Origin of the sequence: Streptococcus mitis NCTC 12261 (assembly GCF_000148585.2) — a bacterium.
Taxonomy (GTDB): domain Bacteria; phylum Bacillota; class Bacilli; order Lactobacillales; family Streptococcaceae; genus Streptococcus; species Streptococcus mitis.
The window spans coordinates 1,729,295-1,786,602 of record NZ_CP028414.1 but is presented as its reverse complement, the minus strand read 5'-3'; the positions used below and the strand labels follow the sequence as shown (position 1 = coordinate 1,786,602).

Here is a 57,308-nt window from a genome sequence, read left to right as displayed (position 1 = left end):
ATCCCTGTTCGAGTGTATTCAAATGCTGGTTCAGTAGAACTATTTCTCAATGGAAAATCTCAAGGCAGGAAGACTTTTCAGGAAAAATGGACTTCAGATGGTAGAAAATACCAAGAGGGAGAAGGTTCTGATCAACTCTATCTCGAATGGCGTTTGGATTATCAACCAGGAGAATTGCGTGCTGTGGTCTATGACCATCAAGGTCAGATTGTGGCAGAAGATAGGGTGGTGACTGCAGGTAAGCCAGCCAAAATCGGGTTACATGCTGAGAAAACAAAACTGGAGCCAGATGGGCAAGACCTCCTTTATCTCTATTTTGATGTATTGGACAAGGATGGAAATTGGGTGCCGACGGCTTCCAATCAGCTTCATTTTGAAATTGAAGGCCCTGCTCGTATTGTAGGAGTGGATAATGGAAGGCAGGCTAGTCGTGAACGTTACCAGGCTCAGAAAAATGGTCGGTTTAAGAGGAAAGCCTTTCATGGTAGAGGTGTCCTCTTAGTTCAGAGCTTGGAGCAGGCAGGCCAAGTAAGAGTAAAGGCCAGTGCCAGAGGGCTAGAGCCAGCAAGTTTTAATTTCTTAGTGGGAGAGGCTTTTGCTTGCCAGCCAGTGAAAAATCAACGCTTGTTTGAGATTCGAGTGGACAAGCAGGCAGGCTTGCAAGAAGGAGATTCCCCAGCCATTGGACTTTATCCACAAACTGTGGATAACCCTGTGAACAAGGTGGGGAATAGTGAAGTGATTTGGGAGACGAGTGGTAGTGCCCACGCCATTATCAAGCAGGGAGTGCTTCATTGCTTGTCTGCAGGTGACTTGGCTATCCGCGCCATTTATCAAGGGAAGACCTATCAAATGCACCTGCAGGTCGCAGAAAATACCTCGCTAGGGCAGGCAGTTTTTGTACGACCACTTCGCTTGTATACAGCTAAGGGAACTTATCCACAGCTGCCATCTTCAGTTTTGGTGGACTATGAGTCTGGTAGTGCAAAACGAGTCAAGGTTGTTTGGGAGGCAATCTCCGAAGAAGATATGGCAAGCTTTCATGAGTTTACGGTATCTGGCCAGCTAGAGGGTTTGGATTTAAAGGCTTCTGCTCAGGTTTGTGTTCAAGGGATTTGCGCTATTGAGCCTGAAAGGGTTTGGACGCTTGTCAAGGAAGCCCCACACTTACCAGACCGAGTCAAGCTAGTCTTATCAGATGGCAGAAGAGATACGGCCAAGGTGACTTGGGATGAACTTGAACCTCAAGTCTATGCTCAGGTAGGAGAAAGTGTGCTCACAGGACAAGTAGCGGGCTGTGAGTTACCAGCAACAGTCACCATTCATGTGACAGATGCCAGTGTAGATGGTGAAGTCATTTCCAATCAGTGGACAGGGTCCAATCTGCCTCTGGTCTTTGCTTCTCACTCAGAGCCTAATCATTCAGCATCTTACCTCAATGATAAGGTCATTGCTCGGAAGAAATCGACAGCCAATACTTGGATTGCCAAGTCAGAGCAAGCTAGCGTCGGTATTCTGTTTGGAGATGCAGGGATTTTAAAACCGCGATTTGTGGATAACGTGACCTTGTATTATGTCGAAAATCAAGAATACGTGGCGGTGGATCCTACCCATATCGATTATTATGTAGGGAATGAGCCTGCCTTGCCTCGGACTCCAAATCATTTGGATAAGGATTCTCTGCTCAAGCAAGAGGAGAATTGGCGCCCTGTATCAGCTATCCAAAAAGTTTCAAGCGACAAGGATGAAGAGCTTCGTTTTGAATTTGACAAGGTGGAGACCTATGCCCTTCGTCTTCGATTTGAAGGCTTGGCAAGCCCTCTAGCGTTAACAGAATTGCAAGTGCATGACAAAAAAGTGAAGAAAAGTGTAGATAGGAAGTAGTATGGTAAGAGAAATAAAACCGCATGGCCCCTTGCCTAGTCAGGACCAGCTAGCGTATTTAGGGGATGAACTAGCAGCCTTTATCCATTTTGGGCCCAATACCTTTTATGACCAGGAATGGGGGACAGGTCAGGAGGATCCTGAACGATTTAATCCGACAAGGTTAGATGCGCGGGAGTGGGTTCGCGTGCTCAAGGAAACGGGTTTTAAGAAGTTGATTTTGGTGGTCAAGCACCACGATGGTTTTGTCCTTTATCCGACAGCTCACACAGATTATTCGGTCAAGGCCAGTCCTTGGAGGAATGGAGAGGGAGATTTGCTCCTTGAAGTATCCCAAGCTGCCACGGAGTTTGATATGGATATGGGGGTCTACCTATCGCCTTGGGATGCCCACAGTCCTCTCTATCATGTGGAGCGAGAAGCGGACTATAATGCCTATTATCTGGCTCAGCTAAAGGAGATTTTATCAAATCCTGCCTATGGAAATGAAGGGAAATTTGCAGAGGTATGGATGGATGGTGCTAGAGGAGAGGGCGCTCAAAAGGTCAATTATGAATTTGAGAAATGGTTTGAAACCATTCGTGAGCTACAGGGAGATTGCTTGATTTTTTCAACAGAAGGCACCAGTATCCGCTGGATTGGCAATGAACGAGGGTATGCAGGTGATCCACTGTGGCAAAAGGTGAATTCTGACAAACTAGGAACAGAAGCAGAGCTGGACTATCTTCAGCATGGAGATCCCTCAGGTACGATTTTTTCAATCGGAGAGGCAGATGTTTCCATCCGGCCAGGTTGGTTTTACCATGAGGACCAGGATTCTAAGTCTCTTGAGGAGTTGGTCGAAATCTATTTTCACTCAGTGGGGAGAGGAACCCCGCTCCTACTTAATATTCCGCCGAATCAAGCTGGGCTATTTGATGCAAAGGATATTGAACGCCTCTATGAATTTGCGGCCTATCGCAATGAGCTCTATAAAGAAGATTTGGCTCTGGGAGCTAAGGTATCTGGTTCTGCTCTTTCCGCAGACTTTGCCTGTCACTATTTGACAGATGGCCTTAAGACCAGCTCTTGGGCAAGCGATGCAGGCTTGCCAATCCAGTTAGAACTCGACTTAGGGTCACCTAAAACTTTTGATGTAATTGAGTTAAGAGAGGATTTGAAGCTAGGGCAACGAATTGCTGGTTTTTATGTGCAAGTAGAGGTGGACGGTGTCTGGCAAGAATTTGGTACAGGCTTTACAGTTGGTTATAAGCGCCTCTTGCGAGGTTCGCTAGTAGAGGCACAGAAGGTGCGCGTGATGATTACAGAGTCACAGGATTTACCTGTATTGACAAAGATTTCACTCTATAAAACTCCTAGCTTATCAAAAACAGAAGTTGTTCAGGGGCTAGCATTTGCAGAAAAAAGTCTAGCTGTGACAAAGGGAGAGACTCTTCATTTTAGGATTGAACGTAGCGAAAGTAATACTCCTTTAGAGGCTAAGATTTCGATTCAACCAGGGACAGGTGTCCATGGTGTCGCCTATCAGGACGAGATTCAAGTTATTGAGTTTCAAGTTGGCGAGACTGAAAAAAGATTGACGCTTCCAACCTTGTATTTTGCAGGAGATAAAACCTTGGATTTCTATCTGAACCTAACGGTGGGTGGTCAGCTTCTGGATCAACTTCAAGTACAAGTTTCATAAAATAAAAGAGCCTTTGCACGATACAAAGGTTCTTTTGTCTACTAGCTAGTGACTTGGTAACCAGCTGAGGGTGAAGGTTAGTTGTTCAGCTTTTAAGAGGTCTTGATGTTGAATAGTTGATACTAGAGTTGTGTCCAGTCGGCATTCTTTGACAAAGTTGAAGTGGCTGTGGTTTTGCTCAGTATGAATATCTAGCCATTTATCTTCTTTAGCGAGATAGACTCGGAGATGGTCAAAGAGAGGGACTCCGAGATCATAGCTGGGCTTGCCTGGACAGGTTGGATAGAATCCGAGAGCCGACCAGATGTACCAGGCAGAGAGACTACCATTGTCTTCATCGCCAGGATAGGCTTGCCAGCTTGGGTGAAAGGCTTTCTGACGTAAGGTCTTGATAAGAAGGGCAGTGTAGTCAGGGTAGTTGCTGTAGCGGAAGAGATAAGGAATGTGGAAGCTAGGTTGGTTAGAAATGGCGAGTTGCCCAAAAGGAGCAGTAGCCATTTCGCTCATTTCGTGAATCTCGTAGCCATAGCCTGTTGTCTCAAAGAGGGGAGCCTCCTGACAGGCTTTTAAAAGATAGTTGCTAAAGGCTCCTTTTCCACCCATAAGCTGGATCAAGCCTGGGATATCGTGGAGGACGCCTAAAGTTGCTTGGATGGCAGAGCATTCGGCATAGTCGCGTCCCCAACTATAAGGAGAGAAGTCAGGGCGAAAGTTGCCTTGACTATCACGCGCTCGCATGTAACCTGTCTCAGCGTCAAATAGATGGCGGTAATTTTGTGATGCGGCCTTGTAGGTTTCAGCGATTTCTATTTTCCCTAGTTTTTCAGCACAGCTGGCGATACAAAAGTCGCTATAGGCATAGTCAAGGGTGTGACTGACACTTTCGTGGTGATCGGTAGAGAGGTAGCCTAGTTCTTGGTATTGGGCTAGTCCGTGACGACCATTGATGCCGAGAGGGTCGGCCTTGCTGGCTGTTTCAAGCATGGCTTGGAGGAGTTCTTCTAGGTCGGGGGCCATGTCCTTGCAGGCGCTATCGGCGATAATACCGTCTAAAAGTGTACCTGGCATCATACCCCGTTCATCTGGAGCCAGCCATTTTGGAAGAAAACCAGTATCGCGGTAGCTATTGAGGAAACCTTCTAAAAAGCGGTGGTAGTGTTCCGGTATGATAAGGGCAAAGAGGGGGAAGGTGGTGCGGAAGGTATCCCAGAAACCATTGTTGCTGAAGAGGACACCAGGCTTGACAGTTCCAGTAGCCAAATCTATGTGGATGGCTTGTCCTGATTCATCAACCTCATAAAAAGTCTGAGGAAAGAGGAAGAGTCTGTAAAGGCAGTGGTCAAAGAAGGTTCGGTCAGCTTCTCCTGTCTCTATAATGTCAAAACGATGGAGGAGATTTTCCCAATCCGCTTGCGCATTTGCTTTACAGTTATCAAAATCTTCTTGAGGTAGATTAAGCAGTGCTTGAGAAGGAGAGATGAAAGAAGTCGCTAGCTGAATCTCAGCATGGCTATCTGCTAAGTCAATTCGCCAGTCTTCGCCTTCTTGGATGATAGCAAGAATATCCGTATTCATTTGCAGGGCAGTGAACATAGTTAGTGGATTTTTGTTGGTTTCAGTTTTACCTTCTTGTCGCAGGGCAAGAGTTCGCTTATCTACTTGTTCTACTGTCAGTTCATCTGCTGCGTGAAGGTAGAGGGAGAGGGCTTTGCCTTGTTTTTGCTCTAAAAGAATAGAAGTACCGTAGCAAGTCGGTGTGAGCTGGCTTTCAATCTGATAGCGCAGGGAGAAAATTTTCAGATAATGAGGTTGGAAAGAGGCCTTATCCATATCATAGGAAGACTGACGATAGAAGAGGCTGTCTCCACCTATCTGCCCTGTGACAGGTGTCAGAAGGAGCCAAGAGTAGTCCCCAATCCAAGGACTGGGCTGGTGGGTTAGTCGAATCCCCTGAAAGATAGGCAGATGCGGATCGAAAAACCAAGAGCCCTCCTGGTCACTGGTCTGGGGTACAAAGTAATTCATCCCGAAAGGCACGCCTGTGTATGGCAGGGTATTTCCCCGAGAAAAGGCATGCTTGCTGGCAGTTCCAAAGCGGGTATCGATGGTTTCAAGTAGTGGTTTCATAGTCTTTCCTTTAGCTGTTTTTCTACATTATATCAGAAAAATATAACCTATAGAAAAGGAGTTTCAAAGATAACTATTTTGTAGAAAAATGACTATCATTTGTGTATGTATTTTCTGTCTCAAAAGCTATATACTGAAAATGAAACTTGTTTGAAAGAGGATACTGCACGATGATTTATTCAAAAGAAATTGTTAGAGAGTGGCTAGATGAAGTAGCAGAGCGGGCTAAGGACCATCCAGAGTGGGTGGATGTTTTCGAGCGTTGCTACACAGATACCTTGGACAATACGGTTGAAATTCTAGAAGATGGTTCAACTTTTGTCTTGACTGGGGATATTCCTGCCATGTGGCTTCGGGATTCGACAGCCCAACTCAGACCCTACCTGCATGTGGCTAAAAGGGATGCCCTCCTGCGTCAGACCATTGCAGGTTTGGTCAAACGTCAGATGACCTTGGTACTCAAGGATCCTTATGCCAATTCCTTCAACATTGAGGAAAACTGGAAGGGACACCACGAGACCGACCACACAGACCTGAATGGCTGGATTTGGGAACGCAAGTACGAGGTGGACTCGCTTTGCTATCCTTTGCAGTTGGCTTATCTCCTCTGGAAAGAGACTGGCGAGACTAGTCAGTTTGATGAGACTTTTGTCGCAGCGACTAAGGAAATCCTCCATCTCTGGACGGTAGAACAAGACCATAATAACTCTCCTTATCGTTTTGTCCGCGATACGGACCGTAAGGAAGATACACTGGTAAATGATGGCTTTGGACCTGATTTTGCAGTGACAGGAATGACCTGGTCAGCCTTTCGTCCGAGTGATGACTGCTGTCAGTATAGTTACTTGATTCCGTCAAATATGTTTGCTGTAGTAGTCTTGGGTTATGTGCAAGAGATCTTCGCAGCATTAAATCTAGCTGATAGCCAGAGTGTTATCACAGACGCTAAGCGCCTCCAGTCTGAAATCCAAGAAGGCATCGAAAACTACGCCTACACAAGCAACAGCAAGGGCGAAAAGATTTATGCCTTTGAAGTGGATGGTCTAGGAAATGCCAGCATCATGGATGATCCAAACGTACCAAGTTTGTTGGCTGCGCCTTATCTGGGCTACTGCGATATTGACGACGAAGTCTATCAAGCAACTCGTCGTACCATTTTGAGCCCTGAAAATCCATATTTCTACCAAGGAGAATGTGCTAGTGGACTCGGAAGTTCTCATACCTTCTATCGCTATATCTGGCCAATCGCCCTTTCTATCCAAGGTTTGACAACGAGAGATAAGGCAGAGAAAAAATTCTTGCTGGATCAGCTGGTTGCTTGCGATGGTGGTACAGGTGTTATGCACGAAAGCTTCCACGTGGATGACCCAACTCTTTATTCTCGTGAATGGTTCTCTTGGGCCAACATGATGTTCTGTGAATTGGTCTTGGATTACTTGGATATCCGCTAAGGAACACGCTTTAGCGTAACTGATTCTTGAAAAGAATCACAAATTTACATTTAAAACGTTAACAATAAAAATTTAAATTTAGAATGAGGTTTTACTTCATGGAAAATGTTGTTGTACATATTATCTCACATAGTCACTGGGACCGTGAGTGGTACTTGCCTTTTGAAAGCCACCGTATGCAGTTGGTGGAATTATTTGACAATCTCTTCGATCTCTTTGAAAATGACCCTGAGTTCAAGAGCTTCCACTTGGATGGTCAAACCATTGTCCTTGATGACTACTTGGAGATTCGCCCTGAGAATCGCGACAAAGTCCAACGATATATTGACGAAGGCAAATTTAAAATTGGTCCTTTTTACATCTTGCAAGATGACTACTTGATTTCAAGTGAAGCCAATGTCCGTAATACTCTTATCGGTCAGCAGGAGGCTGCAAAATGGGGCAAATCAACTCAGATTGGTTACTTCCCAGATACCTTTGGAAATATGGGACAAGCGCCTCAAATTCTTCAAAAATCAGGCATTCACGTGGCAGCCTTTGGTCGTGGTGTGAAGCCGATTGGATTTGACAACCAAGTTCTCGAAGATGAGCAGTTTACTTCCCAGTTTTCAGAAATGTACTGGCAGGGTGCGGACGGAAGTCGTGTCCTCGGTATCCTCTTTGCCAACTGGTACAGTAACGGGAATGAAATTCCAGTTGATAAAGATGAGGCCTTGACCTTCTGGAAACAAAAATTGTCAGATGTGCGTGATTATGCTTCGACCAACCAATGGTTGATGATGAACGGATGTGATCACCAGCCTGTACAGAAAAATCTGAGCGAAGCCATTCGTGTGGCAAATGAACTCTTCCCAGATGTAACCTTTGTTCATAGTTCTTTTGATGAATATGTCCAAGCCGTGGAAAGTGCCCTACCAGAGCAATTATCAACGGTTACAGGTGAGTTGACCAGTCAGGAAACAGACGGCTGGTACACACTTGCCAACACTTCTTCATCTCGTATTTATCTCAAACAAGCCTTCCAAGAAAATAGCAACCTCCTAGAGCAAATTGTAGAACCACTGACTATTATCACTGGGGGCCACAACCACAAGGACCAGTTGACTTATGCATGGAAAACTCTTTTGCAAAATGCGCCGCATGATAGTATCTGTGGCTGTAGCGTGGACGAAGTTCACCGTGAGATGGAGACACGTTTTGCCAAGGTCAATCAAGTCGGAAACTTTGTCAAGACTAACCTTCTTAACGAGTGGAAGGGCAAAATAGCTACAGCTAAGGCTCAAAGTGACTATCTCTTTACTGTCATTAACACAGGCTTGCATGATAAGGTTGATACTGTCAGCACAGTGATTGATGTAGCGACTTGTGATTTCAAGGAGTTGCATCCAACAGAAGGATACAAGAAGATGGCTGCTCTTACCTTGCCAAGTTACCGTGTGGAGGACTTGGATGGGCGTCCTGTAGAGGCTAAAATCGAAGATCTCGGAGCTAATTTTGAGTACGATTTACCAAAAGATAAGTTCCGCCAAGCTCGTATTGCTCGACAAGTGCGCGTGATCATCCCAGTTCACCTAGCGCCACTTTCTTGGACAACATTCCAATTGCTGGAAGGAGAGCAAGAACACCGCGACGGTATTTACCAAAACGGAGTGATTGATACGCCATTTGTAACGGTAAGTGTGGATGACAATATCACAGTCTATGACAAGACAACTCACGAAGCCTATGAAGATTTTATCCGCTTCGAAGACCGTGGTGACATCGGAAACGAGTATATCTATTTCCAACCAAAAGGAACAGAGCCAATCTATGCAGAGCTTAAGGGCTACGAGGTCTTGGAAAACACAGCTCGCTACGCTAAGATTTTGCTCAAACATGAATTGACCGTGCCTGTCAGTGCAGATGAAAAGCTAGAAGAAGAGCAAAAAGGCATCATCGAGTTTATGAAGCGTGAAGCTGGACGTTCAGAAGAATTGACAAGCATTCCTCTTGAAACTGAGATGACTATCTTCGTTGATAATCCACAAATCCGTTGCAAGACTCGCTTTACTAACACTGCCAAAGACCACCGTATCCGTCTCTTGGTCAAGACTCATAACACGCGTCCAAGCAATGATTCTGAAAGCATCTATGAGGTGGTAACACGACCAAACAAACCAGCTGCTTCATGGGAAAATCCTGAAAATCCTCAACACCAACAAGCCTTTGTCAGTCTGTATGACGATGAAAAAGGGGTGACTGTATCCAACAAGGGATTGAATGAATACGAAATCCTTGGAGACGACACCATTGCAGTGACTATTTTGCGTGCATCAGGTGAGCTAGGTGACTGGGGTTACTTCCCAACACCAGAAGCACAATGCTTGCGTGAGTTTGAAGTCGAGTTTGCGCTTGAATGCCACCAAGTCCAAGAACGCTTCTCAGCTTTCCGTCGTGCTAAGGCCTTGCAGACACCATTTACTAGCCTTCAGCTTGCTAAACAAGAAGGAAGCGTGGCTGCGACTGGTAGCCTATTGAGCCATTCTGTTATCAGCATACCGCAAATCTGTCCAACAGCCTTTAAGGTAGCTGAAAATGAAGAAGGCTATGTTCTTCGTTACTATAATATGTGTAGTGAAAATGTACGTGTACCGGAAAGTCAACATCTCTTCCTTGACCTACTTGAACGACCATATCCAGTTCATAGAGGCCTCATTTCACCACAAGAGATTCGTACAGAATTCATCAAAAAAGAAGAAATTTAATTTCAAAAAGTAAACATAAAAAGAAAGGAGGGGCGAAAAGGTAAGAACTAACTGCTGATTCGCCCCTTTTTATGGTAAAAACAATGACCATTGCAACGATTGATATCGGAGGAACTGGAATTAAGTTTGCCAGTCTGACTCCTGATGGGAAAATACTATATAAGACAAGTATCCCAACACCAGAAAACTTGGAGGACTTACTAGCTTGGCTAGATCAGCGCTTGTCAGAGCAGGATTACAGTGGGATTGCTATGAGCGTTCCAGGCGCGGTCAATCAAGAGACAGGTGTGATTGATGGCTTCAGTGCGGTGCCCTACATTCACGGATTTTCTTGGTATGAGGCGCTTAGCTCTTATCAGATTCCTGTCCATCTAGAAAATGATGCCAACTGCGTTGGACTCAGTGAACTACTAGCTCATCCAGAGCTTGAAAATGCAGCCTGTGTCGTGATTGGGACAGGGATTGGCGGAGCCATGATTATCAATGGTAGACTTCATCGAGGTCGCCACGGCCTGGGTGGGGAATTTGGCTACATGACAACCCTTGCCCCTGCTGAAAAGCTCAACAACTGGTCGCAATTAGCGTCAACTGGAAATATGGTACGCTACGTGATTGAAAAATCTGGTCAGACTGACTGGGACGGTCGCAAGATTTACCAAGAGGCCGCAGAAGGAAATACCCTTTGTCAAGAAGCTATTGAGCGAATGAACCGTAATCTGGCGCAAGGCTTGCTTAATATTCAGTATCTTATTGACCCAGATGTCATTAGTCTGGGTGGCTCTATCAGCCAAAACACAGATTTCATCCAAGGTGTCAAGAAGGCTGTTGATAACTTTGTCGAGACCTACGAAGAATACACGGTCGCACCAGTTATCCAAGCCTGCACCTATCATGCAGATGCTAATCTCTACGGAGCCCTTGTCAACTGGCTACAGGAGGAAAACCAATGGTAAGATTTACAGGACTTAGTCCAAAACAAGAGCAAGCAGTAGAGTTGCTTAAAAAGCACATTTCGCTACCAGATGTAGAGGTAGCTGTCGCTCAGTCTGACCAAGCCTCTATCTCTATCAAGGGTGAGGATGGTCACTATCAATTGACCTACAGTAAACCTCACCAACTTTATCGTGCCTTGTCCTTGTTGGTAACAGCTCTAGCAGAAGGTGATAAAGTAGAGATTGAGGAACAGGCGGCTTATGAAGATTTAGCCTACATGGCAGACTGTTCGAGAAATGCGGTGCTGAATGTGGCTGCTGCCAAGCAGATGATTGAGGTCTTGGCTCTCATGGGCTACTCAACCTTTGAGCTTTACATGGAAGACACCTACCAGATTGAAGGACAACCTTACTTTGGCTATTTCCGCGGGGCTTATTCTGCTAAGGAGTTACAGGAAATCGAAGCCTATGCCCAGCAGTTTGATATGACTTTTGTGCCATGTATCCAGACTTTGGCCCACTTGTCAGCCTTTGTCAAATGGGGTGTTAAAGAAGTCCAGGAGCTCCGTGATGTAGAGGATATCCTTCTTATCGGCGAAGAAAAGGTTTATGACCTGATTGATGGTATGTTTGCTACTCTGTCTAAACTACAAACTCGCAAGGTCAATATCGGGATGGACGAAGCCCACTTGGTTGGTTTGGGACGCTACTTGATTCTGAACGGTGTTGTGGATCGTAGTCTCCTCATGTGCCAACACTTGGAGCGCGTGCTGGATATTGCTGACAAATATGGTTTCCACTGCCAGATGTGGAGCGATATGTTCTTTAAACTTATGTCAACAGATGGCCAGTACGACCGTGATGTGGAAATTCCAGAGGAAACGCGTGTCTACCTAGACCGTCTCAAAGATCGTGTGACCTTGGTTTACTGGGACTATTATCAGGATAGTGAGGAAAAATACAATCGCAACTTCCGTAATCACCACAAGATTAGCCAAGATATCGCCTTTGCAGGGGGAGCTTGGAAGTGGATTGGTTTCACACCCAATAACCATTTCAGCCGTCTCATCGCTCTTGAAGCCAATAAAGCCTGTCGTGCTAATGATATCAAAGAAGTCATCGTAACTGGTTGGGGGGATAATGGTGGTGAAACTGCCCAGTTTTCTATTCTCCCAAGCTTGCAAATCTGGGCAGAACTCTGCTACCGCAATGACCTAGACCGTTTGTCTGCTCATTTCCAGACCAATACAGGCCTATCAGTTGAGGATTTCATGCAGATTGACCTTGCTAACCTCTTGCCAGATCTACCAGGCAATCTCAGTGGCATCAATCCCAACCGCTATGTCTTTTATCAGGATGTTCTCTGTCCGATCCTTGACCAGCACATGACACCTGAACAGGACAAACTGCACTTCGCTCAGGCTGCTGAGATGCTCGCTAACATTAAAGAAAAAGCTGGGAACTATTCCTATCTCTTTGAAACTCAGGCCCAGTTGAATTCCATTTTAAGTAGCAAAGTGGATGTGGGAAGACGCATCCGTCAGGCCTACCAAACAAACGATAAAGAAAGTCTGCAAGAAATTGCCAGACAAGAATTACCAGAACTCAGAAGCCGAATTGAAGACTTCCATGCCCTCTTTAGCCATCAATGGTTGAAGGAAAACAAGGTCTTTGGCTTGGATACAGTTGACATCCGTATGGGAGGACTCTTGCAACGCATTAAACGAGCAGAAAGCCGCATCGAGGCTTATCTGGCAGGTCAGCTGGACCGTATCGATGAGCTAGAAGTGGAAATTCTGCCATTTACTGACTTTTACGCAGACAAGGACTTCGCAGCCACAACAGCCAACCAGTGGCATACCATTGCGACAGCTTCAACCATCTACACGACATAAGAAACAAGAACACCGTGCCTTGGGCAGAGTGTTTCTCGTGAAACATCCCTTTCTTAAAAAAGTACTCCACATAAAATAATTTGTGGAGTTTTTTCTATAATTAGTAGTTTAACCTAACCTTCAAATAGGAGTATACTAATAATGTAATCGTTATCAAAAATCTAAAAAGGAATTTTTAGATGGATATCAAAATAAAAAAGGGAGGAAATTATGAATAAGTTTTCAAAAACCTTGAGAGACAACTGGATCTTTCTCTTGATGGTTTTACCAGGGGCACTCTGGTTGATTCTATTCTTCTACATTCCAGTATTTGGGAACGTGGTTGCCTTTAAAGACTACCACATGACCAGTAATGGTTTTATAGATAGTATCGTGAATAGTAAATGGGTCGGACTCGATAATTTCAGATTCTTGTTTAGTTCAAAAGACGCCTTTATTATCACACGAAATACTGTCCTCTACAATCTCGGCTTTATCTTCATTGGCTTGATTGTATCAGTAGGGATTGCCATCATCCTCAGTGAACTCCGTTCTAAGAGAATGGTTAAGATTTTCCAAACTTCTATGTTGTTCCCTTACTTCTTGTCTTGGGTTATCATCAGTTTCTTTACAGATGCCTTCCTAAACATTGATAAAGGGGTATTCAACCATTTCCTAGAATCTATTGGGATGAAGGAAATCAATTTCTACGCTGACTTGGGCATCTGGCCATATCTCCTACTTTTCCTAGGTATTTGGAAAGGTTTTGGATATAGCAGTGTCATGTACTATGCGACAATCATGGGAATTGATCCAACCTACTACGAAGCAGCGACAGTGGACGGAGCCAGCAAATGGCAACGAATTCGCAATGTAACCATTCCGCAGTTGACACCATTGGTAACTGTATTGACCATCCTTGCAGTCGGAAATATCTTTCGTGCAGACTTCGGTCTTTTCTACCAAATCCCCCACAATGCTGGTCAGCTCTATAACGTAACCAATGTCTTGGACGTATATGTATATAATGGCTTGACTCAGACAGCAGATATCGGGATGGCATCAGCGGCAGGTCTTTATCAATCAGTTGTCGGCTTGATTCTGGTTATCCTATCAAACTTACTTGCAAGACGAGTTGATCCAAACTCAGCCTTGTTCTAGAAAGGAGGAGAATATGGCAGAAAAGAAAATTAAAAAAGAAAAAATTGATAATGTCGGCATTCACTCCTTCAGTAAGAAAGCAGATATCTTCTTCAGTACCATTTCTGGTTTGGTTGCCCTCTCTTGTATCCTACCCTTTGTATTCGTTATCGTTATTTCGGTGACAGATGAAAAGAGTATCCTCCAAAATGGATATAGCTTCTTCCCATCCCAATTTGGATTAGACGGTTTTGAGTTTTTGGCACAGTTTAAGGATAAAATTCTCCAAGCCCTCTTCATCTCAGTCTTTGTAACAGTGGTGGGGACGATCACAAACGTTTTTATCACAACAACCTATGCCTACGCTATCTCACGGACAACCTTTAAGTATCGCAGATTCTTTACAATCTTTGCCCTTCTTAGTATGTTGTTCAATGCTGGTTTGGTACCGGGCTATATCGTGGTAACTCGTTTACTTCAACTTGGTGATACAGTTTGGGCTTTGATTGTTCCAATGCTTCTCTCACCATTTAACATCATCTTGATGCGTTCCTTCTTCAAGAAGACCATTCCAGAAGCTATTCTAGAATCCGCTCGTATTGATGGTGCTAGTGAGGCCCGGATCTTCTTCCAAATCTGTTTGCCATTGTCACTACCAGGTATTGCAACCATCACGCTCTTGACAGCTCTTGGTTTCTGGAATGACTGGTTCAATGCCCTTCTTTACATCAAGAGTGACAACTTGTATCCATTGCAATATTTGCTCATGCAAATCCAACAAAATATGGATTACATCGCCAAAGCAGTCGGCCTATCTGGTCAACTGGGAGTTGCTCTTCCAAAAGAAACAGGTCGTATGGCCATGGTTGTGGTCGCAACCCTTCCAATCGCGATTTTGTATCCATTCTTCCAACGCTACTTTGTAAAAGGTTTGACTATCGGTGGTGTGAAAGAATAGTACTTGTCGAGAAAAATCATTTCTCATTTCCAAACTTCCCTTGCGTGAAGTTAAGATCATTACATTGTTTATAAGTTTAAAAATAAAAAAAGGAGTTTTTGTCATGAAAAACTGGAAAAAATATGCTTTTGCATCTGCTAGCGTAGTCGCTTTGGCTGCTGGTCTCGCTGCTTGTGGAAACCTTTCAGGTAACAGTAAAAAAGCTGCTGACTCAGCTTCAGGTGAAAAAACTGTTATCAAAATGTACCAAATCGGTGACAAACCAGATAACTTAGATGAATTGCTAGAAAATGCTAACAAAATCATCGGTGAAAAAGTTGGTGCTAAATTGGATATCCAATATCTTGGATGGGGTGACTATGATAAGAAAATGTCAGTTATCACATCATCTGGTGAAAACTACGATATCGCCTTTGCATCTAACTATGTTGTAAATGCTCAAAAAGGTGCCTATGCTGACTTGACTGACTTGTATAAGAAAGAAGGGGCAGAGCTTTATAAAGCACTTGACCCAGCTTACATCAAAGGTAACAGCATTAACGGTAAAATTTACGCAGTTCCAGTTGCAGCCAACGTTGCATCATCTCAAAACTTCGCTTTCAACGGAACTCTTCTTGCTAAATACGGTATCGATATTTCAGGTGTCACTTCATATGAAACACTTGAACCAGTCTTGAAACAAATCAAAGAAAAAGCTCCAGATGTAGTGCCATTTGCGGTTACTAAGAACTTCATCCCATCTGATAACTTTGACTACCCAGTTCCAAACGGACTTCCATTCGTTATCGACCTTGAAGGGGACACTACTAAGATCGTAAACCGTTACGAAGTGCCTCGCTTTAAAGAACACTTGAAGACTCTTCACAAATTCTATGAAGCTGGATACATTCCAAAAGACGTAGCAACAAGCGATACTTCATTTGACCTTCAACAAGATACTTGGTTCGTTCGTGAAGAAACAGTAGGACCAGCTGACTACGGTAACAGCTTGCTTTCACGTGTTGCGAACAAAGATATCCAAATCAAACCAATCACTAACTTCATCAAGAAAAACCAAACAACACAAGTTGCTAACTTTGTCATCTCAAACAACTCTAAGAACAAAGAAAAATCAATGGAAGTGTTGAACCTCTTGAACACTAACCCAGAACTCTTGAATGGTCTTGTTTATGGTCCAGAAGGCAAGAACTGGGAAAAAATTCCAGGTAAAGAAAACCGTGTTAAAGTCCTTGATGGCTACAAAGGAAACACTCACATGGGTGGATGGAACACTGGTAACAACTGGATCCTTTACATCAACGAAAACGTTACAGACCAACAAATCGAAGATTCTAAGAAACAATTGGCTGAAGCTAAAGAATCTCCAGCACTTGGATTTATCTTTAACACTGACAATGTGAAATCTGAAATTTCAGCAATCTCTAACACAATGCAACAATTCGATACAGCTATCAACACTGGTACTGTAGACCCAGACAAAGCTATTCCAGAATTGATGGAAAAATTGAAATCTGAAGGTGCTTACGATAAAGTATTGAACGAAATGCAAAAACAATACGATGAATTCTTGAAAAACAAAAAATCATAAGATCAATTGATTTCGTGTATTCATTCCTAATTCCTAAAAATTGAATCACTGTTTTCCTCAGGTCTATCTGGGGGAGGCAGTGATTTTTTGAAACGAAAGCATAGATATCCGTGTTTTCTTATCACTATTTAACCATTCAGGAAATCTTAAGTACCATTTAGGATTTGGAGTAAGGATTTAGGAAATTATGGCTTATATTAGAGATGTTCCAAGTTTACAAAGGAGGGTTCACATGAAAAAGTATCAGCTTGTCTTCAAAATAAGTGCAGTTTTCTCTTACTTATTTTTCGTATTTGGTCTTTCTCAGCTGACGCTTATTGTTCAAAATTATTGGCAATTTTCTTCCCAGATTGGCAATTTCGTCTGGATTCAAAATCTCTTGAGTTTGCTATTTAGCGGAGTCATGATTTGGATTCTGGTTAAGACAGGTCATGGTTATCTCTTTCACATTCCAAGAAAAAAATGGCTTTGGTATTCGATTTTGACAGTATTAGTGGTAGTGCTCCAGATCTCTTTTAACGTTCAGACAGCTAAACATGTTCAGTCAACTGCTGAAGGTTGGGCCGTATTGATCGGTTATAGTGGGACCAACTTTGCTGAGCTAGGTATCTATATAACTTTGTTCTTTCTGACTCCACTTATGGAAGAGTTGATTTATAGGGGATTACTTCAACACGCCTTCTTTAAGCATTCGCGATTTGGCCTTGATTTGCTTCTTCCTTCCATTTTGTTTGCTCTTCCTCATTTTTTGAGTCTGCCTAGTCTGTTAGATATCTTCGTCTTTGCAACATCTGGCATCATCTTTGCTAGTTTGACCCGCTATACCAAGAGCATTTATCCATCCTATGCGGTGCATGTGATTAATAATATTTTCGCAACATTACCATTTTTGCTGACTTTTTTACACAGGGTATTTGGGTGAAATATTGGTACGAGAGTTAGGAATGATAGCTTTTCAATTTAAGGAGGAAAATGAGAATGACACCATTAAAATGGTTTGCTGGAGGAAGCGAAAGACGTTGTGAAGCGATGACTATCATAGATCACCTACTGGAAGGTATAAGCAATACGCCTCAACTTGCTCCTTTGAAAAATCTGTTAGTGAGTTATAAAAGACGATTAGAGGACGATGGGACCTCTACTCCATTTATTTTGAGTCAAATGAATGTTGACATCTCACGTGTGTTGATTGACAATAAGCTGATGTTATCAGAAAGTCAATCCGAGCAGATCAAAAAATTGAGAGAATTATCTGCTATTCGCTATGGTTACTGATGAAGTGCAGGGATAAGCACCTTTCTACAATTTCCAGTCAAATAAATTGCATTCGTTTTCTCAAGCAGGTATACTAGTATAGTTAGATGAAAAATTCTGAAAATTTAAGAATAGAAAAGAGAACAAATCTTATGGCAAAAGATATTCGTGTCTTACTTTACTACCTTTATACTCCAATTGAAAATGCAGAGCAATTTGCTGCAGATCACTTGGCTTTCTGTAAATCAATCGGCCTTAAAGGCCGTATCCTAGTCGCTGACGAGGGAATTAACGGAACAGTTTCAGGTGACTACGAAACAACTCAAAAATACATGGACTACGTTCACAGCCTCCCAGGCATGGAAGACCTCTGGTTTAAGATTGACGAAGAAAGTGAACAAGCCTTCAAGAAGATGTTCGTTCGCTACAAAAAAGAAATTGTCCACCTTGGTTTGGAAGACAACGACTTTGACAACGACATCAACCCACTTGAAACAACAGGTGCCTACTTGTCTCCAAAAGAGTTCAAAGAAGCCCTTCTTGACGAAGATACAGTTGTCCTTGACACACGTAACGATTATGAGTACGACCTAGGACACTTCCGTGGGGCTATTCGCCCAGATATCCGCAACTTCCGTGAGTTGCCACAATGGGTCCGTGATAACAAGGAAAAATTCATGGACAAGCGTGTCGTGGTTTACTGTACAGGTGGGGTTCGCTGTGAGAAATTCTCAGGCTGGATGGTCCGTGAAGGCTACAAAGATGTCGGCCAATTGCACGGAGGAATCGCAACTTACGGTAAAGACCCAGAAGTCCAAGGTGAGCTTTGGGATGGGAAAATGTACGTCTTTGACGAGCGTATCGCAGTCGATGTCAACCATGTCAACCCAACCATCGTAGGGAAAGACTGGTTTGATGGAACACCATGTGAACGTTATGTAAACTGTGGAAATCCATTCTGTAACCGTCGTATCTTGACATCAGAAGAAAATGAAGACAAGTACCTTCGTGGATGCTCACACGAGTGCCGTGTTCACCCACGTAACCGCTATGTTTCAGAAAATGAATTGACACAAGCTGAAGTTGTCGAGCGCCTAGCCGCTATCGGTGAAAGCTTGGATCAAGCAGCTACTGTATAAGATTGAACAGTCCTTAGGGGCTGTTTTTCTATGCTTTTTACTAAAAAATCTAAAGTTTGTTTCTGTATCTTTCAGGAAAATAGGGTATACTATATGTAAACGATTTCAAAGGAGTCCAGTTATGACGAAAACATTTTTTATTCCAAATAAACAGAGCATTTTAGGAGAACAAGAGATTTTGACTGCCAAGTCGATCTTGGCCTTGCTAGATGGTTTGGAGTCACATAGCTATGATGCAGTCTATCTCCGTCAACCTCTTAGCCGTCTTGAGTATATCGAGTGTGCGATAGTGGGACAATCACAATTTCTCTTTAAAGTTAGCTATGCTGATGATCACAAGGCTTACCGTATTGATCTTCCTGACCTACTAACGAAGACAGACTGGCAGATTATCAAAGCATTTTTAGAAGCCCTACTTGCTTATACAGGAACTGAGATTGAAGGACTAGATGGTTTTGATTTTGAAGCTTATTTCCAAGCAAGTATTCAAGCCCATCTAGCAGACACTGCAGCTCGTTTTACGATTTGCCAAGGAATTTTTAATCCTGTTTTCTTTAGCCATGAGGATTTGAAAAGCTTTTTAGAGGAAGACGGCTTGGTACAGTTTGAAGCGCGTGTGCGTGCGGTTCAAGAGACGGATGCCTACTTTGCAAGAGTTTCCTTCTATCAGGATGGAGAAGGAAAAGTGCATGGCGTTTACCATCTGGCTCAAGGCGTCAAGACTGTTTTGCCGATAGAACCATTTGTTCCTGCTTCCTATATTGAGCAATTGCTGGATAAGGAAGTTCAGTGGGAGATTGACTTGGTTCAAATTACAGGAGACGGCTCTAAACCAGAAGACTATGAAGCCATTGCCCGCTTGAACTATGCAAAATTCCTAGAGTCACTACCATCAGCATCTTACCACCAACTAGATGCCAATCAATTAGAAGTGCAACCCATCCTAGGACAAGATTTTAAAACATTAGCACAAGAAAAGTAAAGTAGAAGCAGGTCAATCGACTTGCTTTTTTGACATAGAAAAAATCCTGCCATGAAAGACAGGATTGCTACTCAATGAAAATCAAAGAGCAAACTAGGAAGCTAGCCGCAGGCTGCTCAAAACACTGTTTTGAGGTTGTAGATGAAACTGACGAAGTCAGTAACCATACATACGGTAAGGCGAAGCTGACGTGGTTTGAAGAGATTTTCGAAGAGTATGAAGTTTAAAGAAAGGTCAAGATACGAAGATAATCCCCAATCAGTGCCACTTCAGCTACAAAGAAGAGGAGGATAATAACTCCGTTCACAAGGACAGACAAGAATAATTGATAGAAGGAGTCGGTTTCACTTGATTGACTTGGTCTTGTAATGATATGGAGACTGGCAAGCAGAATGATTCCAATGCTAATCACACACAAGAGGGCTGTAAATCGTAGGCTGTCAAAGAAGGCAAAGAAACTAGCAATGGCAGTGAGGAAGATTGGAATTGCCAAGAGTTGACTATATTGTTGGAGAACCTTTTCTAGCGTCCAGTCTTTTTCCTGGTGGATAAATCGTCTCACGACGAAACTACCCAAGAGGAATGAAAAGAAGAAGAGTGTTGTTGCTACTAGGATAGAGATAATCGAAAAGAGATTTAATGAAGCAAATTGTTCAGGGAAGTGATTATGCATAGTTGCTATATGTCCATAGTAAGCATGTTTGATGTGGTAGATACTAAAGAAAAAGGAAGATGCAGAAAACAGAATGAGCAAAAGAAAGGCTGTGTAACTGTGTGTGCTACTTGTTTCAAGACTGCTTGTAGGAGATTTGATTACTTCCACTAGCCAAGACCAAAAATCAAGCGCTTGCTCTTTCCATCTATCCGTAGATTTTGGAGCTTGGTCGGGGATATAGGGACTTTCTAAGGATTGACTGATAAGAAGGGGCTCTTTCGTGGTTGGTTTTTGCTGAGGAAGTGCTTCTTGACTCTCTTCAGCTATAGTGACTTTTTCTGTTTCTTTAGAAAGATCTTGCTCTTCTTCAGTAGAATCTAATGCTTTCTTTTCTTCTATTTCTGTTCTTGCTTCACTGTCTTCAGGCGTTTCAATTGTCTCTTTTTGCTGGCTTTCCAGTTTGACTTCAGCTTGAGAGACTTCCTCCTCTACTTGAGTATTTTTTTCAATTGGTGTATCGAGGTCGGCTATCGTTTCTTCAGTCTTGTCTGCAACCTCTTGATCTTGCTCTTCAGGTTTGTTCTTGCTTGTTGTTTTTACAAAATCATTACTTTCAAACCATTCTTGTTTCATGGTAGAACCTCCTTTTTAGTTAGATAAATATGCTTCCATAGTAGCAGATGTAAGCGCTTTTGTCAACGATTTCTAGAAGAAGACTCGTGTTCCTCTGATTTGAGTAGATAGATATCCTGTTCTGCCCTTGCGATGAGTTGATCTTTTGCATCTGCTTTTTCTGTTTTATAAGGATTGCTTAATCGTTCAGCTTTGTTTTCTTCGTTGTTAAACGAACGCCTTCCTTCTCTTAAAAAATGAAGAATAGAACCATGTTTTGTTGAAAGATCTAAGTTGATTCTTTGTTTTTCTTCTTCGGAAAGTAGCAGTTGTAGGTCTGTTTTCGCCACCAATTCCACCTTACCGTGTACTTGGATATTTTCAGCGTGGAAGTGCTTCTCTGTTGACTCTAGCTGACTATCTGTAAGGTCTGTATCAAAGATATTGACGATATTAGGGGTTGTGAGTTTACTGTTTTTGATACGACTTCCTTCAATTCGGAGGAGATAACCATTTGTATTGAGAGTTGCATTTTCAAGGCTAGCATTTATGATGGTGGTTTGTCCACGATTGGCTGACACGTTGATTCCTTTTAGAGTTCTTCCTTTTGGAACTTGTAGAATAACTTCTTCAAAACGACGAGAGTAGCTACTTGCGATATGGAGAATCCCGCCAATTCCAGAAGAGAGAAATGGAGTTTCAGACAGTTTCTTATCAGTGAGGCTCAGCGTTTTATCGTTTTGATTCGTAACAAGATCATGGTGAGCAGAGAGTGATGGATGATAAGAAATGTGGATTTGATCATCCAAAGAGTCTGTGATGGTCAGCGCGTGTTGGTGGAGAGTGATCTCTAGGTTTTCGACTTCCTTACCAAAGGTCAGCTCTTCCATCCGACTATCATAGACAGGTTCCTTGGACATGGCAAGTAGGCTCTTGATCCCGTCAGATTGGATGCCTACAAAGAGCAGGATAAATCCGATAACGGTAGTCACTACACCAAAAATGAGAAATCCTTTTGTCCATTTACGCATGCTGGTCACCTCTCTTTCCTTTTTTGAGAACAAATTGCACCAGGCGAACAATGAGTAGGCCGAAGAAGCGGGCTACATAGGAAATACCTAGTAAGACTAGCGAAGAAGCACCGATAGCCAGTAAACCAGCACCAAAAATCAAGATAAAGGCTGATTTAGCTTGGGCTAAGACAGTGAAACTTTCAACTAAAAATAGGAATCCGCCGATGATACCAAGTATGGAAACTGCAAAGAAAGCCAGAATGACAGTCAAGGCTGCCACAAAGATTGCGAACAGGGACACGAGGATGGCGATTCCCAGAGGAATACCGATGGGGGCTGCAAGGAGAGCTAACAAGGCGATATGCAAAATTTGTCGGTTATTCTTTTGATCGGGTGCTTCATTGATTTTTTTATCGAGAAGATTGGAGAGAACTTCGTGAGCTGCTTCCTTAGGAGTTCCTAAGCTAGCGATGAGTTCTTCTTCTCCTTCGACTCCAGCATCGTCAAAGAGTTCCCTGAAATAGTCCATGGCTTCAATTTGGTCAGCCTGAGGCAGTTTTTTGAGATAGAGTTCTAGCTGAGTCAGGTATTCAGTTCTTGTCATGGCGGATACTCCCTTCTATGATGCCATTAATGGTGTCTGTATAGAGTGCCCATTCATCTTTCAGGGTCACGAGCTGTTCTATACCACCATTTGTCAAGGAGTAGTATTTGCGCATGCGACCTTGGAACTCTCTAGAATAGGTTGTCAGAAAGCTATTGCCTTCCAATTTTTTGAGAATGGGATAGAGCGTAGATTCTTTGATGTTAGCGATAAGCTTAATGGTCTGGCTAATCTCATAACCATAAGAATCATCCTGCTCCAGTACGGCCAAGATGAGAAATTCAATCAAGGCAGAGGATGTTGGAAAGTACATGGGAAACCTCCTTTTCTAATGTGTAAGATTTTTATATATAATTTTTCTACACATACATTGTACATCTAAATGAAAGCCCTGTCAAGAGAAATGTGTAAAATTTTTATATATAAAAAACTTCTAGCCAAAACTAGAAGTTTAAAGGATTTTATCAGCTCTGTCCACTGTAAAGAGGGCCACAGTCATCAGGATATCGACGAGTAAGAGGGCAGCTACAGCTGGCACCCAAGAGTGGAAAAGGTCAAAACTGTAACCAAAGAGGGTTGGCCCAAAGGCTGCTAGGATATAGCCTCCTGTTTGAGATAAACCAGACAATTGGGCAGTCTTTTCAGGGGCGCTTGTCTTGAGTGAAAAGTTGACCATGAGATAGGGGAAGAGGGCGCTGGTTGCGGTTCCGATGAGGAGATGGATGGCAAGCCAGTAAAAGAAATTATTGATTGGGAAGAAGAGCATGGAAATGCCGACCACACCAGCTAGTGAAACCAGAGCGAGCATGAGCTGACGGTTGCGAGTAGACAAGCTGGTTGTCAGGCTTGGGATGGTCATTGAAAAAGGAATGCTAATCAGAGAGAAGATAGAAGTCAGCAAGCCAGCTTCGTGACTGGATAGGCCTGCATGGATGGCCATGGTAGGTAGCCAGGTCATAGCGGTGTAAAAGAGCAAGGATTGAAAACCTGCAAAGACAATAACTGCCCAGACCTGTTTATTACGCATGACCTTTGCTTTGCTTTTTTGTTTGGTTTGTGGAGCCAGTCTGTGATTATAGCGGTGATTAGGTAGCCAGACCAAAAAAGTTGCAAGGCAGAGCAGGGTGAGGAGGATGATAAGTCCTTTCCAAGAACTGGCTTGTGTAATAGGCACAGCCAGATAGGAGGCCAGAGCCGTCGCAACCCCCATAGAGGTTACATATAAGGTAGTCAGAAAACCAATTTTCTTTGGTTGATTGGCTTGGATAAGACTAGGAAGCAGCACATTGATGACTGCGATACTTGCCCCAACCATCAAGGTTCCTAGATAGAGCAGGGGCAGATTGATTAGTCGAATGAGAGAACCTATGGTCAAGAAGAAAAGGCTGTAGGTGAAGAGATGCTCCAAGCCGATTTTTTGAGCCAGTCGGGTAGAAAATAGCGAGAAGAGGGTAAACATGAGGAGAGGAAGGCTGGTCAAGACACCAAGCGAACTAACTTCTACTCCCAGTCCTTGCGAAATATCTCCCAAAATAATGGGTAAAACAGTAAAAGGAGTCCGCAAGGAAACACCAATTAGTATAATACCTGGAACAAAAAAGAGTGATTGCTTTTTCATATACTACCTCTTCTAGCTGATTTTAATAACAGCTTATTTTAAGGTTTTTTCCTTATAATGTCAAGTAAGGTTTTGGGCTTTCAAGATAAAAATGGGAAAGTCTTGAAAATTATGATAAAATAGTGGAAGGAAATCTATACATTGGAGAAAAACTGTGTCTGAAAAGCAAAAAATCAGCGTATTGATATCGGTCTATATCAAGGAAAATCCGACATTTTTAAAGGATGCTATTGAGAGTGTTCAAAATCAGACCCTGAAACCGAGCGAATTGGTTCTGGTTGAGGATGGGCCTTTGACACCTGAGCTCTATCAGGTATTAGACCAGCTTGAAGCTGAGTCTGATATTCCAGTGAAACGCTATCCTCTTGAGCATAATCAAGGTTTGGGTCTGGCTCTTCGACAGGGTGTTTTGCAGTGTCAGTACGATATCATCGCTCGTATGGATACGGATGATATAGCTGTTCCAGACCGTTTTGAGAAACAGGTTCAGCTAATGGAGAAGGAAAACCTCGACCTATTAGGTGGACATATTGCAGAGTTTATTGACAATCCTGATGAGATTGTTTCTTACCGTCGTGTTCCAACCCAGCATGCAGATATTGTAGCTTATCAAAGGATGAGAAGTGCCTTTAACCACATGACTGTCATGTTCAAGAAGGACATGGTTCTCAAGGCAGGCAACTATGAGGATGGGCTTTATATGGAGGATGACCTCCTCTGGCTCAATATGATTGCTGCAGGAGCTAAGACTGGAAATCTGGATCAAATCTTGTGTAAGGTTCGTGTTGGAGCAGGAATGTTTGAGCGTCGTGGGGGACTGCGTTACCTCAAACTCTATCGTCAAGCTCGTCAACGCATGCTGAAGCGAGGACAAATTTCTTACATGGAGTATGCCAAGAGTGTTGCCATTCAGATGGTGGTTGCCCTTTGTCCCGGATTTGTCCGACAGTTTATTTTTATGAAACTGTTACGAAAAAGCAAGTAAAAGATTGTAGCAAATCATAAACTTTAGAAAAAGTGTTATAATAACAATATAATGCTCTTCGAAAATCAAATTCAAACCGCGTCAACGTCGCCTTGCCGTACTCAAGTACAGCCTGCGGCTAGTTTCCTAGTTTGCTCTTTGATTTTCATTGAGTATAATCATCCAGCTCTTTTAAGGAGGAGTAAATTTCTATGAATAAAAAACTCACAGATTATGTGATTGATCTGGTGGAAATTTTAAATAAACAACAAAAACAGGTTTTCTGGGGAATATTTGATATTTTGAGTATGGTGGTTTCCATCATTGTATCTTATATCTTATTCTACGGATTGATTAATCCAGCACCTGTTGACTACATCATCTACACGAGTTTGGCCTTCCTGTTCTATCAATTGATGATTGGATTTTGGGGATTGAACGCTAGTATCAGTCGTTACAGTAAGATTACGGATTTCATGAAAATCTTTTTTGGTGTGACTGCTAGCAGTATCTTGTCATATAGTATCTGCTATGCCTTCTTGCCTCTCTTCTCCATCCGTTTTATCGTGCTCTTTATCTTGTTGAGTACTTTCTTAATTTTATTGCCACGGATTACTTGGCAGTTAATCTACTCTAAACGCAAAAAGGGAAGTGGTGATGGAGAACACCGTCGGACTTTCTTGATTGGTGCCGGTGATGGTGGAGCTCTCTTTATGGATAGTTACCAACATCCAACTAGTGAATTAGAACTTGTCGGTATTTTGGATAAGGATTCTAAGAAAAAGGGCCAAAAACTTGGTGGAATTCCTGTTTTGGGTTCATATGATGATCTGCCTGAATTAGCCAAACGCCATCAAATCGAGCGTGTTATCGTTGCGATTCCGTCGCTTGACCCGTCAGAATATGAACGTATCTTGCAGATGTGTAATAAGCTGGGTGTCAAATGTTACAAGATGCCTAAGGTTGAAACCGTTGTTCAGGGACTTCACCAAGCAGGTACTGGCTTCCAAAAAATTGATATTACGGACCTTTTGGGTCGTCAGGAAATTCGTCTTGACGAATCGCGTCTGGGCGCAGAACTGACAGGTAAGACCATCTTGGTTACAGGTGCTGGTGGCTCAATAGGTTCTGAAATCTGTCGCCAAGTTAGTCGCTTCAATCCTGAACGCATCGTCTTGCTCGGTCATGGGGAAAACTCAATTTACCTTGTTTATCATGAATTGATTCGTAAGTTCCAAGGGATTGATTATGTTCCTGTGATTGCGGACATTCAAGACTATGATCGTCTCTTGCAAGTCTTTGAAAAGTACAAGCCAGCTATTGTTTATCATGCGGCAGCCCACAAGCACGTTCCTATGATGGAGCGCAATCCAAAAGAAGCCTTCAAAAACAATATCCGTGGAACCTACAACGTTGCTAAGGCTGTTGATGAAGCCAAAGTACCTAAGATGGTTATGATTTCGACAGATAAGGCGGTTAATCCACCAAATGTTATGGGAGCAACCAAGCGAGTGGCTGAGTTGATTGTCACTGGTTTCAACCAACGTAGCCAATCAACCTACTGTGCAGTTCGTTTTGGGAATGTACTTGGTAGCCGTGGTAGTGTCATTCCAGTCTTTGAACGCCAGATTGCTGAAGGTGGGCCTGTAACGGTGACAGACTTCCGCATGACCCGTTACTTTATGACTATTCCAGAAGCTAGCCGTTTGGTTATCCATGCTGGTGCTTATGCCAAGGATGGAGAAGTCTTTATCCTTGATATGGGCAAACCAGTCAAGATTTATGACTTGGCCAAGAAAATGGTCCTTCTAAGTGGACACACCGAAAGCGAAATTCCAATTGTTGAAGTTGGAATCCGCCCAGGCGAAAAACTCTACGAAGAACTCTTGGTATCAACCGAACTTGTTGATAATCAAGTTATGGATAAGATTTTCGTTGGTAAAGTTAATGTCATGCCTCTAGAAGCAATCGATCAAAAAATTGAAGAGTTCCGCACTCTTAGTGGAGATGAGTTGAAGCAAGCTATTATCGCCTTTGCCAATCAAACTACCCACGTTGAATAAAAAATATTTACAATCAAAAAACGCATATTATCAGGAATAGAAAAACCTTGGTAATATGCGTTTTGTTATGTAGAGACTTATACTCTTCGAAAATCTTTTCAAACCACGTTAACGTCGCCTTGTCGTATGTATATGTTATTGAAAATACCTCAAAACTTCTATGGGTTTGTGGGCGATATAATCAGGCTGATAGTTTAGTAGATCTGCTTGCTCTCCAAATCCCCAAGTGACGGCCAATTTCTGAATGCCTGTTTCTTGAGCTCCAAGCATATCAAACTTGGTATCTCCGATGATGATGGCTTGTTCCGGTGCTAGTTGATGTGTCTGCAAGGCTTGGCGTATGACATCTGCCTTATGGGGTGCTTCGGGGCTGGAACCATAAATGCCATCAAAGAAATGATAGATTCCCAAGTTTTTAGTCATGTCTTGAGCGGTTGGAGTATTCTTTGTAGTGGTGATATAAAGAGGGTAATTGCTCGATAACTTCTCAAGCAAGCCTACAATATGAGGGAAGAGCTGAGCTTCATGGATGCCTTTCTCCTTATAGTACGAACGGTATATCTGCACGGCTTCAGAAATTTGTTCTTTGGGAAGGCAGGTCGCAAAACTACTTTCAAGAGGCGGTCCCATAAAACCACGAATAGTTTTGGCATCAGGGCTAGGTACCCCCAGCTCCTTAAAGGTATGGGTAAAGGCATTGTGAATCCCGATAGAACTATCAACGAGGGTTCCGTCCAGATCGAAAAAGATAGCTGAGATAGAGGTCATGGTTTCTCCTATTTGATAAGCTTATTCTCCGAAAATTTCTTTTTGGAGGCGACGACCAGTAGGGGTGGCAGCGAGTCCACCTTCAGCTGTTTCACGAAAGGCAGTTGGCATGCTTGCTCCTACTTGGTACATGGCATCGATAACTTCATCCACAGGGATTTTAGATTCGATACCTGCCAGGGCCATGTCTGCTGCGATGAAGGCAAAGCTAGCTCCCATGGCATTGCGTTTGACACAGGGAACTTCGACCAAGCCGGCAACAGGGTCACAGATGAGGCCTAGCATATTTTTAATGACAAAGGCAATGGCTTGACTGGCCTGATAAGGTGTTCCACCGGCAGCTAGAGTCAAGGCTGCAGCACTCATAGCAGAGGCCGAACCAACCTCGGCCTGACAGCCACCTTCAGCACCTGAGATAGAGGCATTGTTTGCGATGACTAGTCCAAAGGCACCGGCAGCAAAGAGGAAATCCAGCTGTTGCTCGTGGCTGAGGTCTAATTTTTCAATAGCAGCTGTTAGAACGGAAGGCAGACAGCCAGCACTTCCTGCGGTCGGAGTGGCACAAACCAAGCCCATTTTGGCATTGTGTTCATTGACTGCAATGGCATTTCGGGCAGCAGAGAGAATCGTGTAATCTGACAGAGTTTTTCCGTTTTTGATGTAGTGATCCAATTTGGCAGCATCTCCACCTGTCAGGCCACTACGAGATTTATTTTCATTGAGGCCAAGTTGGACAGAGGCTTTCATGACTTCTAGATTGCGTTCCATGAGAAGGAAGACTTCTTCACGTTCGCGACCGGTCAATTCAAACTCTGTTGTAATCATGAGTTCTGCGACATTTCCTTGAAAGTCCAGATCTGCTTGCTCGACCAATTCTTTGATAGAATAAAACATGCTTCCTCCTATTTAAAGAAATTGACATTGTGGAGATGAGGGATTTTTCGAATTTCTTCGATGGCCTCATCACAGTTGCGACTGTCAACTTCGATAATCATAATAGCTTTTTCACCAGCTTTTTCACGAGTAACATTCATCTGAGCGATATTGATACCATAGCGGGAAAGGGCCTCTGTTACGAGGGCAATCATACCTGGAATATCTTGATGAACAATGATGATAGTCGGTGTATTCATATTGAGAGAGACGGCAAAGCCATTGAGTTCAGTTACCTGAATATTTCCTCCCCCGATAGAAATACCAGTCACGCTAATGGTCTTATGAGCATTTTTGACGGTAATTTTAGTGGTGTTTGGGTGAGGGGCATTGCTGTCTTTCTGAATGGTCCAGACAATCTTGATGCCACGCTTGTGGGCAATTTCCAGGCTGTTTGGGATTTCAGGATCATCTGTATCCATGCCCAAAATACCTGCAACAAGGGCTAGGTCTGTTCCGTGACCACGATAGGTCTTGGCAAATGAGTTAAATAGTTGGAATTCGACTTCTGTCGGAGTATCATCAAAAATGGAAGAGACAATCTTCCCAATACGAACAGCACCAGCTGTATGGCTACTAGATGGGCCAATCATAACTGGTCCGATGATATCAAAGACAGATTGAAAACGAAGTGATTTCATCAGTTTCCCCTTATAAAAATTCTTATCTCTATTATATCAAAGAATGAAGGTCTTGGCTTTAATTGTGGATGAAAACCTTTTTACACTACAAATAGCATAAAAAAGCATCTTTTGTAACAAAAAATGGCTTATTTAGAGAAATAAAAAATAATTTTGTAATATTTCTACATAAAAGTGTCAAGAAACGGTAATATTTAAAGGGTATGATAGAACTATAGAAAGAAGGAGAATTTTCAAATATGAAATCAACAACTAAAAAGATTAAAACAACTCTTGCAGGAGTAGCTGCCTTGTTTGCAGTATTTGCTCCATCATTTGTATCTGCTCAAGAATCATCAACTTACACTGTTAAAGAAGGTGATACACTTTCAGAAATCGCTGAAACTCACAACACAACTGTTGAGAAATTGGCAGAAAACAACCACATCGACAACGTTCATTTGATTTATGTTGGTCAAGAGTTGGTTATCGATGGCCCTGTAGCGCCTGCTGCAACACCAGCGCCAGCTACTTATGCGGCACCAGCAGCTCAAGATGAAACTGTTTCAGCTCCAGTAGCAGAAACTACAGAAGTAGTAGAAGAAGCAGCACCAGCTGCAAGCGCTCCTGTAGCAGAAGAAACTGTTGCTGCAGCAGAAACTTCAGCACCAGCTGCAACTGTAAGTGGATCTGAAGCAGAAGCTAAAGAATGGATTGCACAAAAAGAATCAGGTGGTAGCTATACAGCTACAAACGGCCAATACATTGGACGTTACCAATTGACAGATTCATACTTGAACGGTGACTACTCAGCTGAAAACCAAGAACGTGTAGCAGATGCTTACGTTGCAGGACGTTACGGTTCATGGTCAGCTGCTAAAAACTTCTGGCTTAACAACGGCTGGTATTAAGAAATAACGAACAGAATAATTTGAAAAAGTCGAGGAAATCCCTCGACTTTTTATATTTCTTTCGGTTGATAATAGATCTCCACTTCTTTTTTGAGAAAGGCTAGAATGGAAGTTTCATCGGTCAGCTCTAGAAGGGAGAATCCTTTTTGGATAAGTTTGGCATCATCCCTACAAATCCCAATACGGACATAGCAGATAGCAAGCATATCGTAGCTTTTCTTATTCTTGGCATCCTCTAGTAAAGTATAGCAGATTTGTTGACACATGTTTTTGTCTTGATGGTATAAGTAAATGGTGGAAATGTTGAGTAGGATTGTCATTCGCAAGTCATATAAATGTTGATAGTTTTTATAGTCTTCTAAGCGTTGCAAGATTTTTTCAGTGATGAGATGGAGGTGTTCAATGGGAAAGTTGAAAAGGATGGTATTGAGGATTTTTAGGTCGCTTTCATACCATGTATCTTGTTTTTCAATTTTTTCCCAAAGTTTTTTGATAGTCTGTTTCACTTGGTCTGACAGTTGCTCTGTACCATGTTGGCGAATATGAATGACAACTTCCAGCATATCCCTGATTTCTTCTATAGGCAGGTCGTGATGGGTCTTGAGATAGTTTTGGCATGTTTCAAAAAAATGAACTAGACCACTGCCACCAATGATGGAATTCATATTGAGATAAGTTTGCATGATTTCTGTCCGTTGGCTCGGCTGATAGAGATGGCAGATGTAGTCAAATTCTTCAAAACTCATATTCATTTGCCGAAGAAGAAAATCCATATTTTCATATTTAGGAGTTGCCTTACCACTTTCAATCTTTGATAGGCTGGTTCTTGATAGGACATCTCCGCAGACCTCTTCTTGGGTTAATCCTTTTGACTCACGTATTTCTTTATAGACCTTTCCAAAATCATAACGCATGATTTTCTCCTTTTAGTGAAAAAAGTTAACAAACAATAAAATCCTATTAAAAATATTGTATCATAGTAATATAAAAAGTAAAAAAGAAAGCTAAAATAAGTTTGGTGTAATTTTAATATGGGGTTAATGAGTACTATGATGTAGCTAGAAAAGGGGTGGAAAAATGTTTAAAAATAAGGAACTTTTTCGAGTAGTCATGATATTTGTGATAGGAATTATCCTAATTTTAATGACACCCGTCTTATTTAAAGTTATGATGGACCTATTTTCAAAATAAATAGGCTTCTGTTTTAGGCAGAGGTGTGAATCAGGAGGTTAAGCGATGAACTACAATTTAAAATATCTTTTATCAGGAATATTTGTCCTAGTCTTTATAGGTTTCCTAGTCTGGATGCGTTATGTTAATCAGAGGAAGGAAGAAGAGCATTCGGATGTGTCTTTTGAAGCGAGGTTAGATAGTGAAGTCAAGACCTTGTATAAACAACTAGGATTGGGTGAGGAGCCTCATTATTTCTTAGCCTATCGCTACCTACATCCTTGGTTTGATTTGGCGATTTTACCACCAACAGTTGAAATTTTCTTAACTAAAATAGCGCTGGTGATGGTAACTCCAGATGAACTGCTGATAAGAAATCTTGGAAATGGGATGACTTTCACAAGTGAGCATCATCGTGATTTGCGACAAGGACTTATCCGTATTCCCAAATCAGAGATAAAAGAATTTGAGATTCGCAACTGGAAAAGAGCTTTTGTATTTGGAGACTTTTTGACGATTAAAACAAGCCAACATAGCTATTATTTGCAGGTCAGAGATGATGGACTTCAAAAGGGAAGTCTTTCCGCCAAACATTTCTCCGACTTGAAACGACAAGATTTTTTAGGATTATTGACAGATAAAAGGACATTTTGATAGACAATTGCCCCAAAAATGGAATCTCTGAATGTTCAACAATTCAAAAACCACACAGTATCCCTTTCAATTTGATTATGTTCAATATTGGAATGACTGTGTGGTTTTATTTAGAAGTTAGTTTTTGTTAGACTTTTATATACTTTGTTCGATAAAAGACAATTAAATTAGTGATAGCCGATTGCTTACTGCTGACCGAATGATGTAACTCCGCCACCTAAACTAGCGAGATCATCACTGTTTATTGTGGGAACTTCAGCATTGTTACTATTGGTATTAGTTTCTGCTTGAGCTTCTGAAGTATTAGCTGCTTGATTTTGTGTACTTGCCACATCATTTCCGCTGCTGCCAGCACTATTAGATGAAGGTGGTTCGCTTGCAGGCGCTTGTGAACTGTATCTGCTCCCATTTGACTCAGTATAGGTTGGAGTGTAGCTCCCTCCTCCTGAAGAATAGGTTTCTCTTTCCCCCTCGCTACTAGTCGTTCCTGTTTCTTTTTTGTCAGTCTTTTGTCCTTCTTTTTTGGTCAAGACTTCAACTTGCTTTTGGAATTTAGAAATTAGTTCTTGGATGGGTTTTATTTTTTCATCAATAGTGGCTTGTTCGCTTGTGGAGTTAACACTTTTAATGATTTCTAGTATTTTTTGTAAGGAAGTGATGGCTGTTTCAAGTGTTTGTTTATCTTCAAACTGACTATCGGATTCCTTTATATCCATTTTTAAAGCTTTTTCGCTATAATGATTGGTGATTTTATCGGACGTAGTAGTAAGAAAGTCTGCTAATGTTTGCTTGCCTTCGTCAGTGTTTGGCTTCAATTCTTGAATTCTTTTCCAATCTTCTATAATTGTTTCAGAATCGATATTAAAATCTTTGATGGCTTTTTTTACTTGTTCGACATCTTGTTCATTTTTTTGCCGTTTGAAGAAAGCAATATTGCCTCTTTCTGTTAAGATGTTTTCTTGGTGAATGACTAGACCAATTAAAAGTCCAATACTTGCGACAATGATAATAGTAAAAATGGTATTTTTTGATTTTAGAATATCTTTGTAGTTTTTCACAATCGTTCTACGTACATGGATGGTAGTATCTTTAAGGGATCATGTACGTATTCCTCCTCAATATAGTATATCATTTTTAGTTTATTTTATAAATAAGATAATAAGCAGTAGAGGGATTAAGCTATAAATTACCCTCTTTTTAAACAATTATATATGTATTTACAAAGAGGTTGGTCGATTGACATCCTCTTTCTTGTCTTCTCCAACCAAGCATGTTATAATGAATACTGCTCAAGCGACCTTCAATCGTTAAGCACACACGACCTTCAATCGTGAATAAACGAATAGATGGGAGACTTACCATGAGTGAGAACTCTAAAACACGTGTTGTCGTAGGGATGAGTGGTGGTGTTGATTCGTCGGTGACAGCTCTTCTTCTCAAGGAGCAGGGCTACGATGTGATCGGTATCTTCATGAAGAACTGGGACGACACAGATGAAAACGGCGTCTGTACGGCGACCGAAGATTACAAGGATGTGGCTGCGGTAGCAGACCAGATCGGCATTCCTTACTACTCTGTCAATTTTGAAAAAGAGTACTGGGACAGCGTTTTTGAGTATTTCCTAGCGGAATACCGTGCAGGACGCACGCCAAATCCAGATGTTATGTGCAACAAGGAAATCAAGTTCAAGGCCTTTTTGGACTATGCCATGACCTTGGGGGCAGACTATGTAGCGACTGGGCATTATGCCCGAGTGGCGCGTGATGAGGATGGCACTGTTCACATGCTTCGCGGTGTGGATAATGGCAAGGATCAGACCTATTTCCTCAGCCAACTGTCGCAAGAACAACTCCAAAAAACCATGTTCCCACTAGGACATTTGGAAAAGCCTGAAGTTCGAAAACTAGCAGAAGAAGCAGGCCTTGCGACTGCTAAGAAGAAAGACTCAACAGGGATTTGCTTTATTGGAGAAAAGAACTTTAAAAATTTCCTCAGCAACTACCTGCCAGCTCAGCCTGGTCGCATGATGACTGTAGATAGTCGCGATATGGGCGAGCATGCAGGACTTATGTATTATACAATCGGTCAGCGTGGAGGTCTCGGTATCGGTGGTCAACACGGTGGTGACAACGCGCCGTGGTTCGTTGTCGGAAAAGATCTAAGCAAGAATATTCTCTATGTCGGACAAGGTTTCTACCATGATTCGCTCATGTCAACCAGCCTTGAGGCTAGTCAAGTTCACTTTACTCGTGACATGCCAGAGGAGTTTACGCTCGAATGTACGGCTAAATTCCGCTACCGTCAGCCTGATTCTAAGGTGACCGTCCATGTCAAAGGAGACAAGGCAGAGGTTATCTTTGCAGAACCGCAACGCGCCATCACACCAGGTCAGGCAGTTGTCTTTTACGACGGGGAAGAGTGTCTAGGTGGTGGTTTGATTGACAATGCCTACCGCGATGGACAAGTTTGTCAGTACATTTAGATTGACAAATTTTCTCAATTTGCTACAATAATAAAAGCAATAGAAATGATGGTCAAAGCTCATGGATGTTGCAGGCTTTTTTGTCCTGCACTTCTTTGGAGTTTTGACTGTTTTTGTGTCGTTTAAGGGAAAGGAAAAAATGACTCAGCAAGACTTTAGGATAAAAGTAGGAAATACAGTTTTTGGTGTTCGGGCGACAGCCTTGATTCTCCAAAATAGCAAGCTTCTAGTCACCAAAGATAAGGGCAAGTATTACACTATTGGCGGTGCCATCCAAGTCAATGAAAGTACGGAAGACGCAGTAGTCCGTGAAGTGAGGGAAGAACTGGGTGTTAAAGCTCAAGCTGGGCAGCTAGCTTTTGTGGTTGAAAATCGTTTTGAACAAGACGGTGTTTCCTATCACAACATCGAGTTTCATTATCTGGTGAACTTGCTTGAGGATGCCCCATTGACCATGCAGGAAGACGAAAAAATGCAGCCTTGTGAGTGGATTGACTTGGATGAACTCCAGAATATCCAGCTAGTTCCAGCCTTTTTAAAAACAGCCCTACCAACTTGGGACGGCCAACTAAGACACATTCATCTTGAGAAATAGGAGAGAAAAGGATGGTTAAGCTTATTGCCCATGTACTTGTTCATAGTGGAGATGATTATTTGCTCATTCAGCGTTCGGAAATTAAAAGAGGACAACCCAATGTTTATCCAACTTACTGGGATATTCCTGGTGGCGGGGTTGAAAAGGGTGAACTTCCGCGAGATGGAGCTCTTAGAGAATGTATTGAAGAAGCGGGAGTTAGGCTAGATAGCAGTTTGCTCAAACTTCTTCACGAAGATAGTCAACTGGATACTTCTAAGGATACTGTCTTTACTCGATTAGTTTATAAAGCAGAGTGGGTTGGGGAGAAGCCAATTATCAGATTAGATCCTGAAGAGCATACGCACTTTAAATGGGTTACTATGGCTCAAGCTCTAGAGGAGGAGAAGTTAGTTCCTTATTTACGAGAAATTTTTGAAAGGTTAAGAAATGACATATAATTTTACAGAAGAATACGATATTATTGTAATTGGTGCGGGACACGCTGGGGTCGAGGCTTCCTTAGCTGCTAGCCGTATGGGTTGTAAGGTTTTGCTTGCGACTATCAACATTGAAATGCTGGCTTTCATGCCTTGCAATCCCTCTATCGGTGGTTCTGCCAAAGGGATTGTTGTGCGTGAAGTTGATGCCCTCGGTGGCGAGATGGCCAAAACCATTGACAAGACTTACATCCAGATGAAGATGCTCAACACAGGGAAGGGGCCAGCTGTCCGTGCCCTCCGTGCGCAGGCTGACAAGGAGCTTTACTCTAAGGAAATGCGCAAGACGGTTGAAAATCAAGAAAATCTGACCCTTCGTCAGACTATGATTGATGAGATTTTGGTTGAAGACGGCAAAGTTGTCGGTGTTCGTACAGCGACCCATCAAGAGTATGCTGCCAAGGCTGTTATCGTGACGACAGGGACCGCCCTCCGTGGGGAAATTATCATCGGAGATCTCAAGTACTCATCAGGTCCTAACCACAGCCTAGCTTCTATTAACCTTGCTGATAATCTCAAGGAATTGGGCCTAGAAATCGGTCGGTTCAAGACAGGAACCCCTCCACGTGTCAAGGCTTCTTCAATCAACTACGATGTGACAGAGATTCAGCCAGGAGACGAAGCGCCTAATCATTTCTCATATACTTCACGTGATGAGGATTATGTCAAAGATCAGGTGCCATGCTGGTTGACCTATACCAATGGTACCAGTCATGAGATTATTCAAAACAACCTCCACCGTGCGCCTATGTTTACAGGTGTGGTCAAGGGAGTGGGACCTCGTTACTGTCCGTCGATTGAGGACAAGATTGTACGCTTTGCGGACAAGGAACGTCACCAGCTCTTCCTTGAGCCAGAAGGGCGCAATACAGAGGAAGTCTATGTTCAAGGACTTTCAACCAGTCTGCCTGAGGATGTCCAGCGTGACTTGGTTCATTCCATCAAAGGTTTGGAAAATGCAGAGATGATGCGGACAGGTTATGCCATTGAGTATGATATGGTCTTGCCTCATCAGTTGCGTGCAACTCTGGAAACCAAGAAAATCTCAGGTCTTTTCACTGCTGGTCAGACAAATGGAACGTCAGGTTATGAAGAAGCTGCTGGCCAAGGGATTATCGCGGGTATTAATGCGGCTCTGAAAATCCAAGGCAAGCCTGAATTGATTTTGAAGCGCAGTGACGGTTATATCGGGGTCATGATTGATGACTTGGTGACCAAAGGAACCATTGAGCCTTATCGCCTTTTGACTAGTCGTGCCGAGTACCGTCTCATTCTTCGTCATGACAATGCTGATATGCGTTTGACTGAGATGGGACGTGAGATTGGGCTTGTGGATGATGAACGTTGGGCTCGTTTTGAAATCAAGAAAAATCAATTTGACAATGAGATGAAGCGCCTAGACAGTATCAAACTCAAGCCAGTCAAGGAAACCAATGCTAAGGTTGAGGAGATGGGATTCAAGCCGTTGACCGATGCAGTGACAGCCAAGGAATTCCTTCGCCGTCCAGAAGTGTCTTACCAAGATGTGGTGGCCTTCATCGGACCAGCAGCAGAGGACTTGGATGACAAGATTATCGAATTGATTGAAACAGAAATCAAGTACGAAGGCTATATTTCCAAAGCCATGGACCAGGTTGCCAAGATGAAACGCATGGAAGAAAAGCGCATTCCAGCCAATATCGACTGGGATGACATTGATTCTATCGCAACCGAAGCCCGTCAGAAGTTCAAACTTATCAATCCAGAAACCATCGGCCAAGCCAGCCGTATCTCGGGAGTAAACCCAGCAGACATTTCTATTTTGATGGTGTATCTGGAAGGTAAAAATCGTAGTATTTCTAAAAATCAAGAAAAGAAAGCATAGAAAAAAACAGCTCCGAAGACGGGGCTGTTTTCTTGCTTTATTCTTCATCTGGTGTGAGGATCATAGGGATGATGATCGGTTCACGTTCTGTATTTTCATAAAGGAAGGGGCGAATAGCGTTGACAATGGCACCATTGACTGATTGCACGCTAGCATCCTTGTTTTTCAGTGCGATACGAATGGCATTGAAGAGGATACGCTGGCTTTGGCGAATCAAGTCGCCAGACTCTCTCATGTAGACAAAGCCTCGGCTGAGGATGTCTGGACCAGACAGAATCATCTGCGATTTGAAGTCAACAGTTGCGACTGCCAGAACGACACCGTCTTCAGATAGATCGCGACGATCTTTGAGGACAGCAGCACCGATTTCACCGATACGATTTCCATCTACATAGATGTCTTGGGCGTTGAAATGACCTGCTATACGAGCTGAGTCAGCAGTAAGAGCAAGCACATCACCATTGCTCATGATAAAGATATTGTCCTTCTCAACACCAGTATCCACCGCTAGTCCAGCGTGGACTTTTTGCATGCGGTATTCACCGTGGACAGGCATGAAGTATTTTGGCTTAATCAAGCGGAGCATGAGTTTTTGCTCTTGCTGGCCACCGTGTCCAGATGTATGGATATTGTTAACCTTACCGTGGATAACTTCGACACCAGCTTCTGAAATGATGTTAATCAGCTTGTTGACGCTAGTAGTGTTTCCAGGGATTGGACTAGAAGAGAAGATAACGGTATCGCCGGGTTGGAGTTGCACCTGACGGTGGGTTCCGTTGGCGATACGAGAGAGGGCCGCCATCGGTTCACCCTGACTACCTGTACAGAGAATCAGAACCTCGCCTGCAGGGTAGTCTTTGATTTCATTTGGCTCGATAAAGGTTCCCTTAGGAGCTTTGATGTAGCCAAGCTCGATTCCGTTGACAATGGCCTTTTCCATAGAACGACCAAAGACCGCAATCTTACGTCCAGTCTTAACAGCAGCTTCTGTTGCTTGTTGGAGACGGAAGATATTTGAAGCAAAGGATGCAAAGATAATACGTCCTTCAATGCCTTGGATAATCTTCATGATGGACTGGCCAACGACTTTTTCAGAGTTGGTAAAGGTTGGCACTTCTGCATTTGTTGAGTCAGACAGGAGACAGAGAACACCTTCTTCACCAAGGGCAGCCATACGGTGCAAGTCCGCAGGTTCTCCAACTGGAGTGAAGTCGAACTTAAAGTCACCCGTACAGACGATTTTTCCTTGAGGAGTATGAATGACAATTCCCAAAGGCTCTGGAATAGAGTGAGTCGTTCTAAAGAAAGTTGCCTTGAGATTTTTAAAGGTCAACTCAGTATTATGGTTGATTTCGTAAAGTTTGGCGTTGCGTAAGAGGCCGTGTTCTTCGAGTTTCCCACGGATTAAAGCTAAGGCAAGCGGTCCAGCATAGATAGGGACATTTGCTTGTTTGAGCAGGAATGGAATCCCACCGATGTGGTCTTCGTGTCCGTGTGTGATTAAGACAGCCTTGACGCGGTCGATATTGTCCACGATGTATGAGTAGTCAGGAATGACATAGTCGATACCCAGCAAGTCATCTTCTGGGAATTTAATCCCAGCATCGACGATGATAATCTCGTCTTGGTATTCAATCCCGTAAGTGTTTTTCCCGATTTCTCCCAGACCACCGATGGCAAAAACGCCGACTTCTTCAGGTTTAAGAGTGTAGGCCATATTAGAACTCCGTAATTTCGAAGGCGCCAGTTTCTTTTTCGTAATCTAGCAATTTGTCAGACAAGAGTTCGATATACTCGATATTGTACTCTGGGCGATTTTCTTCGACAAGTTGGCGAGCAGCGATACGGCCCTCAAGTTCTGAGTTAGCATCGATGTCTAGGTATAGTGCGCGTGTTGTTTCACGGCGTGGGCTACGTTCTTTTGTTTCTTGATAAAAAACTTTGTAAATCATATAGTTCCTTTCTATTTACAGGTCAGCTTATTCCAAACTTTTAGCATAAATTTGCTTAATTTCATTCCATTTTGTGTCTAGATTGACCTTGATTCGTTACAATTATTTCAATTATACCACAAAATGAAAAATTAGTAAAAGACGGAAACGAGAAAGTCACAGGACGATTTCTTTAGTAAACGTTTGCAAAAATAAAGAAAATATGTTATTTTGATAATGGAAATGAGTTTTATTGTTTGTCATAATTCCATATAGATTTTAAGTCAAGGAGGTTGCCCTATGTATAACTTATTTGCTTTTGCTATCGGAGCTCGCTTGGTAGCTTTTATTGTTTTTGTTGCTTGCGTTTATGCGGGGAATCTTCTATTTGCCAAACTGGAACAACGACAAACCAAGTTCTTGTGGAAGATTACCTTTGTGACTCTCTACTCGCTTTTTCTCCTCCTTGTAACCTATGTCGTTTGGTTTGTATTTTACTTTGGATTAAATGCTTAGATGCCCTGCTCATGCTGGGGCATTTTTGTTTGGGGATAAAGAAAATTCCCATGTGCCAGCTTTTGTAGTATAATAGTAAGCAGACAAAAAGATAGGAATGTGTTATGAAAGTATTAGCTTTTGATACGTCCAGCAAGGCTCTTTCTCTCGCTATTTTAGAGGACAAGCAGGTTCTTGCCGAGACGACGATTAATATCAAGAAAAATCACAGTATTACCCTCATGCCAGCCATTGATTTTTTGATGGCAAGTTTGGATTGGACGCCCAAGGATTTGGACCGAATCGTGGTGGCGGAAGGGCCAGGTAGCTACACAGGTTTGCGAATTGCGGTAGCAACTGCTAAGACACTTGCTCATACTCTGAACATTGAGTTGGTTGGTATGTCTAGCCTCTTGGCTTTGGTGCCCTACCAACAAGAAGGTTTGTTCGTTCCTTTGATGGATGCGCGTCGCAACAATGTTTATGCAGGATTTTATGAAAATGCTAAGTCTGTCATGCCAGAAGCGCACTTACCCTTTGAGCGAGTGATTGAGTTAATCAAGGGGGCTAGTCAGGTTACCTTTGTCGGAGAAGTTGCCCCCTTTGTGGAGCAGATTCAAGAACACTTGCCAAGGACTAATTACAAAGAAACCCTGCCAAATGCAGCTAATCTTGCTCTTTTGGCTTGGGACAAGGAAGCAGACTCCTTGCATGATTTTGTGCCGAACTACCTCAAACGTGTTGAGGCTGAGGAAAACTGGCTCAAGAATCACACCGAGTCTGGCGAGTCTTACATTAAACGCCTATGATAGAAATCAAACGAATCCAACAACAGCCTGACTTGGCTCAAGCCATCTACGCTGTCATGGTAACTGTTTACCCAGTCAGTCCTTGGACTCTGGAACAAATCCAAGCAGACCTGTCCCAAGACCAGACTTGGTATGCTCTGGCTTATGATGGGGCAGAAGTGATTGGCTTTCTAGCTGTGCAGGAAAATATCTTTGAGGCAGAAGTCCTGCAAATCGCTGTTAAAGGAGCCTATCAGGGTCAGGGGATTGCCTCGACCTTGTTTGCTCAATTGCCGACAGACAAGGAGATTTTTCTCGAAGTTAGAAAGTCAAATCAAAGAGCGCAAGCATTTTACAAGAAAGAAAAGATGGCAGTCATCGCTGAGCGAAAGGCCTACTACCATGACCCAGTCGAGGACGCCATCATCATGAAGAGAGAAATAGATGAAGGATAGATATATTTTAGCATTTGAGACATCCTGTGATGAGACCAGTGTCGCTGTCTTAAAAAAAGACGACCAGCTCTTGTCCAATGTCATTGCTAGTCAAATCGAGAGCCACAAACGTTTTGGGGGCGTAGTGCCAGAAGTAGCTAGTCGTCACCATGTCGAGGTCATTACAGCCTGTATCGAGGAGGCTCTAGCAGAAGCAGGAATTACCGAAGAGGACGTAACAGCTGTGGCGGTTACCTATGGACCGGGCTTGGTCGGAGCCTTACTAGTTGGTTTGTCAGCTGCCAAGGCTTTTGCTTGGGCACATGGGCTTCCGCTGATTCCCGTTAACCACATGGCTGGCCACCTCATGGCCGCTCAGAGTGTGGAGCCTTTGGAGTTTCCCTTGCTAGCCCTCTTGGTTAGCGGTGGGCACACAGAGTTGGTTTATGTTTCGGAGGCTGGTGACTACAAGATTGTTGGGGAAACGCGAGATGACGCGGTTGGTGAGGCCTATGATAAGGTTGGCCGTGTCATGGGTTTGACCTATCCTGCTGGTCGTGAGATTGACGAGCTAGCTCATCAGGGACAGGATATTTATGATTTCCCTCGTGCCATGATTAAGGAAGATAATCTGGAGTTTTCATTCTCAGGTTTGAAATCGGCCTTTATCAATCTTCACCACAATGCCGAGCAAAAGGGAGAAAGCTTGTCCACAGAGGATTTGTGTGCTTCCTTTCAAGCAGCTGTCTTGGATATTCTTATGGCAAAAACCAAGAAGGCCTTGGGAAAATACCCTGTTAAAACCCTGGTTGTGGCAGGTGGCGTGGCAGCCAATAAAGGTCTCAGAGAACGCCTAGCGGCCGAAATCACAGATGTCAAGGTCATCATCCCACCACTGCGTCTTTGTGGAGACAATGCAGGAATGATTGCCTATGCCAGCGTCAGCGAGTGGAACAAAGAAAATTTTGCAAACTTGGACCTCAATGCCAAACCAAGTCTTGCCTTTGATACTATGGAATAAAATGGAGTCTGTCTGATTACAATCAGCAGACTTTTTTCTCTTTCCTGAATGTGTTATAATAGTCCATGCTGTGGCTGGAGCCTTTTCAGCCTACTTATACTCTTCGAAAATCTCTTCAAACCGTGTCAGCTTCTATCTGCAACCTCAAAACAATGTTTTGAGCAACCTGCGGCTAGCTTCCTAGTTTGCTCTTTGATTTTCATTGAGTATTATTAAGACAATACGAGGAGAAAGATGAAAGAAAAAGGATTTTGGGAGGGGGCGCAGGCAGCCATGCCAACGGCCCTTGGTTATATCAGTATCGGGCTGGCCTGTGGGATTATTGGTGCGCCTTATGTGACACCTGTGGAGATGGGCTTGATGAGCCTCTTTGTTTATGCTGGGAGCGCCCAGTTTGCCATGTTGGCCTTGATTGCGGTTCAAGCTCCTGTGGCAGCTATTGCTATGACGGTCTTTTTGATCAATTTGCGTCTCTTTTTGTTGAGCTTGCACGCATCAACCTATTTCCGTCATACCAGTCTCTGGCAAAATATCGGTATGTCTAGCCTCTTGACAGATGAGACTTATGGTGTTTTGATGGGCGAGTTAGCCCATACAGACAAGGTCAATCCTATGTGGATGCACGGAAACAATCTCAACAGCTATGTGGCTTGGTTTGTGGGAACAGTTGTCGGAACGGCTCTGGGTGGCCTGCTACCAAATCCAGAAATCTTTGGATTAGATTTTGCCTTGGTTGGGATGTTCATCGGAATTTTTGCTTCGCAATTCCAGATTATGCAAAGACGGATTCCTGTCCGCAATCTGCTCATTATCCTAGCAGTTGTTGCGGTGTCCTTCTTTTTACTCTTAACAGTGGTGTCTCAGTCACTAGCTGTTCTGTTTGCGACGCTACTTGGTTGTACAATGGGGGTGGTATTAGATGGTCAGTAAGTATCTTTTATTAGCAGTTATTTTCTCTGGCTTGGTGACCTGGATTCCCCGTATGATTCCCTTCATCTTGGTCAAGTATAAGGGTTTGCCTGCAATCGTTGAGCGTTTTTTGAAGTTCTTGCCCGTTTCTATTATCTTTGCCTTGATTCTTTCAAGCGTAGTAACAGGTAAGGTTGGGAGCCTTCCTCAAATCAAATGGCTGGATTTCTTAGCAGTCTTTCCAACAGCTTGGGTAGCCTTTCGTTATCGCAATCTAGTCGGAACAGTTCTCTTTGGAGTGGTCTTAATTGCACTCTTGCGTTTGGTCTTTTAAATCAGCCATAAAGAAAACCTATCACAGAGATAGATATCATATAATGGCGTAAATGTTTTTTTTCTGTTAAGATTATAAGGTATTCTATTTTGGAGGAAATGAAATGAAAAAAATCGTTAAATACTCATCTCTTGCTGCCCTAGGGCTTGTTGCTGCAGGTGTGTTAGCAGCTTGCTCAGGTGGTGCTAAGAAAGAAGGAGAAGCAGCTAGCAAGAAAGAAATTATCGTTGTAACCAATGCTACACCAAAACCATTCAACTATGAAGAAAATGGCGAATTGACTGGTTACGAGATTGAAGTGGTTCGCGCTATCTTTAAAGACTCTGACAAGTATGATGTCAAGTTTGAGAAGACAGAGTGGTCAGGTGTCTTTGCAGGACTTGATGCTGATCGTTACCAAATGGCTGTTAGCAACATCAGCTACACTAAAGAACGTGCTGAAAAATACCTTTATGCAGCTCCAACTGCTAAAAACCCTAACGTTCTTGTAGTGAAAAAAGATGACTCTAGCATCAAATCGTTTGATGATATCGGTGGAAAATCAACAGAAGTTGTTCAAGGGACAACATCTGCTAAACAGCTAGAAGACTACAACAAACAACACTCAGATAACCCAACTGTCCTTAACTACGTTAAAGGGGACTTCCAACAAATCATGGTACGTTTGAGTGATGGTCGATTTGACTACAAGATTTTTGATAAGATCGGTGTTGAAACAGTGATCAAGGATCAAGGTTTGGACAACTTGAAAGTTATCGAACTTCCAAGCGACCAGCAACCTTACGTTTACCCACTTCTTGCTAAAGGTCAAGATGAGTTGAAAACGTTTGTGGACAAACGCATCCAAGAACTCTACAAAGATGGAACTCTTGAAAAATTGTCTAAACAATTCTTCGGAGGCACTTATCTACCAGCAGAAGCTGATATTAAATAATTTCTTGAAATCATCCATTCTGAGTAGATGGGTGATTTCTCAGTTTTTAGGGATATAGTTTTAAACTATATATCTGACTATCTAATAACAATTTGTGAAATCAAACAAATTGTGAGATACTAGTACGGTATTATTTTTAAAGGAGATAGAATCATGAAAATCAAAAAATGGCTTGGTGTAGCAGCCCTTGCTACAGTCGCAGGTTTGGCTCTTGCAGCTTGCGGAAACTCAGAAAAGAAAGCAGACAATGCAACAACTATCAAAATTGCAACTGTTAACCGTAGCGGTTCTGAAGAAAAACGTTGGGACAAAATCCAAGAATTGGTTAAAAAAGACGGCATTACTTTGGAATTTACAGAGTTCACAGACTACTCACAACCAAACAAGGCAACTGCTGATGGCGAAGTAGATTTGAACGCTTTCCAACACTACAACTTCTTGAACAACTGGAACAAAGAAAACGGGAAAGACCTTGTAGCGATTGCAGATACTTACATCTCTCCAATCCGCCTTTACTCAGGTTTGAATGGAAGTGACAACAAGTACACTAAAGTAGAAGACATCCCAGCAAACGGAGAAATCGCTGTACCGAACGATGCTACAAACGAAAGCCGTGCGCTTTACTTGCTTCAATCGGCTGGTTTGATTAAATTGGATGTTTCAGGAACTGCCCTTGCAACAGTTGCTAATATCAAAGAAAATCCAAAGAACTTGAAAATCACTGAATTGGATGCTAGCCAAACAGCTCGTTCATTGTCATCAGTTGACGCTGCTGTTGTAAACAATACCTTCGTTACAGAAGCAAAATTGGACTACAAGAAAGCACTTTTCAAAGAACAAGCTGATGAAAATTCAAAACAATGGTACAACATCATCGTTGCGAAAAAAGATTGGGAAACATCACCTAAGGCTGATGCTATCAAGAAAGTTGTTGCAGCTTACCATACAGATGAAGTGAAAAAAGTTATCGAAGAAACATCAGACGGTTTGGATCAACCAGTTTGGTAATAAGAAACAGGGAGGTGGGAGAGAAAATTCCACCTCTTGCTTTTGTATAAAGCATGGATTGTCAGGAAGAGTAGCTCATAGAAAGGTAGAGAGAATATGGTTTTTCCTAGCGAACAAGAACAGATTGAAAAATTTGAAAAGGATCATGTGGCCCAGCATTATTTTGAGGTTTTGCGTACCTTGATTTCTAAGAAATCGGTCTTTGCCCAGCAGGTCGGACTTAAGGAAGTCGCAAATTATCTGGGCGAGATTTTCAAACGTGTTGGGGCTGAAGTGGAGATTGATGAGACTTATACGGCTCCCTTTGTCATGGCGCATTTCAAGAGTTCGCGCCCAGATGCTAAGACCTTGATTTTCTATAACCACTATGACACTGTTCCAGCGGATGGGGATCAGGTCTGGACAGAGGATCCTTTTACGCTTTCGGTCCGCAATGGCTTCATGTATGGGCGTGGAGTTGACGATGACAAGGGCCATATCACGGCTCGTTTGAGTGCTTTGAGAAAATACATGCAGCACCATGATGATTTGCCTGTCAATATCAGTTTTATCATGGAGGGAGCGGAGGAATCGGCTTCGACAGACCTAGATAAGTATCTGGAAAAGTATGCGGATAAACTCCGTGGGGCGGATTTGTTGGTCTGGGAACAAGGGACCAAAAATGCCTTGGAACAGCTAGAAATTTCTGGTGGAAATAAGGGGATTGTGACCTTTGATGCCAAGGTGAAAAGCGCTGATGTGGATATCCATTCTAGTTATGGTGGGGTTGTGGAATCAGCTCCCTGGTACCTCCTTCAAGCCTTACAGTCTCTTCGTGCCACAGATGGTCGTATCTTGGTTGAAGGTTTGTACGAAGAAGTACAAGAGCCAAATGAACGGGAATTGGCCTTGGTGGACACTTACGCCCAACGAAATCCAGGGGAAATCAGCCAGATTTATGGTTTGGAATTGCCTCTCTTACAAGAGGACCGTGCAGCCTTTCTAAAACGTTTCTTTTTCGAGCCAGCCCTTAATATAGAAGGGATTCAGTCAGGTTATCAAGGACAAGGGGTTAAAACGATTTTGCCAGCAGAAGCTAGTGCTAAGCTAGAGGTTCGTTTGGTTCCTGGTCTAGAACCGCATGATGTTCTGGGAAAAATTCGGAAACAGCTAGACAAAAATGGCTTTGATAAGGTAGAATTATACTATACCTTGGGAGAGATGAGCTATCGAAGCGATATGAGCGCGCCAGCCATTCTCAATGTAATCGAGTTGGCCAAGAAATTCTATCCACAGGGCGTTTCAGTCTTGCCGACAACAGCGGGGACAGGGCCTATGCATACGGTTTTTGATGCCCTAGAGGTACCAATGGTGGCCTTCGGTCTAGGAAATGCTAATAGTCGAGACCACGGTGGGGATGAAAATGTGCGAATCGCCGATTATTACACCCATATTGAATTAGTAGAGGAGCTGATTAGAAGCTATGAGTAGAGATATTATCAAGTTAGATCAGATCGATGTGACTTTTCACCAAAAGAAGAGAACCATCACAGCGGTCAAGGATGTGACCATTCACATCCAAGAAGGGGATATCTACGGAATCGTTGGATATTCTGGAGCAGGGAAATCAACCCTTGTACGGGTGATTAATCTCTTGCAAAAGCCATCTGCAGGGAAAATTACCATTGATGACGATGTGATTTTTGATGGCAAGGTGACCTTGACGGCCGAGCAGTTGCGTCGTAAACGTCAAGATATTGGAATGATTTTCCAGCATTTTAACCTGATGAGCCAAAAGACAGCAGAGGAGAATGTAGCCTTTGCCCTTAAACACTCTGGACTCAGCAAGGAAGAAAAGAAGGCTAAAGTAGCCAAGTTGTTGGACTTGGTTGGCTTGGCAGACCGTGCTGAAAACTACCCTTCACAACTATCTGGAGGGCAAAAACAGCGTGTAGCCATTGCGCGTGCCTTGGCCAATGATCCAAAAATCTTGATTTCAGACGAGTCAACTTCTGCCCTTGACCCTAAGACAACCAAGCAGATTTTGGCCTTGTTGCAAGATTTGAACCAAAAATTAGGCTTGACGGTTGTCTTGATTACGCATGAAATGCAGATTGTCAAAGACATTGCCAATCGTGTGGCAGTCATGCAGGATGGGCATTTGATTGAAGAGGGCAGCGTCCTTGAAATCTTCTCAGATCCTAAACAGCCTTTGACTCAAGACTTTATCTCAACAGCCACAGGAATTGATGAAGCTATGGTCAAAATTGAGAAGCAAGAAATCGTACAACATTTGTCTGAAAACAGTCTTTTAGTGCAACTCAAGTATGCAGGTGCTTCAACAGACGAGCCACTTTTGAATGAATTGTACAAGCATTATCAAGTAACGGCTAATATCCTCTATGGAAATATTGAAATCCTCGATGGTACTCCTGTTGGAGAATTGGTTGTGGTACTGTCTGGTGAAAAAGCAGCGTTGGCAGGTGCTCAAGATGCCATTCGTCAAGCAGGCGTACAACTAAAAGTATTGAAGGGAGGACAGTAAGATGGAATCATTGATTCAAACCTATTTGCCAAATGTCTATAAGATGGGCTGGGCTGGTCAGGCAGGTTGGGGAACAGCCATCTACCTAACACTCTATATGACAGTTCTTTCCTTCATCATCGGAGGGTTCTTGGGGCTAGTTGTAGGTCTCTTCCTTGTCTTGACAGCGCCAGGTGGTGTCTTGGAAAATAAAGTCGTTTTCTGGATTTTGGATAAAATCACTTCTATTTTCCGTGCGGTTCCATTTATCATTCTCTTGGCAGTCTTGTCACCCTTCTCTCATCTAATCGTAGGAACAAGCATTGGTCCAAATGCGGCTATCGTACCGCTATCTTTTGCAGTCTTTGCCTTCTTTGCTCGTCAGGTGCAGGTTGTCTTGGCTGAGCTAGATGGTGGTGTCATTGAGGCGGCTCAAGCGAGTGGAGCGACCTTCTGGGATATCGTAGGTGTTTACCTATCCGAAGGTCTGCCAGATTTGATCCGTGTGACGACTGTGACCTTGATTTCTCTTGTTGGAGAAACAGCTATGGCTGGTGCGGTTGGAGCTGGTGGTATCGGTAACGTAGCCATTGCTTATGGATTTAACCGCTACAATCACGATGTAACTATCTTGGCAACCATTATTATCATTTTGATTATCTTTGCAATCCAATTCTTGGGAGACTTCTTGACCAAGAAATTGAGCCATAAATAAAAAAGAGCCGTCTGGCTCTTTTTTAGTAATCAGATTTTCTGTGCCAATTTTTTACTCAAGGCTTGTCCAATCAAGGCACCCACTAGGGCTCCGATGATAATACTTGCGATAAATAGAAGGACGGTTCCAGGGTTTGGAGCAACCATGATACGGTCGATATATTCTTGTGATTTTCCTCTTGCTAGAAGGGTTGCCATATAGGTTTTGGGCGCAATCCACATAAGTAAGATTGGGCCAGTTGAGCTGAAGGCAAAAATAATAAAAGAAAGAAAGTTCTTTGTTTGGTCCTTGTATTTTCCGAGGCTAGCTACTGCATCTGCTAGCAGGCCACAGATAATTCCAGGAAGGAAGGCACCGGCACCGTGTTTAGTTCCCAAGAAAAAGAGAGCAATGACAAGGCCGATAGTGGTAATGGCTCCAAAACGTGGAACTTTTGCGATTAGAATCATATAGACGCCACCGCCGACAAGGGCAGTAAAAGCAGGCGCATAAAACATGTTTCCAGTTTGATCAAAGAGATTGCCCAAAAGGACACCAATCCCCATGGAGAGGAAGTAAAGAACTGCAAAAAGCAGTGTAGTTAAGATAGATTTCTTCATGAATTGTCTCCTGATAATTTTTTCACAATTCTCATTGTATCACGGTTTGAAGGGATTGTAAATGGGCACTAGAAGTTTTTGAAAACGCTTGAAATATGATATAATAGTTTCATAGTTATTTTTAGGAGGATATCATGGGGAGATTTTTAGACTTTGTCTTTAATCGTTTCTTTTTAGGGATGATTGCGACAGCCTTCTTTTGGCTATTAACTTTAGCAGGAGGGATTATCCTTGGTCTAGCGCCGGCTAGTGCCACCTTGATGAGCCTATATGCAGAACATGGTTATAGCTTTCGGGAATACAGTTTGAAGGAGGCGTGGTCTCTTTATAAGCAAAATTTCGTCTCAAGCAACCTGATTTTCTATAGCTTTTTAGGGGTGAATCTAGTTTTGGTCTATGGCCTGTATCTCTTGGTGCAATTGCCTCATCAGACTATTATTCATTTGATTGCGACCTTTTTGAATGTCCTAGTAGTTGCCCTGATCTTTTTGGCTTATACAGTATCTTTGAAATTACAAGTTTATTTTGATTTGTCCTATCGAAATAGTCTCAAACTATCCTTGATTGGCATCTTTATGAGCCTAGCGGCTGTGGCCAAGGTTCTCCTTGGGACAGTGCTACTTGTGGCAATTGGTTACTATATGCCTGCCCTACTTTTCTTTGTAGGAATTGGGATGTGGCATTTCTTTATCAGTGATATGTTGGAACCGGTCTATGAAAGTATCCATGAAAAATTGGCGACAAAATAGAATGAAGCAGTTTTGGCTACATACGCTTCTAAGAACCTACAGTTCAGTTATGATGATTATTATTGCGAGTTTTGCAATCTTACTCTCTTACGCTGACTGGGATTCACGGGAAAAGGAAGCTCAAAGAGTAGCCCAACGTGTAACCACTCGAACAGTCGATGAGGTGGAGTATTATTATCGGGAGTCAGCCCAACTGGCGCAAGATTTAGTAGCCAATCAAGACCGGATACAAGGGGTTTATAAGTACTTTAGCTTGTCAACTTCTGAGTATTTTTATTGGCTATTGGAGCATCAAGCAGCTTCGTCAACTTCTATTTCTCTGTATGAAAACATTGATGATCTTTATGTCCAAAATGACTCTATAACGGGTGTTGCAATCGTCTTGCAGGATTTTAAAGAAGTTTATGTTTCAACAAGGGATAAAAGAAGTGGTCATGTCTTGCCTGCTGAGGCCTTTAAACCAGAGGCCAATAGTTTTGGCATTCCAGTTCTGGACCCAGCAACGGATCAATCTATAGGAGTGATTTACATCTCCTTGGATCCAGAAGTCTTATATCATGCCATTGACAATACCCGAGGTCATATCCCGATGGCTGTGACTGTGACATCACCATTTGATACGGAGATTTTTCATATTGGTGAGAGGGTCAATAGGGAACATGAGAACTGGTTTGTCGGTTTTACCTCTCATGGATATCAGGTTCAGGTGGCAGTTCCTAAAAACTTTGTTTTACAAGGAACAGTGGCTAGCTCTGCTTTGATTGTGGGCTTGAGCCTTCTCTTTATTGTCATTCTCTATCTGACTTTGAGGAAGACTTTTGCTAATTATCAAAAGCAGGTAGTGGACCTGGTGGATTCCATCCAAGCTATTGCCAAAGGACAAGAAGGTCTTCGCATTGATACGCTTGAAAAGGATCAGGAATTGCTCCTAATCTCGGAGACGACCAATGATATGTTGGATCGCTTGGAAAAGAATATCCATGATATTTATCAGTTAGAGCTTAGTCAAAAAGATGCCAATATGCGGGCCTTGCAGGCGCAAATCAATCCTCACTTCATGTACAATACTCTGGAGTTCTTGCGTATGTACGCAGTCATGCAGAGTCAAGATGAGTTGGCAGATATCATTTATGAGTTTAGTAGTCTCTTGCGTAACAATATTTCCGACGAAAGAGAGACCCTTCTCAAACAGGAATTAGAATTTTGTCGTAAATACAGCTATCTCTGCATGGTTCGCTATCCCAAGTCCATTGCCTATGGTTTCAAGATAGACCCAGAGCTAGAGAATATGAAAATTCCTAAGTTTACCTTGCAACCGCTGGTAGAAAACTATTTCGCGCATGGTGTTGACCATAGACGGACAGATAATGTGATTAGTATCAAGGCGCTTAAACAGGATGGTTTTGTGGAAATTTTGGTGGTCGATAATGGCCGTGGTATGTCGGTTGAAAAGCTGGCAAGTATTCGAGAAAAATTAAGTCAGAGACATTTTGAACACCAAGCCAGTTACAGTGATCAAAAGCAATCTATCGGGATTGTCAATGTCCATGAGCGTTTTGTGCTCTATTTTGGGGACCGCTATGCTATTACTATAGATTCTGCAGAGCAAGCAGGTGTTCAGTATCGTATTACAATTCAAGATGAGTAGAAAGGGAGAAAATGTATAAAGTATTATTAGTAGATGATGAGTACATGGTGACAGAAGGTCTGAAACGTTTGATTCCCTTTGATAAGTGGGATATGGAGGTCGTCGCAACAGCCAGTCATGCCGATGAAGCCCTAGAATATGTTCAGGAAAATCCTGTCGATGTGGTCATTTCCGATGTCAATATGCCCGACAAAACAGGGCTTGATATGATTCGGGAGATGAAAGAAATCTTACCAGATGCAGCCTATATCCTACTTTCGGGTTATCAGGAGTTTGATTATGTAAAAAGAGCAATGAACCTTAGTGTGGTGGACTATTTGGTCAAGCCTGTTGATAAGGTAGAGCTGGGAAATCTGCTGGAGAAGATTGCAGGTCAGCTCGGCGAGAGAGGAAAGAAAAGTCAGACCCTTAGTCAAGATTTAGATGAGGATGGATTTGTTAGTTATTTAGGGGATAAGGAGAATTGGTGGATAGGTCTATCCAAGGAAAAGCAAGGCTCCTTCACCATTCCCTACTATGTCTTGGGTCAAGATTGGCAGATTTTTATTTCTGATCAACCCCTAGATGGTTTAGTCGTTACTCCCTTTGAAGCTCCTTATCAAGAACACTTTGAACGCTGGAAGCTGAATGCTGAGAAAGCCCTCTTTTACGGCTCTGTAAATCTACAACAGTCTGAGAGTCTCTTTACCTATTACGAACCGATTTATAGGGTTATCATTCAGGGAAATCTCAATCAAATCGTAGAAGAGTTAAATCTCTTGGAGAAGGTGGTTCTTGAAAATACGCCGCGTGTTCCGATTACCAAACAGCTTTTTATCCAGTTTGTCATGGATGTCTTCCACTTGTTTGAACACCTCAAAGCTGATGATATGACGGACATTGTCAAAACCATTCATGCTATTCAATCCTTCGATGAATTGGTTCCTTATATCAAGGAAACTCTGACTCGATTCTTTGGGCAATATCGAATGAATGAAAATGTGGTTAGTGTGCTAGAAGTTATTGGTCGTGATTATCAGAAGGAACTTTCCCTCAAGGATATCAGTAAGGATCTTTTTATCAATCCTGTCTATCTGGGGCAGTTGATTAAGCGTGAAACCAATTCGACCTTCGCAGAGCTTTTAAATAAACAACGCATTAAGGCCGCCCAACAGCTCTTGCTTTCGACTAGTGACAGTATCGAAGATATTTGTTATGCTGTTGGTTACAGTAATGTTGGATATTTCTATAAAGTATTCCGAAAATTGTGCGGAAAATCGCCGAAAGCCTACCGAAAACAGGTAGAAACGACACTATAATATTTGTATCCCTTTACAAAAAGTGCTATAATATCAATAATAATATCAGGAGGTTCTATTATGAAAAAGAAACCAATTTATCTATGGGTCTTGCTAATCTTGTCTGCTCTTATTTCAGCTATGTCTCTGTTTGGAATGTTGAGTCCCTTGCCTAGCAAAGAAGTCCTTCGTGCTAAACAGTCACATGTTGCAGGACTTAGTGCCCAGCAATTAGAAGACAACATCAATTACACCTATAGAGTAGCAGAATCATCTCATTCTATTTTTAATATGGCCTTGATTGTACTATCTGCTATTTTAGTTGTAGTAGCGATTGTCTTCCTTGTTCGTAAGAATTTGCAATATGCAAACTATACTTATGTCGGCTATGTTTTGCTAGCCATTATTGGTTCGATTTATGGCTATGTTAGTTTACAAGACGCTGTGCAGTTAGTTCACGATGAGACCATGCGTTTAGGGATAAGTGTTATTTCACAAGCCGTTAGCATTTTCTATATCGTCATCAATGTTCTTTTCTTAGCCCTTGTCTTCTATAAGATGTGGCGTCAACAGAAAGCCTTGGCGGAAGAAGAGGAAACCGAAGAACTTGCCTAAGTATTGACAAAAAATAACTATCAAGTTACAATCTTGGTAGTTATTTTTCGATTATACATAAAATCATGGAGGTACATATGAAGACAATTTCTTTAGTTTATATTAGTCTGAGTGGCAATACTGAAAGTTTTGTGACACGCTTGAAAGACTATCTCTTGTCCCAGTACGAGGGGATTGAGGTTCAAAAGATTCATATCAAGGATTTGGTCAAAGAAGGCCAAGATTTCTATGAAATGGACCATCCCTATGTCGCTTTTTTACCGACCTACCTTGAAGGTGGGAATGGCGTGGATAACGGAGATGTTGAGATATTGACAACGCCAGTGGGAGATTTTATCGCCTATGGTAATAATGCTAGTAAGTGTTTTGGAGTGGTTGGTTCAGGAAATCGTAACTTTAATAACCAATACTGCCTGACAGCTAAGCAATACAGTCAACGTTTTGGTTTCCCTGTATTAGCCGATTTTGAAATGCGAGGTATGCTGGGAGATATCAAACGTGTCGCAGCTATTATCGCAGATTTGTATGAGTTGGAAAGTTAAGCTTAGGCTTGGCTTTTTTATTATCTTAGGCAGTTGTATCAGCATTCTTACTTTTTATGCTTCAAGAGTTGATTGATATGGTCCACTTTTTTAGCTTCTCTTTTATAGAGAATAGCCCAAATGATGAGGTAGACAATCGCAAACTCGATAATGAGCTGGAGATAGAAGATCCAGTGAAAAGGAAACCAACCTGCCAGAGTTGCTAGTGGGATAAAGCCAGCCAGCATGAGGAAGAAATGGGTCATAGTTGCACGGAGCAAGCTCCAGTCACGGCTGAATAATCGTTTACCAAAGTTGAAGAGAATACCGATGGCTGCCCAGATAAGAGTACAGTAGAGCAAGACCAAGGCACCGTGAACCTGATGTTGAGCCATCACTTGTCCGATCAGAGATTCAGGACTCAGTGGTGCGTAGGTATTTGGTGCATAAATGAGTGAAAAGATGATAGAGAGGATGAGGCCGATGAGGACACCAGCAGCTGCGTCGTGGAAGATTTGTTTTTTCATAGTTCTAATTTCTCCTTGATGGTTTTTAGATAACGGCGTGAAGAATAGGTGAAGCTTTCGTTTTTCAAGAAAATTTCTACTAGGCCGTTTGGGGTTAGCTTGAGATGAGAGATGGAGTTGATATTGATGATTTCTGATTGGGAAATTTGGATAAAATTGGTTGGCAGAATTTCAAGAACCTGATAGAGTCGTAAATCAATATTGTAGGTCTGGCTAGCCGTTTCTGCAAGAACCTTCCGATTCTCGATATAGAAGCGCTGTATCTTACCAATCTTAACTAGATAGACCTGATCATCAATCTTTCCTTTGATTGTTTCTTTTTGGTCCAGATTTTCTGCGAACTCGATGACTTTCTGGATTTTATCGGTTTCTTGAGGTGCTTGGACAATCAGCTTTTCCTCCTTGTAAGTTTCACTAATCTGTAGTTCTACTTTCATAAATTTCTCTCCTTGTTTTTCATACAAAATTGTGATCACTTATTGTACACCTTTATTAAACACTATTTTACGATACCTGACAAGGGACTTTGTTTATGTGGAGGGATTTGGCTCCTATGTGGTGGAGCTTTTCTGTCCTTTCTGAAATATGGTATAATAGCACTAATCAATTTCTAGGAAAATAGATACAGAAAGGGGCTGAAAGATGTCTCATATTATTGAATTGCCAGAGGTGCTGGCAAACCAGATCGCGGCTGGAGAGGTTATCGAGCGTCCAGCTAGCGTTGTTAAGGAGCTAGTAGAAAACGCCATTGACGCGGGCTCTAGTCAGATTATCATTGAGATTGAGGAAGCTGGTCTCAAGAAAATCCAAATCACAGATAATGGTCATGGAATTGCCCACGATGAGGTGGAATTGGCCTTGCGTCGTCATGCGACCAGTAAGATAAAAAATCAGGCAGATCTCTTTCGGATTCGGACGCTTGGTTTTCGTGGTGAAGCCTTGCCTTCTATCGCTTCTGTTAGTGTTTTGACCCTTTTGACGGCGGTGGATGGTGCAAGTCATGGAACCAAGCTCGTCGCGCGTGGGGGAGAAGTTGAAGAAGTCATCCCAGCGACTAGTCCTGTGGGAACCAAGGTTTGTGTGGAGGACCTCTTTTTCAACACGCCTGCCCGCCTCAAGTATATGAAGAGCCAGCAAGCGGAGTTGTCTCATATCATTGATATTGTCAATCGTCTGGGCTTGGCCCATCCTGAAATTTCGTTTAGTTTAATCAGTGATGGCAAGGAGATGACGCGGACAGCTGGGACTGGTCAATTGCGCCAAGCTATCGCAGGAATTTACGGTTTGGTGAGTGCCAAGAAGATGATTGAAATTGAGAATTCTGACCTAGATTTCGAAATTTCAGGTTTTGTGTCCTTGCCTGAGTTAACTCGAGCCAACCGCAACTATATCAGTCTCTTCATCAATGGCCGTTATATAAAGAACTTCCTGCTCAATCGTGCAATTCTAGATGGCTATGGCAGTAAGCTTATGGTAGGCCGTTTTCCACTGGCTGTCATTCACATTCATATCGACCCTTATCTAGCGGATGTCAATGTACACCCAACCAAGCAAGAGGTGCGGATTTCCAAGGAAAAAGAACTGATGGCGCTGGTCTCAGAAGCTATTGCAAACAGTCTCAAGGAACAAACCTTGATACCTGATGCCTTGGAAAATCTTGCTAAATCGACCGTGCGCAATCGTCAAAAGGTGGAGCAGACCATTCTCCCACTCAAAGAAAATACGCTCTACTATGAGAAAACAGAGTCGATAAGATCCAGTCAAGCTGAGGTGGCTGATTATCAGGTAGAATTAACTGAGGAAGGGCAAGACTTGACTTTGTTTGCCAAGGAAACCTTGGATCAGCTAACCAAGCCAGCAAAACTGCATTTTGCAGAGAGAAAGCCTGCTAACTACGACCAGCTAGATCACCCAGAGTTAGACCTTGCGAGTCTTGATAAGGCTTATGACAAGCTGGAGCGAGAAGAATCATCCAGCTTCCCAGAATTGGAATTTTTCGGGCAAATGCACGGGACTTATCTCTTTGCCCAAGGGCGAGATGGGCTCTATATCATAGACCAGCACGCGGCTCAGGAACGGGTCAAGTACGAGGAATACCGTGAAAGTATTGGCAATGTTGACCAGAGCCAGCAGCAACTCCTAGTGCCCTATATCTTTGAATTTCCAGCGGATGATGCTCTTCGTCTCAAGGAAAGAATGACACATTTGGAGGAAGTGGGCGTCTTTCTAGCAGAGTACGGAGAAAATCAATTTATCCTGCGTGAACATCCTATTTGGATGGCAGAGGAGGAAATCGAGTCAGGCATCTATGAGATGTGCGACATGCTCCTTTTGACCAAGGAAGTTTCTATCAAGAAATATCGAGCAGAGTTGGCTATTATGATGTCCTGCAAGCGGTCTATCAAGGCCAACCATCGTATTGACGACCATTCGGCTAGACAGCTCCTCTATCAGCTCTCTCAATGTGACAATCCCTATAACTGTCCCCACGGACGCCCTGTTTTGGTGCATTTTACCAAGTCGGATATGGAAAAGATG

Annotated in this window: 55 protein-coding genes (2 of these 55 running past the window's edge); 39 read left to right on the top strand and 16 right to left on the bottom strand. The window is 42.7% G+C overall.

The genetic code is table 11. The annotated features are described in order from the left end of the window. Both SM12261_RS09020 and SM12261_RS09015 read left to right on the top strand, forming a co-directional pair. Positions 1-1,884, top strand: partial view of a glycoside hydrolase family 2 TIM barrel-domain containing protein gene (locus SM12261_RS09020; RefSeq protein ID WP_001250579.1) — the 3' end only. Its footprint begins 1,905 nt before the window's first position; 1,884 of the gene's 3,789 nt are visible here — the last part of the coding sequence; its start codon lies beyond the left edge, outside the window; it ends in the stop codon at positions 1,882-1,884. 1 nt (position 1,885) lies between these two features. After that, positions 1,886-3,568, top strand: coding sequence for an alpha-L-fucosidase (locus SM12261_RS09015; RefSeq protein ID WP_000251212.1), 1,683 nt, complete (start codon positions 1,886-1,888; stop codon positions 3,566-3,568). A gap of 45 nt (positions 3,569-3,613) precedes the next feature. On the opposite strand, the gene SM12261_RS09010 is transcribed toward SM12261_RS09015, so the two are convergent. After that, entirely contained in the window at positions 3,614-5,695 is a 2,082-nt protein-coding gene (locus SM12261_RS09010) for a GH92 family glycosyl hydrolase (protein WP_000803429.1), read from the bottom strand. A gap of 170 nt (positions 5,696-5,865) precedes the next feature. On the opposite strand from SM12261_RS09010, the gene SM12261_RS09005 reads away from it, so the two are divergent. The 12 genes from SM12261_RS09005 (at position 5,866) to SM12261_RS09660 (ending at position 19,984) form a co-directional block, all read left to right on the top strand. Beyond that, a complete protein-coding gene (locus tag SM12261_RS09005; protein WP_000640524.1) occupies positions 5,866-7,146 on the top strand; it encodes a glycoside hydrolase family 125 protein in 1,281 nt (426 codons plus the stop codon). A gap of 98 nt (positions 7,147-7,244) precedes the next feature. Then, positions 7,245-9,890: an alpha-mannosidase gene (locus SM12261_RS09000; protein WP_000432726.1), complete on the top strand. Its 2,646-nt coding sequence runs from the start codon at positions 7,245-7,247 to the stop codon at positions 9,888-9,890. Positions 9,891-9,973: 83 nt separating this feature from the next. Continuing rightward, positions 9,974-10,843, top strand: coding sequence for an ROK family protein (locus SM12261_RS08995; protein WP_000150738.1), 870 nt, complete (start codon positions 9,974-9,976; stop codon positions 10,841-10,843). After that, positions 10,837-12,717, top strand: coding sequence for a beta-N-acetylhexosaminidase (locus tag SM12261_RS08990; RefSeq protein ID WP_000251379.1), 1,881 nt, complete (start codon positions 10,837-10,839; stop codon positions 12,715-12,717). The genes SM12261_RS08995 and SM12261_RS08990 overlap by 7 nt, the downstream gene beginning before the upstream one ends. A gap of 210 nt (positions 12,718-12,927) precedes the next feature. Further along, positions 12,928-13,857: an ABC transporter permease gene (locus SM12261_RS08985; RefSeq protein WP_001032152.1), complete on the top strand. Its 930-nt coding sequence runs from the start codon at positions 12,928-12,930 to the stop codon at positions 13,855-13,857. A gap of 13 nt (positions 13,858-13,870) precedes the next feature. Beyond that, positions 13,871-14,794 (top strand): carbohydrate ABC transporter permease, encoded by a 924-nt coding sequence (locus tag SM12261_RS08980; protein WP_000818353.1) that lies wholly within the window; start codon positions 13,871-13,873, stop codon positions 14,792-14,794. Between the two features lie 103 nt (positions 14,795-14,897). Continuing rightward, positions 14,898-16,382 (top strand): ABC transporter substrate-binding protein, encoded by a 1,485-nt coding sequence (locus SM12261_RS08975; protein ID WP_000800391.1) that lies wholly within the window; start codon positions 14,898-14,900, stop codon positions 16,380-16,382. A gap of 232 nt (positions 16,383-16,614) precedes the next feature. Then, a complete protein-coding gene (locus SM12261_RS08970) occupies positions 16,615-17,304 on the top strand; it encodes a CPBP family intramembrane glutamic endopeptidase (protein WP_000760547.1) in 690 nt (229 codons plus the stop codon). A 56-nt stretch (positions 17,305-17,360) separates the two neighbouring features. Further along, positions 17,361-17,657, top strand: coding sequence for a bacteriocin immunity protein (locus SM12261_RS08965; RefSeq protein WP_000188107.1), 297 nt, complete (start codon positions 17,361-17,363; stop codon positions 17,655-17,657). Between the two features lie 131 nt (positions 17,658-17,788). Continuing rightward, complete coding sequence (trhO, locus tag SM12261_RS08960; protein WP_001030024.1) at positions 17,789-18,775, top strand: oxygen-dependent tRNA uridine(34) hydroxylase TrhO; 987 nt, start codon at positions 17,789-17,791, stop codon at positions 18,773-18,775. 121 nt (positions 18,776-18,896) lie between these two features. Beyond that, the gene (locus tag SM12261_RS08955; RefSeq protein ID WP_078228260.1) at positions 18,897-19,757 is read left to right on the top strand and encodes a DUF4299 family protein; all 861 of its coding nucleotides are present in this window, start codon (positions 18,897-18,899) and stop codon (positions 19,755-19,757) included. 74 nt (positions 19,758-19,831) lie between these two features. Beyond that, positions 19,832-19,984, top strand: a complete 153-nt coding sequence (locus SM12261_RS09660) for a hypothetical protein (protein ID WP_000692984.1) — start codon at positions 19,832-19,834, stop codon at positions 19,982-19,984. Here the strand turns inward: SM12261_RS09660 and SM12261_RS08950 are convergent. The 5 genes from SM12261_RS08950 to SM12261_RS08930 all read right to left on the bottom strand — a co-directional run bounded on the left by SM12261_RS08950 (position 19,981) and on the right by SM12261_RS08930 (position 24,259). Continuing rightward, entirely contained in the window at positions 19,981-21,045 is a 1,065-nt protein-coding gene (locus tag SM12261_RS08950) for a DUF6574 domain-containing protein (RefSeq protein WP_000808472.1), read from the bottom strand. The genes SM12261_RS09660 and SM12261_RS08950 overlap by 4 nt on opposite strands. 62 nt (positions 21,046-21,107) lie before the next feature. Then, positions 21,108-22,055 (bottom strand): DUF4097 family beta strand repeat-containing protein, encoded by a 948-nt coding sequence (locus SM12261_RS08945; RefSeq protein ID WP_001233683.1) that lies wholly within the window; start codon positions 22,053-22,055, stop codon positions 21,108-21,110. After that, entirely contained in the window at positions 22,048-22,641 is a 594-nt protein-coding gene (locus SM12261_RS08940) for a DUF1700 domain-containing protein (protein ID WP_000198703.1), read from the bottom strand. Before SM12261_RS08940 ends, SM12261_RS08945 begins: the two co-directional genes overlap by 8 nt. After that, positions 22,628-22,954 (bottom strand): PadR family transcriptional regulator, encoded by a 327-nt coding sequence (locus SM12261_RS08935; RefSeq protein WP_000273858.1) that lies wholly within the window; start codon positions 22,952-22,954, stop codon positions 22,628-22,630. Before SM12261_RS08935 ends, SM12261_RS08940 begins: the two co-directional genes overlap by 14 nt. 138 nt (positions 22,955-23,092) lie before the next feature. Continuing rightward, positions 23,093-24,259 (bottom strand): CynX/NimT family MFS transporter, encoded by a 1,167-nt coding sequence (locus SM12261_RS08930; protein WP_000744884.1) that lies wholly within the window; start codon positions 24,257-24,259, stop codon positions 23,093-23,095. Between the two features lie 154 nt (positions 24,260-24,413). Here SM12261_RS08930 and SM12261_RS08925 point away from each other — a divergent pair, with 154 nt between their 5' ends. After that, complete coding sequence (locus SM12261_RS08925) at positions 24,414-25,244, top strand: glycosyltransferase (protein ID WP_001291454.1); 831 nt, start codon at positions 24,414-24,416, stop codon at positions 25,242-25,244. A gap of 191 nt (positions 25,245-25,435) precedes the next feature. Beyond that, positions 25,436-27,286, top strand: a complete 1,851-nt coding sequence (locus SM12261_RS08920; protein ID WP_001035714.1) for a polysaccharide biosynthesis protein — start codon at positions 25,436-25,438, stop codon at positions 27,284-27,286. A gap of 135 nt (positions 27,287-27,421) precedes the next feature. Here SM12261_RS08920 and SM12261_RS08910 read toward each other — a convergent pair whose 3' ends face one another. From SM12261_RS08910 to sdaAB, 3 genes are read right to left on the bottom strand one after another with little or no spacing between them, the layout of a single operon-like run. Beyond that, a complete protein-coding gene (locus tag SM12261_RS08910; RefSeq protein WP_000200820.1) occupies positions 27,422-28,054 on the bottom strand; it encodes an HAD family hydrolase in 633 nt (210 codons plus the stop codon). 21 nt (positions 28,055-28,075) lie between these two features. Beyond that, a complete protein-coding gene (gene sdaAA / locus SM12261_RS08905; protein WP_000500041.1) occupies positions 28,076-28,948 on the bottom strand; it encodes an L-serine ammonia-lyase, iron-sulfur-dependent, subunit alpha in 873 nt (290 codons plus the stop codon). An 8-nt stretch (positions 28,949-28,956) separates the two neighbouring features. Continuing rightward, the gene (sdaAB, locus tag SM12261_RS08900) at positions 28,957-29,628 is read right to left on the bottom strand and encodes an L-serine ammonia-lyase, iron-sulfur-dependent subunit beta (RefSeq protein WP_000838912.1); all 672 of its coding nucleotides are present in this window, start codon (positions 29,626-29,628) and stop codon (positions 28,957-28,959) included. A gap of 239 nt (positions 29,629-29,867) precedes the next feature. Between sdaAB and apf the strand changes: the two genes are divergently transcribed. Next, on the top strand, positions 29,868-30,518 hold the full coding sequence (apf, locus tag SM12261_RS08895) for an aggregation-promoting factor (RefSeq protein WP_000843469.1): 651 nt from the start codon (positions 29,868-29,870) through the stop codon (positions 30,516-30,518). A gap of 50 nt (positions 30,519-30,568) precedes the next feature. Here apf and SM12261_RS08890 read toward each other — a convergent pair whose 3' ends face one another. Continuing rightward, on the bottom strand, positions 30,569-31,432 hold the full coding sequence (locus tag SM12261_RS08890; RefSeq protein WP_001268143.1) for a helix-turn-helix domain-containing protein: 864 nt from the start codon (positions 31,430-31,432) through the stop codon (positions 30,569-30,571). 322 nt (positions 31,433-31,754) lie between these two features. Between SM12261_RS08890 and SM12261_RS08885 the strand changes: the two genes are divergently transcribed. Next, the gene (locus SM12261_RS08885; protein WP_001108796.1) at positions 31,755-32,342 is read left to right on the top strand and encodes a hypothetical protein; all 588 of its coding nucleotides are present in this window, start codon (positions 31,755-31,757) and stop codon (positions 32,340-32,342) included. Positions 32,343-32,527: 185 nt separating this feature from the next. On the opposite strand, the gene SM12261_RS08880 is transcribed toward SM12261_RS08885, so the two are convergent. Beyond that, positions 32,528-33,400 carry a hypothetical protein gene (locus SM12261_RS08880; RefSeq protein ID WP_000800788.1) on the bottom strand — a complete coding sequence of 291 codons (873 nt, stop codon included), beginning with the start codon at positions 33,398-33,400 and terminating at the stop codon, positions 32,528-32,530. Between the two features lie 302 nt (positions 33,401-33,702). Between SM12261_RS08880 and mnmA the strand changes: the two genes are divergently transcribed. From mnmA to mnmG, 4 genes are all read left to right on the top strand, one after another. Further along, positions 33,703-34,824: a tRNA 2-thiouridine(34) synthase MnmA gene (mnmA, locus tag SM12261_RS08875; RefSeq protein WP_001293905.1), complete on the top strand. Its 1,122-nt coding sequence runs from the start codon at positions 33,703-33,705 to the stop codon at positions 34,822-34,824. Between the two features lie 139 nt (positions 34,825-34,963). Next, the gene (locus SM12261_RS08870) at positions 34,964-35,419 is read left to right on the top strand and encodes an NUDIX hydrolase (RefSeq protein ID WP_025169747.1); all 456 of its coding nucleotides are present in this window, start codon (positions 34,964-34,966) and stop codon (positions 35,417-35,419) included. 11 nt (positions 35,420-35,430) lie between these two features. Continuing rightward, positions 35,431-35,859: an NUDIX hydrolase gene (locus SM12261_RS08865; protein ID WP_000239792.1), complete on the top strand. Its 429-nt coding sequence runs from the start codon at positions 35,431-35,433 to the stop codon at positions 35,857-35,859. After that, positions 35,849-37,762: a tRNA uridine-5-carboxymethylaminomethyl(34) synthesis enzyme MnmG gene (gene mnmG, locus SM12261_RS08860; protein ID WP_000221903.1), complete on the top strand. Its 1,914-nt coding sequence runs from the start codon at positions 35,849-35,851 to the stop codon at positions 37,760-37,762. Before SM12261_RS08865 ends, mnmG begins: the two co-directional genes overlap by 11 nt. A 37-nt stretch (positions 37,763-37,799) precedes the next feature. Here the strand turns inward: mnmG and rnjA are convergent, their stop codons facing one another. Together rnjA and SM12261_RS08850 are read right to left on the bottom strand one after the other, a co-directional pair. Continuing rightward, on the bottom strand, positions 37,800-39,479 hold the full coding sequence (gene rnjA, locus SM12261_RS08855) for a ribonuclease J1 (protein WP_000331986.1): 1,680 nt from the start codon (positions 39,477-39,479) through the stop codon (positions 37,800-37,802). A gap of 1 nt (position 39,480) precedes the next feature. Next, positions 39,481-39,714, bottom strand: a complete 234-nt coding sequence (locus tag SM12261_RS08850) for a DNA-dependent RNA polymerase subunit epsilon (protein ID WP_000639571.1) — start codon at positions 39,712-39,714, stop codon at positions 39,481-39,483. 279 nt (positions 39,715-39,993) lie between these two features. Here SM12261_RS08850 and SM12261_RS08845 point away from each other — a divergent pair, with 279 nt between their 5' ends. The 11 genes from SM12261_RS08845 (at position 39,994) to SM12261_RS08795 (ending at position 48,834) form a co-directional block, all read left to right on the top strand. Further along, positions 39,994-40,209 carry a hypothetical protein gene (locus SM12261_RS08845; RefSeq protein WP_000282475.1) on the top strand — a complete coding sequence of 72 codons (216 nt, stop codon included), beginning with the start codon at positions 39,994-39,996 and terminating at the stop codon, positions 40,207-40,209. A 104-nt stretch (positions 40,210-40,313) separates the two neighbouring features. Further along, positions 40,314-40,997 (top strand): tRNA (adenosine(37)-N6)-threonylcarbamoyltransferase complex dimerization subunit type 1 TsaB, encoded by a 684-nt coding sequence (tsaB, locus tag SM12261_RS08840; RefSeq protein WP_000865703.1) that lies wholly within the window; start codon positions 40,314-40,316, stop codon positions 40,995-40,997. Next, positions 40,994-41,431, top strand: coding sequence for a ribosomal protein S18-alanine N-acetyltransferase (rimI, locus tag SM12261_RS08835; protein WP_000569837.1), 438 nt, complete (start codon positions 40,994-40,996; stop codon positions 41,429-41,431). The genes tsaB and rimI overlap by 4 nt, the downstream gene beginning before the upstream one ends. Then, positions 41,421-42,431: a tRNA (adenosine(37)-N6)-threonylcarbamoyltransferase complex transferase subunit TsaD gene (gene tsaD, locus SM12261_RS08830; protein ID WP_000655020.1), complete on the top strand. Its 1,011-nt coding sequence runs from the start codon at positions 41,421-41,423 to the stop codon at positions 42,429-42,431. The genes rimI and tsaD overlap by 11 nt, the downstream gene beginning before the upstream one ends. Positions 42,432-42,665: 234 nt before the next feature. Further along, a complete protein-coding gene (locus SM12261_RS08825) occupies positions 42,666-43,361 on the top strand; it encodes an AzlC family ABC transporter permease (RefSeq protein WP_000659730.1) in 696 nt (231 codons plus the stop codon). Continuing rightward, the gene (locus SM12261_RS08820; protein ID WP_000253935.1) at positions 43,351-43,674 is read left to right on the top strand and encodes an AzlD domain-containing protein; all 324 of its coding nucleotides are present in this window, start codon (positions 43,351-43,353) and stop codon (positions 43,672-43,674) included. Before SM12261_RS08825 ends, SM12261_RS08820 begins: the two co-directional genes overlap by 11 nt. A 103-nt stretch (positions 43,675-43,777) precedes the next feature. Then, entirely contained in the window at positions 43,778-44,608 is an 831-nt protein-coding gene (locus tag SM12261_RS08815) for an amino acid ABC transporter substrate-binding protein (RefSeq protein WP_000724955.1), read from the top strand. A 153-nt stretch (positions 44,609-44,761) separates the two neighbouring features. Then, complete coding sequence (locus SM12261_RS08810) at positions 44,762-45,616, top strand: MetQ/NlpA family ABC transporter substrate-binding protein (RefSeq protein ID WP_000694524.1); 855 nt, start codon at positions 44,762-44,764, stop codon at positions 45,614-45,616. Positions 45,617-45,712: 96 nt separating this feature from the next. Then, complete coding sequence (locus tag SM12261_RS08805) at positions 45,713-47,086, top strand: M20 family metallopeptidase (protein WP_000231813.1); 1,374 nt, start codon at positions 45,713-45,715, stop codon at positions 47,084-47,086. Continuing rightward, entirely contained in the window at positions 47,079-48,140 is a 1,062-nt protein-coding gene (locus tag SM12261_RS08800; RefSeq protein WP_000085675.1) for a methionine ABC transporter ATP-binding protein, read from the top strand. Before SM12261_RS08805 ends, SM12261_RS08800 begins: the two co-directional genes overlap by 8 nt. Before the next feature lies 1 nt (position 48,141). Then, positions 48,142-48,834, top strand: coding sequence for a methionine ABC transporter permease (locus SM12261_RS08795; protein ID WP_000444650.1), 693 nt, complete (start codon positions 48,142-48,144; stop codon positions 48,832-48,834). Between the two features lie 29 nt (positions 48,835-48,863). Here the strand turns inward: SM12261_RS08795 and SM12261_RS08790 are convergent, their stop codons facing one another. After that, positions 48,864-49,433 carry an MptD family putative ECF transporter S component gene (locus SM12261_RS08790; RefSeq protein ID WP_000748405.1) on the bottom strand — a complete coding sequence of 190 codons (570 nt, stop codon included), beginning with the start codon at positions 49,431-49,433 and terminating at the stop codon, positions 48,864-48,866. A gap of 134 nt (positions 49,434-49,567) precedes the next feature. Here SM12261_RS08790 and SM12261_RS08785 point away from each other — a divergent pair, with 134 nt between their 5' ends. The 5 genes from SM12261_RS08785 to nrdI all read left to right on the top strand — a co-directional run bounded on the left by SM12261_RS08785 (position 49,568) and on the right by nrdI (position 54,264). Further along, positions 49,568-50,182 (top strand): YesL family protein, encoded by a 615-nt coding sequence (locus tag SM12261_RS08785; RefSeq protein WP_000532357.1) that lies wholly within the window; start codon positions 49,568-49,570, stop codon positions 50,180-50,182. Next, complete coding sequence (locus SM12261_RS08780) at positions 50,160-51,830, top strand: sensor histidine kinase (RefSeq protein ID WP_000800606.1); 1,671 nt, start codon at positions 50,160-50,162, stop codon at positions 51,828-51,830. The genes SM12261_RS08785 and SM12261_RS08780 overlap by 23 nt, the downstream gene beginning before the upstream one ends. 11 nt (positions 51,831-51,841) lie before the next feature. Then, positions 51,842-53,128 (top strand): response regulator transcription factor, encoded by a 1,287-nt coding sequence (locus tag SM12261_RS08775; protein ID WP_000278883.1) that lies wholly within the window; start codon positions 51,842-51,844, stop codon positions 53,126-53,128. Between the two features lie 60 nt (positions 53,129-53,188). Then, on the top strand, positions 53,189-53,722 hold the full coding sequence (locus SM12261_RS08770; protein ID WP_000729020.1) for an ABC transporter permease: 534 nt from the start codon (positions 53,189-53,191) through the stop codon (positions 53,720-53,722). A 77-nt stretch (positions 53,723-53,799) separates the two neighbouring features. After that, positions 53,800-54,264 (top strand): class Ib ribonucleoside-diphosphate reductase assembly flavoprotein NrdI, encoded by a 465-nt coding sequence (nrdI, locus tag SM12261_RS08765; protein WP_000849612.1) that lies wholly within the window; start codon positions 53,800-53,802, stop codon positions 54,262-54,264. 47 nt (positions 54,265-54,311) lie between these two features. Here nrdI and SM12261_RS08760 read toward each other — a convergent pair whose 3' ends face one another. Then, a complete protein-coding gene (locus tag SM12261_RS08760; RefSeq protein WP_000743962.1) occupies positions 54,312-54,770 on the bottom strand; it encodes a DUF3021 domain-containing protein in 459 nt (152 codons plus the stop codon). Then, positions 54,767-55,207, bottom strand: a complete 441-nt coding sequence (locus SM12261_RS08755; protein WP_000861976.1) for a LytTR family DNA-binding domain-containing protein — start codon at positions 55,205-55,207, stop codon at positions 54,767-54,769. Before SM12261_RS08755 ends, SM12261_RS08760 begins: the two co-directional genes overlap by 4 nt. 205 nt (positions 55,208-55,412) lie before the next feature. On the opposite strand from SM12261_RS08755, the gene mutL reads away from it, so the two are divergent. Further along, positions 55,413-57,308 carry the 5' portion of a DNA mismatch repair endonuclease MutL gene (gene mutL, locus SM12261_RS08745; RefSeq protein ID WP_000018200.1) on the top strand. It continues 54 nt past the right edge of the window, so 1,896 of the gene's 1,950 nt are visible here — the first part of the coding sequence; its start codon is at positions 55,413-55,415; its stop codon lies beyond the right edge, outside the window.

What these genes read in the sequence shown, in the direction of transcription:
- SM12261_RS08995 (WP_000150738.1), top strand. Translation starts at nt 9,974, where the DNA reads ATGACCATTGCAACGATTGATATCGGAGGAACTGGAATTAAGTTTGCC.
- SM12261_RS08810 (WP_000694524.1), top strand. Translation starts at nt 44,762, where the DNA reads ATGAAAATCAAAAAATGGCTTGGTGTAGCAGCCCTTGCTACAGTCGCA.
- trhO (WP_001030024.1), top strand. Translation starts at nt 17,789, where the DNA reads ATGGCAAAAGATATTCGTGTCTTACTTTACTACCTTTATACTCCAATT.
- SM12261_RS08980 (WP_000818353.1), top strand. Translation starts at nt 13,871, where the DNA reads ATGGCAGAAAAGAAAATTAAAAAAGAAAAAATTGATAATGTCGGCATT.
- sdaAA (WP_000500041.1), bottom strand. Translation starts at nt 28,948, where the DNA reads ATGTTTTATTCTATCAAAGAATTGGTCGAGCAAGCAGATCTGGACTTT.
- SM12261_RS08965 (WP_000188107.1), top strand. Translation starts at nt 17,361, where the DNA reads ATGACACCATTAAAATGGTTTGCTGGAGGAAGCGAAAGACGTTGTGAA.
- SM12261_RS08865 (WP_000239792.1), top strand. Translation starts at nt 35,431, where the DNA reads ATGGTTAAGCTTATTGCCCATGTACTTGTTCATAGTGGAGATGATTAT.
- SM12261_RS08870 (WP_025169747.1), top strand. Translation starts at nt 34,964, where the DNA reads ATGACTCAGCAAGACTTTAGGATAAAAGTAGGAAATACAGTTTTTGGT.
- SM12261_RS08850 (WP_000639571.1), bottom strand. Translation starts at nt 39,714, where the DNA reads ATGATTTACAAAGTTTTTTATCAAGAAACAAAAGAACGTAGCCCACGC.
- SM12261_RS08825 (WP_000659730.1), top strand. Translation starts at nt 42,666, where the DNA reads ATGAAAGAAAAAGGATTTTGGGAGGGGGCGCAGGCAGCCATGCCAACG.
- SM12261_RS08955 (WP_078228260.1), top strand. Translation starts at nt 18,897, where the DNA reads ATGACGAAAACATTTTTTATTCCAAATAAACAGAGCATTTTAGGAGAA.
- SM12261_RS08885 (WP_001108796.1), top strand. Translation starts at nt 31,755, where the DNA reads ATGAACTACAATTTAAAATATCTTTTATCAGGAATATTTGTCCTAGTC.
- SM12261_RS08815 (WP_000724955.1), top strand. Translation starts at nt 43,778, where the DNA reads ATGAAAAAAATCGTTAAATACTCATCTCTTGCTGCCCTAGGGCTTGTT.
- SM12261_RS08770 (WP_000729020.1), top strand. Translation starts at nt 53,189, where the DNA reads ATGAAAAAGAAACCAATTTATCTATGGGTCTTGCTAATCTTGTCTGCT.
- tsaB (WP_000865703.1), top strand. Translation starts at nt 40,314, where the DNA reads ATGAAAGTATTAGCTTTTGATACGTCCAGCAAGGCTCTTTCTCTCGCT.
- SM12261_RS08910 (WP_000200820.1), bottom strand. Translation starts at nt 28,054, where the DNA reads ATGACCTCTATCTCAGCTATCTTTTTCGATCTGGACGGAACCCTCGTT.
- SM12261_RS08775 (WP_000278883.1), top strand. Translation starts at nt 51,842, where the DNA reads ATGTATAAAGTATTATTAGTAGATGATGAGTACATGGTGACAGAAGGT.
- SM12261_RS09660 (WP_000692984.1), top strand. Translation starts at nt 19,832, where the DNA reads ATGAAAATCAAAGAGCAAACTAGGAAGCTAGCCGCAGGCTGCTCAAAA.
- SM12261_RS08805 (WP_000231813.1), top strand. Translation starts at nt 45,713, where the DNA reads ATGGTTTTTCCTAGCGAACAAGAACAGATTGAAAAATTTGAAAAGGAT.
- SM12261_RS08790 (WP_000748405.1), bottom strand. Translation starts at nt 49,433, where the DNA reads ATGAAGAAATCTATCTTAACTACACTGCTTTTTGCAGTTCTTTACTTC.
- apf (WP_000843469.1), top strand. Translation starts at nt 29,868, where the DNA reads ATGAAATCAACAACTAAAAAGATTAAAACAACTCTTGCAGGAGTAGCT.
- SM12261_RS08975 (WP_000800391.1), top strand. Translation starts at nt 14,898, where the DNA reads ATGAAAAACTGGAAAAAATATGCTTTTGCATCTGCTAGCGTAGTCGCT.
- rnjA (WP_000331986.1), bottom strand. Translation starts at nt 39,479, where the DNA reads ATGGCCTACACTCTTAAACCTGAAGAAGTCGGCGTTTTTGCCATCGGT.
- SM12261_RS09015 (WP_000251212.1), top strand. Translation starts at nt 1,886, where the DNA reads ATGGTAAGAGAAATAAAACCGCATGGCCCCTTGCCTAGTCAGGACCAG.
- SM12261_RS08920 (WP_001035714.1), top strand. Translation starts at nt 25,436, where the DNA reads ATGAATAAAAAACTCACAGATTATGTGATTGATCTGGTGGAAATTTTA.
- SM12261_RS08935 (WP_000273858.1), bottom strand. Translation starts at nt 22,954, where the DNA reads ATGTACTTTCCAACATCCTCTGCCTTGATTGAATTTCTCATCTTGGCC.
- SM12261_RS08785 (WP_000532357.1), top strand. Translation starts at nt 49,568, where the DNA reads ATGGGGAGATTTTTAGACTTTGTCTTTAATCGTTTCTTTTTAGGGATG.
- SM12261_RS08845 (WP_000282475.1), top strand. Translation starts at nt 39,994, where the DNA reads ATGTATAACTTATTTGCTTTTGCTATCGGAGCTCGCTTGGTAGCTTTT.
- SM12261_RS08800 (WP_000085675.1), top strand. Translation starts at nt 47,079, where the DNA reads ATGAGTAGAGATATTATCAAGTTAGATCAGATCGATGTGACTTTTCAC.
- SM12261_RS08760 (WP_000743962.1), bottom strand. Translation starts at nt 54,770, where the DNA reads ATGAAAAAACAAATCTTCCACGACGCAGCTGCTGGTGTCCTCATCGGC.
- mnmG (WP_000221903.1), top strand. Translation starts at nt 35,849, where the DNA reads ATGACATATAATTTTACAGAAGAATACGATATTATTGTAATTGGTGCG.
- SM12261_RS08795 (WP_000444650.1), top strand. Translation starts at nt 48,142, where the DNA reads ATGGAATCATTGATTCAAACCTATTTGCCAAATGTCTATAAGATGGGC.
- rimI (WP_000569837.1), top strand. Translation starts at nt 40,994, where the DNA reads ATGATAGAAATCAAACGAATCCAACAACAGCCTGACTTGGCTCAAGCC.
- SM12261_RS08930 (WP_000744884.1), bottom strand. Translation starts at nt 24,259, where the DNA reads ATGAAAAAGCAATCACTCTTTTTTGTTCCAGGTATTATACTAATTGGT.
- SM12261_RS08820 (WP_000253935.1), top strand. Translation starts at nt 43,351, where the DNA reads ATGGTCAGTAAGTATCTTTTATTAGCAGTTATTTTCTCTGGCTTGGTG.
- SM12261_RS08970 (WP_000760547.1), top strand. Translation starts at nt 16,615, where the DNA reads ATGAAAAAGTATCAGCTTGTCTTCAAAATAAGTGCAGTTTTCTCTTAC.
- SM12261_RS08890 (WP_001268143.1), bottom strand. Translation starts at nt 31,432, where the DNA reads ATGCGTTATGATTTTGGAAAGGTCTATAAAGAAATACGTGAGTCAAAA.
- SM12261_RS08950 (WP_000808472.1), bottom strand. Translation starts at nt 21,045, where the DNA reads ATGAAACAAGAATGGTTTGAAAGTAATGATTTTGTAAAAACAACAAGC.
- mnmA (WP_001293905.1), top strand. Translation starts at nt 33,703, where the DNA reads ATGAGTGAGAACTCTAAAACACGTGTTGTCGTAGGGATGAGTGGTGGT.
- SM12261_RS09010 (WP_000803429.1), bottom strand. Translation starts at nt 5,695, where the DNA reads ATGAAACCACTACTTGAAACCATCGATACCCGCTTTGGAACTGCCAGC.
- tsaD (WP_000655020.1), top strand. Translation starts at nt 41,421, where the DNA reads ATGAAGGATAGATATATTTTAGCATTTGAGACATCCTGTGATGAGACC.
- SM12261_RS08780 (WP_000800606.1), top strand. Translation starts at nt 50,160, where the DNA reads ATGAAAAATTGGCGACAAAATAGAATGAAGCAGTTTTGGCTACATACG.
- SM12261_RS08990 (WP_000251379.1), top strand. Translation starts at nt 10,837, where the DNA reads ATGGTAAGATTTACAGGACTTAGTCCAAAACAAGAGCAAGCAGTAGAG.
- SM12261_RS09000 (WP_000432726.1), top strand. Translation starts at nt 7,245, where the DNA reads ATGGAAAATGTTGTTGTACATATTATCTCACATAGTCACTGGGACCGT.
- SM12261_RS08940 (WP_000198703.1), bottom strand. Translation starts at nt 22,641, where the DNA reads ATGACAAGAACTGAATACCTGACTCAGCTAGAACTCTATCTCAAAAAA.
- SM12261_RS08755 (WP_000861976.1), bottom strand. Translation starts at nt 55,207, where the DNA reads ATGAAAGTAGAACTACAGATTAGTGAAACTTACAAGGAGGAAAAGCTG.
- sdaAB (WP_000838912.1), bottom strand. Translation starts at nt 29,628, where the DNA reads ATGAAATCACTTCGTTTTCAATCTGTCTTTGATATCATCGGACCAGTT.
- SM12261_RS08985 (WP_001032152.1), top strand. Translation starts at nt 12,928, where the DNA reads ATGAATAAGTTTTCAAAAACCTTGAGAGACAACTGGATCTTTCTCTTG.
- SM12261_RS08945 (WP_001233683.1), bottom strand. Translation starts at nt 22,055, where the DNA reads ATGCGTAAATGGACAAAAGGATTTCTCATTTTTGGTGTAGTGACTACC.
- nrdI (WP_000849612.1), top strand. Translation starts at nt 53,800, where the DNA reads ATGAAGACAATTTCTTTAGTTTATATTAGTCTGAGTGGCAATACTGAA.
- SM12261_RS09005 (WP_000640524.1), top strand. Translation starts at nt 5,866, where the DNA reads ATGATTTATTCAAAAGAAATTGTTAGAGAGTGGCTAGATGAAGTAGCA.